We start from the raw sequence: 57,671 nt of genomic DNA, 5'->3' as shown, positions 1-57,671 counted from the left end.
GCAGCGCCTGGAAGTCAACGCCAGCGCCATCAAGGAAACCCTGCGCGAGGAGCGTATCCGCTACCGCGGCAGCGAAGTCGACGACGGTACCCTGAGCCTGACGTTCTCCGATGAGGAAGACCGTTCGAAGGCGCGCTCACTGATCTCGCGCGACTTCCAGAACTTCGAATACGACGAGCGCGATGTCGAGCGCGGGGCCGTACTGGACCTCACCCTGACCGCCGCCGCCGTCAAGGAGATTCAGGATTACGCGGTCAATCAGAACCTGACCACGATCCGCAATCGCGTCAACGAGCTGGGCGTGTCCGAGCCGCTGGTTCAGCGCCAGGGCCCGAACCGCATCGTGGTCGAGCTGCCGGGCGTGCAGGACACGGCCGCCGCCAAGCGCGTACTGGGTGCCACCGCCAACCTCGAATTCCGTCTGGAAGCGGCCAGCGACACGCCGGCCAGCGAGATGGAGAGCTTCGCGTTCCGCAACCAGCCCAGCCGCACCGCCAACATCATGAAGGACGTGATCATCAGCGGTGACAGCGTCTCCAGCGCCAGCACCAGCTTCGATGAAAGCGGCCGTCCGCAGGTCAACATCAACCTGGACGGTACCGGTGGCTCGATCATGAACCGCGTCACGCGTGCCGCGATCGGCCGCAACATGGCGGTGCTGTTCATCGAGCACAAGACCCGCACGCGCACCGTGATGGAAGACGGCGAGAAGGTCGAGAAGCGCATCCCGTATACAGAGAAGGGGCTGATCAGTCTGGCAACCATCCAGAGTGCACTGGGCAACAGCTTCCGCATCACCGGCCTCGACTCGCCGACGGAAGCCAAGGAGCTGTCGCTGCTGCTGCGTTCCGGCTCACTGGCCGCGCCGATCTACTTCGTGCAGGAACGCACCATCGGCCCGAGCCTCGGTGCCGAGAACATCTCGCGCGGCATCCTGTCCGTCGAGCTGGGCCTGCTGCTGGTCGTGCTGTTCATGCTGGCGCGCTACAAGGCCTTCGGTGTCGTCGCCAACGTGGCCCTGACCGCCAACCTGGCGATCCTGATTGCCGCGATGTCGATGCTGGGCGCCACCCTGACCCTGCCGGGAATCGCCGGTATCGTGCTGACGCTGGGCATGGCGGTGGATGCCAACGTGCTGATCTTCGAGCGTATCCGCGAGGAAATGCGCTCCAAGATGCCGCTGCATCAAGCCGTGCATACCGGCTTCGAGCGCGCCTTCACCTCCATCGTCGATGCCAACATCACCACCCTGCTGGTCGCGGTGATCCTGTTCTCCATCGGCAGTGGCCCGGTCAAGGGCTTCGCGGTGACGCTGTCCATCGGCATCCTGACGTCGATGTTCACGGCGATCATGGTCTCGCGCGGCATCATCAATCTTGCCATTGGCGGCAAGACACTCAAGAAACTCTGGATCTGAGGGGCCATCGTGATGCGACAGTTTGACTTCATGAGCAAGCGGCGCGCGGCCTTCATCGTCTCCATCGTGCTGACGATCGTGGCCATTGGCGCCCTTGTGATTCATGGCCTGAACCTGGGCCTCGACTTTACCGGCGGCACCCTGGTGGAAGTGAAATACCAGGCGGCACCGGCACTGGACAGCGTGCGCCAGACACTGGAAGCCGCCGGCTACAAGGATGTCTCGGTCCAGACCTTCGGTGCCAGCAACGAGATTCTGGTGCGTCTGCAGCAGAGCTTCGAAGCCGGCATCGGCAATGACATCGTGGCGCATCTGCAGGCCACCGGTGACAGCGTCAACCTGATCCGCGCCGAGTTCGTCGGCGCCCAGGTCGGTGATCAGCTGCGTGACCAGTCCGGTCTCGGCATGCTGCTCGCCCTGGCCGTGGTGATGGTCTACGTGGCCTTCCGCTTCCAGTACAAGTTCGCCCTCGGCGCACTCATCTCGCTGGGTCACGACGTCATCATCCTGCTGGGCATCTTCGCCCTGTTCGGACTCGACTTCGACCTGACGGTACTGGCCGCGGTGCTGGCCGTGATCGGCTACTCATTGAACGACACCATTATCGTCTACGACCGCATTCGCGAGAACATCCGCAAATCGCGTACCGATCACATGCCGTCGATCTTCAATGACGCCATCAACGCGACGCTGTCACGCACGCTGTCCACCTCCGGCACCACCTTGCTGGTGTTGCTGGCGCTGTACTTCCTCGGCGGCGACATGATCCACAACTTCGCCATCGCACTGATCATCGGTGTGGTCGCGGGGACCTTCTCGTCCATCTACGTGGCAGCGGCGCTGTTGCTGGTGGTCGGCCTGAAGCGTGTGGATCTGATCCCCCCGCCCAAGGAGCAGTTCGAGGACGGCGCGCCGTAAGCGCCTCCGCTCGTTCAGCTCGGCACGGATCGCCAGGCACGGATCGCCAGGCACAAAAAAACCCCACCTCATGCGAGGTGGGGTTTTTTTCGTTCTCCAGACGGCCCCGAAGGCTGTCAGGTCACGTCGTCTTGCAGGGTCTTACAGGTGCGGCTGCATGGTCTGCGCCAGCGCCTTGTACAGACGTGCGCCAGCGGCCATCAGGGTGCCTTCGGCAACCACGACCGGCGTGCCGTCGGCACTGCCTGCCAGAGCGCCACATTCCTTCAGGAACAGGCTGACGATCTCGCTGTCACCGGCATCCAGACCCAGCACATAGACGGCATCGACGCGGCCGGAAGCCAGCTCGAGCACGTCCAGCAGCGCACAGCCGCTGGTGCGCAGCATCTCGACCTGCGGGCCGACCTGCTGAACGATGGAGAGGTAGGTCGGCAGGTGACGCGGACGCTGCCAGCTTTCCGGCAGGCCCATCGCCAGACGCGCACCTTCGATGGAGGTGGCGTTGGTCACGCGGATACGGTGACCGGAGTGCTGGGCGCCACGACCGCGGCTGACGATGTACTCTTCGTCAGTGAACGGCGCGATGACCACGGCGTGCTCGGCACGGCCCTTGAACAGGCAGACCACGGACAGCGCGAAGCCGGAGGCCGCGGATGCCAGGTTGGAGTAACCGTGCACCGGCTCGATGCGCCAGTGGTAGTCAGAGCCCTGACCTTCACCATCGCGATGGTCGGTATAACGGCCGGAGAGACCGTGTTGCGGATAACCGCGCTCCAGCTGACGCACGATGTGCGCTTCGGCGCGACGTGCAGTGTCTGCAATGAAGGTGTCGAGATCGTTGTCGCCACGGGCGACTTCGATACGTTCACGAGCACGGACGAACTGCTCTGCGGCACCGCGTGCAGCACGCAGCGCAAATTGGACCATCGGATGCATGATCAAGGCCTTGACGAGTCGGGAGCTGTTAAAGAACGGGTGCCACGGCGCGTGAGACATCAACGCGGCGCAACACGGATCGAGCGAAACTGGGTGCAATCAGATCAGGCGGTCATGTAGCCCGTACAGGAATCCTGATACGGCGCGGGACGCGCTGCATAGTGCAATGTATGCAGGCTGCCAGCCGCCACAGCACGCGGCGCCAGCGAGGGCGAACACATGTTGCGACATGACGGGACGGCGTAGTCTATCAGAGCTCGGCTCGAGCTGCCATTACCTGCGGCCACCCTCTGCCTGCGCGTCGACTCCCTGCGCCCTGCCCGCGCGCGCCTCCCTCGCGCCGCTCTGGCCCTCAACACCGGCGGGAAACTGCTCCCTGACGCGGCTTCATGCTAGGATATCGGGTCCTGACGCGCGATTTATCGCTGAGTCTGCGTATGCGGATCACGCACTGCACCAGCCGCGTCGGCCGACCCGCCCTTCAATTGCTATCCTGGAAGTCCTCATGCTTGAACGTCTGCGCATTGTCCTGATTGGCACCAGCCATCCCGGCAACATTGGTGGTGCAGCCCGCGCCATGCTCAATATGGGCCTGGCCGATCTCGCACTGGTCGCGCCGCGATGTCAGGTGCAATGCCAGGAATCCGCCTCACGCGCCTCGGGTGCCGATGCACTCGTCGCCAGCGCCTCGGTGCACGAGACGCTGGAAGAGGCCGTGGCGGATTGCAGCCTGGTGGTCGGCTGCAGCGCACGTTCGCGCAACCTGCCGTGGCCGATGATCACGCCGCGCGCCTTCGGTGCCACCCTGGCCGATGAAGCCCGCCTGCCGGATGCCCGCGTGGCCATCGTCTTCGGCCGCGAGGATTCCGGGCTCTCCAATGAAGAGCTGCAGCGCTGCCACCGCCACGTGCATATCCCGACCAATCCGGATTTCAGCTCGCTGAATCTGGCCGCGGCGGTGCAGGTGCTGGCCTATGAGTGCCGCCAGGCGTGGCTGGCCGACCAGGAAGCCGCCGGCGAGACGCCGCGGGCCGAGGATGACCAGCCGTTCGGTATCGACTGGGACAGCCCGCTGGCCAGCCATGCCGACCTCGAGCGCCTGTTCGAGCATCTCGAGAAGACACTGATCAGCGTCGACTTCCTCGATCCGGAACAGCCGCGCCAGCTGATGGCACGCCTGCGTCGCCTCTATCTGCGCGCACGTCCGGACAGCATGGAAATCAACATTCTGCGCGGCATTCTTTCCGCGGTGGACAAGCAGGTTCGCCTGGCACAAGCCGACACGGCCAACCGCACTTCCTGAGGACACGCCATGTTCACTCGACTGCGTGAAGACATCGATAGCGTGTTTGCCCGTGATCCGGCGGCGCGCAACTTCTTTGAAGTCCTGACCAACTATCCGGGCCTGCATGCGCTGGTGGCCCATCGCATCAATCACTGGCTATGGCGTCACAACGCCAAATGGCTGGCGCGCACCGGCTCGACCCTGATGCGCTGGCTGACCGGCATCGAGATCCACCCGGGTGCCACCATCGGTCGTCGCTTCTTCATCGACCACGGCATGGGCGTCGTGATCGGCGAGACCGCCCTGATCGGCGATGACGTGACCCTCTATCACGGGGTCACTCTCGGCGGCACCACCTGGAACGCCGGCAAGCGCCACCCGACCCTCGGCGACGGTGTCATCGTCGGTGCCGGCGCCAAGATTCTCGGCCCGTTCACCGTCGGTGCCGGCGCCAAGGTCGGCTCCAATGCCGTGGTCACGCGTGAAGTGCCTGCCGGCGCCACCGTCGTCGGCATTCCCGGCAAGATCGTCAAACGTGCCGAGCCGGATGTGGCGGAGGAGCCGTCGGTCGACCCGGAAAGCCGCGAGGCCATGAAGGAGAAGTTCGGCTTCGATGCCTACGGCATGGGCCAGGACATGCCCGATCCGGTCGCGCGCTCCATGCACGCGATGCTCGATCACATGCATGCCGTGGACAAGCGCATCGAACAGATGTGCGGCACGCTGCGCAAGCTGGATGCCAGCTATCGCGCCGGGCGCCTGCCCGAGCTCGATGACGCCGACTTCGCCCAGCTGATCGATGAACTGGGGCCCTGCGGTGGCGAGACGACCGTCGCTGACGTGGCCGCGGCCCAGGGCAGCACCTCGCCCAAGGCCGGGGGCGCTGCGTCCAGCGCATCGCAGGGCACTGCCCCTGATGACCAGCCGCGCTCCGAGCAGACCTCGACCCAGCAGGCACCGACTGAGCAATCACCGACCGAGCAGGCAAGCGATACGCAGGAGCCCGCCGAACGTCAGCATGGCTAAAGTTGACCAATTCAGTCGGGATTGACCCCGCCAGACCACCCCACCATAATGGGGCGCATTGATACGCCGTCTCGCCAGAGGCGGCGACTACGCCCGGCCTCGTCCTCAACGTCGCAGGCTCCATCTGCTCACGGACTCTGTCATGCGCCTGACCACCAAGGGACGCTACGCCGTCACCGCGATGCTCGATCTGGCCCTGCATGCCAGTTGCGGCCCGACCTGTCTGGCCGATATTTCCGTACGCCAGGGCATCTCGCTGTCGTATCTGGAGCAACTGTTTGCACGTCTGCGGCGTGCAGGTCTGGTCAAGAGCGTGCGTGGCCCCGGTGGCGGTTATCTGCTGGATACCGAACTCGAGACCACCTCAGTGGCGTGCATCATCGACGCCGTCAACGAGTCAGTCGATGCCACACGCTGTCAGGGAATGTCGGACTGTCAGGCCGGTGACACCTGCCTGACGCACCATCTGTGGTGTGATCTGTCCGACGAGATCCACGGCTTTCTCGACGGCATCAGCCTGGCCGACCTGGTCGCGCGCGAAGAGATTCGCCAGATCGCCAGTCGTCAGCGCAAGGCGTGCGAGCCGACACCGATCACCGTCATGCAAGGCAGCTGAGCGGCGCTTGCCAGCCGAGGCGATGCTCGCCGCGCCCCGTCACCCTCGAGATAGCCTTCATCACGTTCACCGTCATCACTGTCTGTCGTGTCTTCAGGAAGTCACCATGTCCCAGCCGATCTACCTTGACTATGCTGCCACCACGCCCGTCGACCCGCGCGTCGCCGAGCTGATGATGCGTCACCTGACGCAGGACGGCACCTTCGCCAATCCGGCCTCGCGCAGTCACATGCCGGGCTGGCTGGCCGAGCAGGCCGTCGAGGGCGCACGTCGTCAGGTCGCCGAGCTGATCGGTGCCGACCCGCGCGAGATCGTCTGGACCAGCGGTGCCACCGAAGCCGACAACCTGGCGCTGACCGGCTACATGCGTGCCAATGCCGCGCGCGGCCGCCATCTGATCACCTCGACCATCGAGCACAAGGCGATTCTGGATACCGCCAGTGCGCTGGAAGCGGAAGGCTTCGAGGTGACGCGCATCGCGCCGCAGCCTGACGGCCGCATCAGCCCTGACAGCCTGCGCGACGCCCTGCGCAGCGACACCATCCTGGTATCGCTGATGGCGGTGAACAACGAGCTGGGCAGCCTGAATGACCTGGATGCGCTGGGCGACATCGCCCACTCGCATGGCGCGGCCTTCCATGTCGATGCCGCCCAGGCGCCTGGCAAGGTGCAGATAGATGTCAGCCGTCAGCCCATCGACCTGCTGTCGCTGTCCGCCCACAAGGCCTACGGCCCCAAGGGCATCGGCGCGCTGTACGTGCGTCGCCAGCCGCAGATCAAGGTCGATGCCCTGATCCACGGCGGCGGCCATGAGCGCGGCATGCGTTCCGGCACCCTGCCGACCCATCAGATCGTCGGCATGGGTGAGGCCTACCGCCTGAGCGCCGAGCAGTTCGACGCCGATCACCAGCACCTCGTCGCGCTGCGTGATCAGTTCATCGCCGGGCTTGCCGGCCTTGAAGGCGTGCACTTCAATACCGATATAGAGGTCAGCGCGCCCAACATCGTCAATCTCGCCTTCGAGGGCGTGGATGGCGAGGCGATGCTGATGGCGCTGCGCGGCATCGCGATTTCCACCGGCTCGGCCTGCAATTCCGCCAGTGTCGAACCGTCGTTCGTCCTCACCGGCATCGGGGTGCCCCGTCCGCTGGCGCTGGCATCACTGCGCTTCAGCTTCGGTCGTTTCACCACCGCTGCCGACATCGAATCCGCGCTCGGCGAACTCAGGCATGCCCTGACGTCGCTGCGCGCCTGACCCGGGAGACTGCTCATGGCACATCTGTCGATTTCCTCCTCCGCCGCCGACCAGATCCGCGTCGTGCTGGCCGAGCGCGGCCACGGCCTTGGCCTGCGTGTCTCGGTCAAGCCCAGCGGCTGCTCCGGCTACAGCTACGTGCTCGACTTCGCTGACGAGGTCAACGAGGAAGACGCCGTCTTCGTCGATCACGGCGCTACCGTCTATGTCGACACCGAAGCCCTCACCGTGCTCGACGGTTCCGAAGTGGACTACGTCAAGGACGGCCTGAACCGCTACTTCCGCTTCAACAACCCCAACGTCAAGGACGAGTGTGGTTGTGGCGAGAGCTTCAGCGTGTAGACCAGGCTTCAGCGTCTGAGACTGGCTTCAGCTTGTAAACAGAGCTTCAGCGTCCAGGCCAGACTCAACGTCCGAGCTGACCCTCAGCGCCTCGCCAGCCCATGCCGACGAGGCGCTTGCCATCTGCGCGTCATGCGACTCAGGCATGATGGATGCAGCCGGTGGCACTTGCCGCTATAATGCCGCCCACTTTTGTCGCGCGCATGCCGACAGAGCCCGTTTTCCGCCGTTCGGCATCTGCCGTGCGGCTCTTCAAAGCTTGTCTCAGGAGATTCACCATGACTCAGCGTACTCTGTCCATCATCAAGCCGGATGCCGTTGCCAAGAACGTGATCGGCGAAATCTACTCTCGCTTCGAGAAGGCCGGTCTGCAGATCGTCGCTTCCAAGATGGTTCACCTGTCCAAGGAACAGGCCGAAGGCTTCTACGCTGAGCACAGCGAACGTGGCTTCTTCGGTGAGCTGGTCGGCTTCATGACTTCCGGCCCGGTCATGATCCAGGTGCTGGAAGGCGAAGACGCCATCACCAAGAACCGCGACCTGATGGGCGCTACCAACCCGAAGGAAGCAGAAGCCGGCACCATCCGTGCAGACTTCGCTACTTCCATCGACGCCAACGCCGTTCACGGTTCTGACGCGCCGGAATCTGCTGCTCGCGAAATCGCCTACTTCTTCGGCGACAACGAAATCTGCCCGCGCGGTTGATTTCGCCTTGTACGACTGAGAAGCCCGGCCCTTCGGGGCACGCGCCTTTCCGCCGTGCATGACACGACGGCCCTGCCTGCGAGGCGGGGCCGTCGTGGTATCGGACGTGCTGAAGCGTCGTGCGACAGCATGCACCCCCTGAAGCAGATTCGACGCTTGAGCAGGTCCGATACGCTTTTCTGAAAGCCGCTGCAGCGCCCTCTCCCCACGCCATGTGACGCCAACGCGCACTGCGCTGATGATGAGAGCCTCTTGAGGTCTGCGAGCCATCGCCACCTCCGCTGACAGCGTCGCCCTGCAGACGTCTATCCTTTGTGTGACGCCTGCCCATCCCTGACACGACCGGCCCATACCATGACTGATACCACTGCAACTGCCACCGATGCCGCGGCCCCTGCCGCCGTCAAGCTCACCAACCTGCTGGGCCTGCCGCGCCCGGCGATGGAAGCCTTCTTCGAGAGCATCGGCGAGAAGAAATTCCGCGCCACCCAGGTGATGAAATGGATTCACCAGGAAGGCGTCGACAGCTTCGACGAGATGACCAACCTCGCCAAGCCGCTGCGCGAACGCCTCAAGCAGGTCGCCGAGATCCGTGCGCCGGGCATCGTCTATGAAGGCGAGTCCAAGGACGGCACCCGCAAGTGGGTGCTGGAAGTCAGCGATGGCAGCTACGTCGAGACCGTGCTGATCCCGTCCGAGAATGGCAACCGTCGCACCCTGTGCGTGTCTTCCCAGGTCGGTTGCTCGCTGGATTGCAGCTTCTGCTCCACCGGCAAGCAGGGCTTCGAGCGTGACCTGACCGCCGCCGAGATCATCGGCCAGGTGTGGGTCGCCACCCGTGGCGCCGAAGACCGCAAGGACACCCGCAAGCGTCCGGTCACCAACGTGGTGATGATGGGCATGGGCGAGCCGCTGATGAACTACGACAACGTCGTGCCGGCGATGAAGCTGATGCTGGACGACAACGCCTATGGCCTGTCCAAGCGTCGCGTCACTCTCTCCACCTCCGGTGTGGTGCCCAAGCTGGACCAGCTCGGTGACGAGATGGACGTCAGCCTGGCGATCTCGCTGCACGCGGCCAACGATGAACTGCGCAACGTGCTGGTGCCGATCAACCGCAAGTGGAACATCCGCGCGCTGCTCGACTCCTGCCATCGCTACCTGGCCAAGTGTGACGACGCGCGTATCGTCACCATCGAGTACACCCTGATCAAGGACGTCAACGACCAGATCCAGCACGCCGAGGAACTGGCCGCGCTGCTCGACGAGCTGCCGTGCAAGATCAACCTGATCCCGTTCAACCCGTTCCCGCATTCCGGTTACGAGAAGCCGTCACGCAACCAGGTGATGCGCTTCCAGCAGCGTCTCTATGAGCTGGGCTACACCGCACCGGTGCGCGCGACCCGTGGCGATGACATCGACGCCGCCTGTGGCCAGCTGGTCGGTCAGGTCAAGGACCGCACCCGTCGCGCCGAGCGTTACATCAACGCCATCCAGCTCGACGCCGACTGAGCGGCTGCCAGCCCTGACCTGACGCTATCGCCATAGCCATGCGCCGCCCTGCCACCTTGACTTGTGGCAGGTGCGGCGCTTTGATGGGGGCGCTTTTGTTGCCTGCCGCGACCCTCGCCCGCAGGCACATCATGAGCCTTCATTCACGCGAGGATTGCATGCCGAGTCGTCTGCCCCGTCATCGCACCAATGAGCATGACCCTGTCGCCCATCACTCTGTCGCACAGGGCACTGTCGCCCATGGCACTGTCGCACAGGGCCCCTGCCAGCATGATTCCCACACCCGCACCGCTGCTCGCGGCATCACTCGCCGCACCAGAGCCCTGCTGCTGTGCCTCGGATTTGCCGGCCTGACCCTCGCAGGCTGCGCGACACGCGTGGAAACCAACGACCCCTACGCCCCGCCGGATGACAACAAGGCCTCGAACGCCTACGTGGAACTCGGAGAGGCCTATCTGGGTCGTAATCAGCTGCAACGTGCCGACAGCGCCTTCCAGAAGGCACTCAAGCTGCAGAGCAGCAATGCCGAGGCCAAGGCCGGGCTGGCGATGATCTATCAGCGCCAGGGTGAGAACGTGCTCGCCGATGACTATTTCAATCAGGCCATTTCCAGCGATCCGTCCTTTACCCGTGCGCGCAACAACTACGCGGCCTTTCTCTACTCTCGCGGTGAATACGTCGAGGCCTGTCGGCAGCTCGAGATCGCGGCGGAAGACCTGACCTACGACAATCGTGGCCAGCTCTATACCAATCTGGGCCGCTGTCAGTTGCAGCTGGGCAAGACCAGCGAGGCCGCGAAGAGTTTCGAGCGCGCCGTCAAGATCAATCCGCGTGAGTCAGAGGCCTGGTTGGCGGTGGCACGCATGTCACATGACGCCGGCGACAATGACGCCGCCCAGTCGGCGCTGAGCCGCTACTTCCGTCTGTCAGGCACCGATAGTGACAGTCTCGCCCTGGCCGTCGATGTGGCCACGGCTCGCGGCGACAGCCGTCTGGCAGATCTCTACAGCCGTCAGCTGGAGCAGGTCATGACACGGGAATCCGGTCGCGCGGTGATTCGCACTCCCTGAACGAGGCGCAACGACGCCGCTGATGGCGCCACCTCACGGGCGGGGTCGCTGCAAGCAGGACCGAGAAGACCGAATTGCCGGTGAAAATCTCTGCGCGGGCTTGGTATAGTGCCGACGCGGACGAACGTGTGTTCGTGCGCGTCGATTGGCATGGGAGGTCATCGCTTTTCACGCTGCTCACTCGCATGATGATCAACGAGTCGTGCAGCACCCGGCCAATCGCGCGACAGCATCAGTCAGCATGCTCCAGCATCAGTGTCAGGAGCAGTTTCCCGCAGTACCGGAAGAGCGCCCGGATGTGCGTTCGGTAGACAGTTTTTCCTTACAAGGATGCGCCATGAGCGAACATCAACCCGCCCCTGATCAGCACGCCAGTGATGCACTGCCTGGCACGCGCCTCAAGCTGGAGCGCGAGCATCAGGGGTTGTCGCGTGATGAGGTGGCGACACAGCTCAACCTGCGCCCCAGCCTGGTCGATGACCTGGAACGCGACCACTACGACCAGATTCCCATCGCCGCGTACCGTCGCGGCTATCTGCGTGCCTATGCCCGCCTGCTGGGCATGGACGAGAAGGCGATCGTCGGGCAGTACAATGCCCAGTTCGGCACCACCGAAGCCGAGCGCTACACCCCCAGTTCCACGCCGTCGGTGCGCCCGCCGGGCAAGATGGGCAAGTACCTGTTCCGCCTCGTCAGCCTGCTGGTCATCGCCGGTCTGATCGGTCTCAGCTACGTGTGGTGGCAGAGTGGCGACTATGGCCGCACCTCGCCGGCGGAAACCTCCGCCCTCGAAGGTGGCAGCGATGCGGACAGCGCCGCACCGGTCGTGAACGCCGATGGCTCCATCGAGCTTTCGCTCTCGCAGTCCTCTGCCAGTGAAGCGGCGCCGTCCTCCACTGCTACCGCCACCGGTGATGCGTCTGCCGTCGAGGCAGCAACCTCGTCCGAGGCGACAGCGCAGAGTGCTGACGCGCTCGATACAGGCGCAACCGCGGCCGCGCCGGGCGCTGCAGAGGCTGGCACGTCAGCGTCTGACGCTGCCACGGATAGCGCCGCTGCCACTGACGTGAGTGCTGTCGCCGATGCCAGTGCCGACACCTCGCAAGAGAGCGCAGCAGAGGATGCTGCGCCGGCGGCAGACCCGCGCAAGCTCGAATTGACGTTCAACATCAATTCCTGGACCGACATTCGTGATGCCGATGGCAAGCGCCTGCTGCGCGGCAACAACGAGGCCGGCACCAGCACGACGCTGGAAGGCAAGCCGCCCTTCACGCTGACCATCGGCAATGCCTCTGGCGTCGAATTGCGTTACATGAATGAAGCGGTCGACCTCACGCGCGTCACGCGCGGCAGTGTCGCCAAACTTACCCTCGGTGAATGATCCGGAATCCCATGCATAGTCACTCCCCCATCAAGCGCCGCGTCTCGCGCAAGATTCATGTCGGCAATGTGGCCGTCGGCGGCGATGCACCGATTTCCGTGCAGAGCATGACCAACACCGACACCAACGATGTCGCCGCCACCGTCGCGCAGATCAAGCGCCTCGAGGATGCCGGAGCCGATATCGTGCGTGTCAGCGTGCCGGACATGGATGCCGCCGAAGCCTTCGGTCGCATCAAGCAGCAGAGCAACATCCCGCTGGTGGCCGACATCCACTTCGATTACAAGATCGCCCTGCGTGTGGCGGAACTTGGCGTCGATTGCCTGCGCATCAACCCGGGCAACATCGGTCGTGAAGACCGCGTGCGTGCCGTGGTCAGCGCCGCCCGCGACAACGGCATCCCGATCCGCATCGGCGTCAACGCAGGCTCCCTGGAAAAGGACCTGCAGAAGAAATACGGCGAACCGACGCCGGCGGCGCTGGTCGAATCTGCCATGCGTCACATCGACCACCTGGATCGCCTCGATTTCCAGGACTTCAAGGTCAGCGTCAAGGCCAGCGACGTGTTCATGGCCGTCGCCGCCTATCGTGACCTGGCAGCGCGCATCGAACAGCCGCTGCACCTGGGCATCACCGAAGCGGGCGGCTTGCGCTCGGGCACCGTCAAGTCTTCCATCGGCCTGGGCATGCTGCTGATGGATGGCATCGGTGACACCATCCGCGTATCGCTGGCAGCGGACCCGGTCGAGGAGATCAAGGTCGGCTTCGACATGCTCAAGAGCCTCAAGCTGCGCGCCAAGGGCATCAACTTCATTGCCTGTCCCAGCTGCTCGCGTCAGAATTTCGACGTCATCAAGACCATGAACGAGCTGGAGACACGTCTTGAAGACGTGATGACGCCGCTGAACGTCTCGGTCATCGGCTGTGTCGTCAATGGCCCCGGCGAAGCCAAGGAGACCGATGTCGGTCTGACCGGCGGCAGCCCCGCCAACCTGGTCTACCTGGACGGCAAGCCGGCCAGCAAGTTGACCAATGACACCCTGGTTGACGATCTTGAGCGACTCATCCGTGACAAGGTCGCGGAAAAAGAGGCCCGTGAGGCCGACACTATCATCCGCCAGAGCTGAGCTTGTCTCGGCTGGCTTGCGCGTCGTGATTGACGCGCCTTCGTCTCCCCACCCGCCTGCATGACCTCATGCGAGCGCCGTGGGGAGACGCGCAAGGATTCAGGAGAGAACGTTGAGTACCAAGATCCAGGCCATTCGTGGCATGAACGACCTGCTGCCGGACCAGTCACCGGTATGGCAATACTTCGAGCACCAGGTGGAAGCGCTGATGGGCCAGTACGGCTATCGCGAGATCCGCACCCCCATCGTCGAGCAGACCGCACTGTTCAAGCGCTCCATCGGCGAAGTCACCGACATCGTCGAGAAGGAGATGTACACCTTCGACGACCGTAACGGCGACAGCCTGACCCTGCGTCCGGAAGGCACCGCCAGCTGCGTGCGCATGGCGATGGAGAATGGCCTGGTCCACAACCAGATCCAGCGTCTGTGGTACACCGGCCCGATGTTCCGCCACGAGCGCCCGCAGAAGGGCCGTTATCGTCAGTTCCATCAGGTGGGCGTCGAAGCCTACGGCATGGAAGGCCCGGACATCGATGCCGAGATGATCCTGATCTCCGCGCGTCTGTGGCGCCAGCTGGGCCTGCTGGAGCACGTCACGCTCGAGCTCAACTCGCTGGGTAGCCTCGAGGCGCGTGCCGCCTATCGTGACCTGCTGGTCGAATACTTCGAACAGCACCTGGATGTCCTCGACGAAGACTCCAAGCGCCGTCTGCACAGCAACCCGCTGCGCATCCTCGACACCAAGAACCCGGACATGGCCGCCGTCGTCGACGCCGCACCGCGTCTGGGGGACCACCTGGATGAAGAGTCCCGCGTGCACTTCGAGGGCCTCAAGGCACGTCTCGACGCCGCCGGCATCGATTACGTCATCAACCCGCGCCTGGTGCGTGGCCTCGATTACTACTCGCGCAGTGTGTTCGAATGGACCACCACCGCGCTGGGCAGCCAGGGCACCGTGTGTGCCGGCGGCCGCTACGACAGCCTGTTCGAACAGCTGGGCGGCAAGCCGGTACCGGCGGTCGGCTTCGCGATGGGCGTCGAGCGCCTCATCCTGTTGCTCGAGACGCTGGAACTGGTACCGCAGGACGTCCGCGAGACCGTCGATGTCTATCTGATGTCGATGGGCGAGCAGGCCGAAGGCGAAGCCATGCGTCTGGCCGAAGAGCTGCGTACCGCCCTGCCCAATCTGCGTCTGGTGCTGCATTGCGGTGGCGGCAGCTTCAAGAGCCAGATGAAGAAGGCCGACAAGAGCGGTGCTCGCATCGCGCTGATTCTCGGTGAGAATGAAGTCATCGAAGGCACGGTGGCGCTCAAGTTCCTGCGCGAGGAACGCGACCAGGAAACGCTGAACCAGCGTGCGCTGGGCGAACGTCTCGACAGCGTCTTCGGCGCCTGAGACTGCCAATGAATATCGGGTGGAGAGCCAGCTCTCCGCCTCACGAATGCAAGTGCCGGCATGCCGGCCAGGTCAAGGAGACCGCCCGTGGCGGAAGAGCTCAGAAGCGAAGAAGAACAGCTTGAAGCCATCAAGCGTTGGTGGAGCGAGAACGGCAAGTCACTGATTGCCGGTGTCGTACTGGCCGGCGCCGGTGTCTTTGCCTTCAAGGCCTGGCAGAACTACGACGCCAGCCAGTCCGAAGCGGCCTCCGTGCGTTACCAGCAACTGATCAGCCTCGTCAGCCAGCCCAAGCTGGAAGACGCCGGCGTCAAGCAGGCGCGTACGCTGATCGGCGAACTGGAAAGCGAGCACGGCGACAGCCTCTACACCCAGATGGCGCACCTGCTGGATGCCAGCATGTCGGTCAAGGCCAACGATCTCGATGCAGCCGCCACGGCGCTGCAGAGCGTGATCGACAACAGCGATGACAGCTACCTGCAGGGGCTGGCCAGCCTGCGTCTGGCGCGCATCAATGTCGAGCGCGGCGACAACGACGCGGCACTCGTCCTGCTCAAGAGCCCGCCAGCGCCGCTGGCAGCGCAGGCGGCTGCGGTGCGTGGCGATGCCCTGGCCGCACAGGACAAGCGTGATGAGGCCATCGCCGCCTATCAGCAGGCCAGCACCCTGTCGCAGGAAAGTGGTCAGCCGGTCTACGGTCTCGACCTGAAACTCGCCGATCTGGCTGCGGAGTTTTCTTCATGAGCGTCACTCGTCGTCTGAGCGTACCGGCCTCGCTGCTGGCCGTGAGTCTGCTGGCCGGTTGCGCCAGCAGTGCCCAACCGGAATATGCGCCCAAGGAGCTGGTCGATTTCGATCGCCAGGTCGCGCTGGATTCCGTCTGGAGCGAATCGGTCGGCAATGGCCTTGGCCGTGCCCACTATCCGCTGTCACCGATCTTCGCCAACGACAAGCTGTTCGTCGGTGCCGAAGGCGGTGAGCTGGAAGCCCTCGCTGCCGACAGTGGCGACGACATCTGGCAGACACGGTTGCCGGCTGGCATCACCAGCGCACTGAATGCCGATGCCTCCCGCCTGTACGTCGGAACGCGCGATGGCAAGGTCAGTGCCGTCAGTCAGGAAGATGGCAGCATCGAATGGAGCACGCGTGTCTCCAGTGAAGTGCTGGCCGCGCCGCAGTACAACGACGAGCTGGTCGTGGTGCAGAGCGTCGATGGCACCGTGACCGCGCTAGATCGCTTCACCGGCGAAGAGCAGTGGGCCTACTCGGCCACGATTCCGGCCCTGACGCTGCGTGGCACCGGCGCGCCGCGCGTCATCCAGCCGGTCACCTTCGCGGGCTTCGCCAACGGCAAGCTGGTCACGCTCGACAACCGTTCAGGTCAGGAACTGTGGGACCTGCGCGTCGCCGTGCCGGCCGGGCGTACCGAGGTGGACCAGCTGGTCGATCTCGATGGCCAGCCGGTGCTGACCCAGGATGGTCGCCTGTTCGTCACCAGCTACAACGGTCGTCTGATCGCGCTGGACGCTCGCAACGGCGAGCCGCTGTGGGACAAGCCGTCCTCCAGCTATCTGACGCCCATCGTGGTCGGCGATTACCTGTTCAGCATCGACAATGCCAGCCATGTGCTGGCGATGGATGCCAACACGGGCAACGTGCTGTGGAAGTCCGAAGACCTGGAAGGCCGCTGGCTGACCTCTCCGGCCTTCGTCGATGGCAAGCTGGTGGTCGGTGACTACGAAGGCTATGTGCACCTGATCGACGCCCAGAGCGGCGAGATGGCCGGCCGCTATGACGTGGGGGGCGATGGCATCAGCATCACCCCGCTGACCGAAGGCAAGCGCATCTACGTCTACACCAACGATGGCGAGCTGACGGCGCTGGATCTCGAAGCACCGTAAGCCACTGATCGAGCGCGCATGTCAGCCTGCCCCGCAAGCTGACATGCGCATCGTTCAGCCCTCGTCACGACAACGGCAGCCATCTGGCTGCCGTTGTCGTAATGCGCCATTGGTAGCAACTCCCTGTCAATGCTAGAATGCTGCCCCCGCTGATCAGGCCTGCCGCACGATGCAGCCATTGATTCAGCCACGAGATCTTTCCGTCGACAGTGCTAACCCCCTGTCGGCGGACCATACTGGATGCATGCGACGCCTGCGTCGTCATCCAGTGCCCCAAGTCCGATATCATCGCTATCGCCCTGCCTGCACAAGGTGCTTTCCAGCCATCATGGTTCGAAGCAGACCGTACGGGGCCGGCATCGATGCTATCCCTGCGAATGCTGTGAGATTCCATGAACCCCGTGATCGCCCTGGTCGGCCGCCCGAATGTCGGCAAGTCGACGCTATTCAATCGCCTCACCAAGACCCGTGATGCTCTGGTCGCCGATTTCCCCGGCCTGACCCGTGACCGCAAGTACGGCACCGGCAAGGTCGGCGGCAAGCCCTACACCGTCATCGACACCGGCGGCATCAGCGGTGACGAGGAAGGCATCGACCTGATGATGGCCGGCCAGTCACTGGCCGCCATCGACGAAGCCGACATCGTGCTGTTCATGGTCGATGCGCGCGCCGGCCTGAACATGGCGGACGAGGCCATCGCCAATCACCTGCGCGTCAACCAGAAGAAGACCTGGCTGGTGGTCAACAAGACCGACGGCATGGACGAGGAGATCGGCAAGTCCGACTTCTGGACCCTGGGTCTGGGTGACCCGCGCGCCATCGCCGCCGAGCACGGCCGCAACGTCACCACGCTGCTGGAAGAGGTGCTCTCGCCCTACCCCGAAGTCGAGGAAGGCGAAGACGAGGACCTGCATCCGGAGCTGGATGATCGCGGCGTGCGCATCGGCATCATTGGTCGCCCGAACGTCGGCAAGTCGACGCTGGTCAATCGCCTGCTCGGCGAGGAGCGCGTGGTCGTCTATGACCAGGCCGGCACCACTACCGACGCCGTGGAAATTCCCTTCGAGCGTCGCGGCAAGCCTTACCTGCTGGTCGATACCGCCGGTATCCGTCGTCGCAAGAACGTGCGTGAAGTGGTGGAGAAGTTCTCCATCATCAAGACGCTGGAAGCGATCAAGAAGTGCAATGTCGCCGTGATGGTGCTCGATGCCCGCCAGGGACTCGTCGAGCAGGACCTGCACCTGCTGGACTTCGTGCTGACCAGCGGCCGCGCGCTGGTGCTGGTGGTCAACAAGTGGGATGGCCTGGAAAGCGAAGCCAAGGAGAAGATGCGCTCCGAGATCAAGCGTCGTCTGGGCTTTGCCGACTACGCCGACCTGCACTTCATCTCCGCGCTGCACGGCACTGCGGTGGGTGATCTCTACCCGTCCATCGACCGCGCCTTCGAAAGCGCCGTGGCCCGCTGGTCGACCAAGCGTCTGACCACTCTGCTGCAGGATGCCACCCAGGCGCACCAGCCGCCGATGGTCAACGGCCGTCGCATCAAGCTGCGCATGGCTCACCAGGGTGGCGCCAATCCGCCGCTGATCGTGGTGCACGGCAACCAGACCAACCGTCTGCCGGAAGCCTACAAGCGCTACCTGACCAACACCTTCCGCAAGGTGCTCAAGGTCAAGGGCACGCCGATGCGCTTCGAGTTCCGCTCCGGGGACAACCCCTTCGATGGCGCTCAGGGTGCTGACGACCGCGAGCGCGCGAAAGAGCGTTCACTGGCGCGCACCAAGGAAGCTCGCAAGGAACGCAAGCAGCGCCGTTGATGGCGTGAACTGCGCCCGTGCGTGACGGCAGGCCAGCGGATCTGATCCGCCAGCCTGCCCCATGAAAAAGCCGCCCCTGCAGATGACTGCAGGGGCGGCTTTTTCATGTCGCGAATACTGACGTCTCAAGCACCTCAAACGCCGCAATCATCTCAAGGGCGTCAAGCACCGGACTCACGCCTCCAGCGTCTTCTGCCCCGCCCAGAGATTGGCGAACTGCCAGGCGGCACGCCCGCTGCGCACCCCGCGCTGGGTGGCGTAGCGCAGCGCCTCGCCACGCGCGGCCTCATCGAAGCTGCCCGCGCCGAGACGCCATTCCACCCAATGCTGACAGGTCTCCAGATAGGCGTCCTGGTTGAAGGGATGGAAGGCCAGCCACAGGCCGAAGCGGTCTGACAGCGAGATCTTCTCTTCCACCGCATCGCCATGATGCAGCTCGCCATCGACGATGTGGGTGGCCTGGTTGTCGCTCATGTGCTCCGGCAGCAGATGACGACGGTTGGAGGTGGCATACAGCAGCACGTTCTCCGGCGGCCCCGTCAGAGTGCCATCCAGCACGCTCTTGAGCGCCTTGTAAGCATCATCGCTGCCCTCGAAGGACAGATCATCGCAATAGACGATGAAGCGATGCGGCTGCTGGGCCAGCTCGGCGACCAGCGCCGGCAGTGCCGGCAGGTCGTGGCGATCGATCTGGATCAGACGCAGCCCCTCACGGCCCAGGGTATTGAGCAGTGCGCGGACCAGCGATGACTTGCCGGTGCCACGGGCGCCCCACAGCAGCGCGTGGTTGGCCGGCTTGCCCGCAAGGAAGGCGCGGGTGTTGGCCAGCAGCTCGCGCTTCTGGCGTGCGATGCCGAGCAGATCCTCGAGAGTCAGGGCGTCACGCGGCGCGATAGGCGTCAGGCGCCCTCCCAGCGGGTGGCGGGTCCACAAGGCGGCGACATCGCGTGTCCAGTCCACCTCGACAGCCGTCGGCGGCAGCATCGGTTCGAGTCGGTCCAGCAGATGCGAGAGGCGGCGTTCAAACTCTGGCGACATGGTGATTCCCTGTCAGATACATGGGGTCCGGGCCGTGGCTGGCCCATCAGATCAAACCCAGTATCTCATGCCCGGCGGGGCCGTCTGGCATGACGATGCTGTGATCTCAGCAACGTATCATTTCGCTGACTGCACCACTGCGCCTATCCGGTTATGCTGTCTGCACGTTTCTTGCACGTTCAGCGTCCCCTGCCGTGCGCTCGAAGGTTGTCACGTCATCTTGCCAGGAGGCCCCAATGCCAGGATTGCTCGATCTCTCATCTCCCCGTGCCCTGCGTCGTCTGCTCCCGCTGGCGGCCCTTGCGGCGTCCGTCACCCTGAGTGCCTGCGCCAGCTCTCCGCTGGGCCGCAGCCAGCTGACCCTCTACTCGGACCAGGAACTGGAGAAGATGGGGGAAGCCAGCTTCAGCAAGTACCAGCAGGAGCTGCCGGTGGTGGAAGGGCGTCAGGATGCCTACGTCAGCTGCGTGGCGGATGCAGTGACCGCCAAGGTGCCCGCCAGCTATGGCATCAGCGGCTGGCAGGTCAAGGTATTCGAGGATGAGTCCGCCAATGCCTTCGCGCTGCCGGGCGGCTACATCGGCGTCAACACCGGGTTGCTTGAGGTCGCCGAGAATCAGGACCAGCTGGCAACCGTCATCGGCCACGAGATCGCCCACGTGCTGGCGCGCCACGCCAACGAACGCGTCTCGACCCAATCCTTGACCTCCGCCGGGCTGTCACTCACCCAGGCACTGGCCGGCCTCGAAGGCACCGGTGGCGATCAGCTCATGGGCCTGCTGGGCATGGGCGCGGAATATGGCGTGCTCAAGCCGTTCTCGCGCTCCCACGAGTCCGAAGCCGACCTGCTGGGGCTGGACCTGATGGCCGAAGCCGGCTTCGACCCGCGCGCCAGCATCAAGCTGTGGGCCAACATGAACGCTGCCGGTGGCGCCCAACCTCCGGTGTGGATGTCGACGCACCCGAGTGATGAGCAGCGCATGGCGGCCCTCAACGAGCGCCTCGAGACCGCTCTGCCGACCTATCAGCAGGCCCGCGCCGCCGGCGAGAAGCCCAACTGCGATCGTCTGCGCTGACCCCGCCAGTCTGGGGTGGCGTCATCATCCTCAGGTAACACACGCTCGCGCGGCCTTGGAGAACCTGGGGCTGCGCGAGCGCGCGGCCTTGGAGAACCTGGGGCTGCGCGAGCGCGCGGCGCGCTCTATCCAGCCGCCCTCTACTCTCTGGCTCTGCTCTCACTAGTCTGTCCTCTGATCTATCTCCCTTGACTATATAACGCTCTACCAGCTCCTCGCTTTACCGGCTTGACAGCCTGAATGTAAAAAGAAGCCGTCAAATGTGTCGATATCCGCGAATCATGTAACCGCATTGCTAATCTGGGATCACCTGCTCGCCTGCGCACTGCTCATGCAGACACTTCATGCACAGCGGCGCGAGCATATTCCCGACACTCGCTTGAGGATGCCTTACATGACTCGACACGCACTCATCATTGACGACGATCCGGATTTTCGTGAACTCATCAGCGGGCTGCTTTCCGCCCATGGCTTCGACTGCACGCAGAGCGAAGGGCTGCAGGACATCGCCTGCAACCCCGCCTGTCTGGAGACGGACCTCATCCTGGTGGACTACGAACTGGGCGACTTCACCGGCGATGATGTGCTCGGCTATCTGCGCGAGCGCAATGTCGAGGCAGGCATCATCCTGATGAGCGCCTGTCACAACGACGACATGCAAGCGATGGTCGCCAGGGGCAAGCGCAGCGGCCTGGAGATGCTGGGCCAGCTCGACAAGCCCTTCGATATCATGCACCTGGCCTCGCTACTGGCAGAGCTGGACAAGCAACGCAATCCGCTGTCACTCGATGAACTGGATGATGCCCTGACCGAGCGCCAGCTGCATCTCGTCTATCAGCCCAAGATCGACCTCGCCAGCGGCCAGCTCAGCGGCGCGGAAGCTCTCGTGCGCTGGCAGCATCCTCTGCGCGGCATGGTCATGCCCAACCAGTTCATCGCCCTGGCGGAACGCAGCAACCGTATCGAGGCACTCACCTGGCAGGTCATCGAGCATGGTTTCCGCCAGCAGGGCCAATGGCAGTCCCAGGGCCTTCACCTTGACCTCGCGCTCAATCTGTCACCCCAGCTGCTGCGCACCCGCGACATGCTGAAGACGCTGGATGCGCTGGCCAGTCAGCATCATGTCGATCCGCACTCCATCACGCTGGAGCTCACGGAGAGCTGCGGGATCGACTGCCTCACCTACGCTCGCCACCTGCTGAACGCCATTCGCGACCGCGGCTATCGCCTGGCGCTGGATGACTTCGGCACTGGTTTCTCCTCGATGATGCAGCTCTACAACCTGCCGTTCGACGAGTTGAAGATCGACCAATGCTTCGTCGGGCGCAGCGACAGCCACCCGGAAGCGCGCGCCATCACGCGTACCATCGTCGAGCTGGGCCAGCGTCTGAATCTCGCCGTGGTCGGCGAAGGCATCGAGACCGCGGAACAGCGCGATTACCTCTGCGATACCCGCTGCAATATCGGCCAGGGCTATCTGTTCGCGCGCCCCATGCCCGTCAGCGACTTCAATGCTTGGAGCCGCTGCCCGCCCAGCGCCGTCAATGCACTCAGCCAGCGCCACGTCTCCGCTGTCCATTGAGGAGACTGGCGTCCCGCCGCAGCGCAGCACAGACAGCGGGAATGCCGCAACTCCCCCACTCCACAGACGCCACCCATGTCATCATGGGTGGCGTCTGTGTCGTGAAGGCCAGGATGAAGAGAGCGAGAGAAGGCGGGAACAAGAGAACAAGAGGGACGCTAGTGAATGCTGTCGGCTGTCTATCACGCCATCACGTCCCAATACCGTCAGGAGAACAGATAGCCCTCTGCGAGGAGGCTGTCCCGCGTCGGCACACTCAAGGAGCGCAATGTGGCGACATGCTGATGTACTTGGGTCATGTCCTCGCTGCACACAGCCTCCTCCAGCGCCTTGGCGCCACTGGCTATGCCGCTGCATCCCAGCGAGGCTGACGCCCCCTTCAGGGAATGCGCCTCACGCTTGAGCTCGGTGAGATCCATCTGCTTCAGCAAGGTCATCATCACGTCGAGGCGTCCTTCGAGTCGCGTCAGGTAATTGCTCAGCAGTCGTGAATAGGCCTCGCCACTCAGGGTCGTGAGCAGCTCCTGACAGGTCGCGTGTTGCAGCAAGGAAGGCACGGCATCGGGCAGAGCGCGCGCGCCTGAGTCGTCAGTTGCCACATCGAACGCCGGAGCAGCGTCGATCTGCGCGTCCTGATCTTCAGTCGCTGACGAGCTGACGCCATCATCGCCTGGTGCCTGCGTGACGGTAGTCCGCTCGCCAGCCGAGTCCTCTGGCTTGTCTGGCTCGAGCGCCTTCTGCTGCGAATCAGACTTCTGTGAATCAGCCTCCTGTGAATCAGAGGCCTGCGAATCAGAGGCCTGGACCAGATACTGCTGCAGCACCCGATGCAGATCATCACGCGTGAACGGCTTGTGCAGCACCCCCTGCATGCCAGCCTCGATGCAGCGGCGGGCATCCTCCTGCATCACGTTGGCGGTCATCGCGATGATCGGCAGACGAGCGCTGGCGGGTTGCTCTGACTCGTGCTGACGCCAGCGACGTGTCGTCTCGACGCCATCCAGTACCGGCATCTGCATGTCCATGAACACCAGGTCGACATCGTTGCTAGCCTGCGCCAGCCATTCGAGTGCCTGTTCACCGTCTTCCACCACCGTGACCTGCTGCCCCAGATACTCGAGCATGGCCCGCGCCAGCGACTGATTGACCTCGTTGTCTTCCACCACCAGCACGCTTGCGTGGGGCAAGGGCGTGTCTCCCACCGCCTGCTGCGGGCAAGCCTCGGCGGCGGTCAATACCGGCAGCGGCACGCGGCACCAGAAGCGACTGCCGAGCCCGAGATGGCTCTCGACGCCGATCTCGCCGCCCATCGCCTCCACCAGTCGCTTGCAGATGGCAAGCCCGAGCCCGGTGCCTTCATGACGACGCGCAATCGAGGTATCCACCTGGGTGAAGGGGGCAAACAACTGGTTCACCTGGTCGGCGGCGATCCCGCAACCGCTGTCGTGAACCTCGAAATGAAGCGTCTCGCCGTCTTCCAGTGATGCCCTCAGCCGGATGGTGCCCTGGGGACAGAACTTGAAGGCGTTGTTGAGCAGGTTGGTCAGTACCTGACGCAGGCGATTGACGTCCCCCTTGACCCAGACGGGCAGGTCATCGGCACGTTCTTCGAGGAAGATGCGCGAGCATCCCTTGCCGGCATTGCCTGTCTGGCGATGGTAATGCGCGGCCAGGGAATCGAGGAATTCGGGCAGCGAGAAGCAGCGCTGATCCAGCTCCAGCTTGCCGGCTTCGATCTTGGAATAATCCAGCACATCATTGATGACGGCCTGTAGGCTCTCGGCACTCTGGCGCAGCATCGTCAGGTATTGCTGGCCACGCGGGGTCGAGACTTCCTCGCCGATGAGATCCGAGACGCCGACCATGCCATTGAGCGGGGTGCGAATCTCATGGCTCATGATCGCCATGAATTCCGACTTGGCACGACTGGCCGCCTGCGCCAGCTGCACCATGCCATCCAGTTCCTGGGTGCGCTCCTCCAGCTTGCGGGTCTTGTAGGCCCGTCCACGACTCTCGACGATCAGCGCGACCACCAGCACGATGCCGCTCAACGTCATCAGCAGCACCAGCGACAGCGCGAGGGCATACAGGTTGAGGAGCTCCGAGCGCTCCTTGGTGCGCTGGATAGCGGCCTCGGCATTGATGTTGAGCAGCAGCTCGCCGGTCTGCTCCTGAAGCGAGGCAAGCCGGCTGAGTATCTGCACATAGAGGGACGCATCACGCTCCTGACGACTCGCCAGGTCCATGATGGCGCTGTCCAGCACCTCGATTCTGGGCAGCATGGCCATCAGCTGGGCATGCAGGTCGGGCATCCCCGCCAGCATGCTGCCCAGTTGGCCGCTCTGCAGCAGCTGCACCCGGCTATAGAGGATGTCGAGCCGCAACAGCAGCTCGCTGTCATCCATCAAGGCGGGCGGCGTCGGGGTCTTCTGCTCCTCGGCCACCACCATGCGCAGCTCGCGCACTTCCCTGTCGAACTGATAGACCGCCCAGATCAGATTCTCACGCAGCTTGTGCTCGAGTGCCTGCTGACGCTGATAGACCAGAACGCCAGTCACCAATGCCGAGACGAAGAACAACGTCGCGGCAATGGCGATGGCGGTTCTGAAATGCAGAGAACGGAGTGGATTCATGCACGAGCATCCTGGCAGCGCTCATGAAACGGAGCAGGAGAGGCGGGTTCAGCGTTCGATGTCGATTCGCTTCACCTGCCAGACAGAGCGGGTCATGATTTCCTCGTTGAGGAGATCCGGCTGCTCACTGAAGGGGTAGATGATGAAGATGGGGCCATTGTCGCGTACACGCAGTCGCTTGCCATCGACTTCCATGGCCAGTATCACCGGATGATCGAAATAGTCCTGCACCGGCGCGGTGGCGGCGTAGTCGTTGAGCGCCACGATACGCATGGTGCCATCCTCGACGCCCACCGCCTCCATCAGCGCCGAACCGAGCGGACCGCTGAAGCTCACTTCGCCGTCATGCCAGGGGGTGGTGGTCACGGTCTCCCGTTGCGTCAGCGCCATGAGCATGGCGCGATCGAAATGCGCCTCGCCTCCGGCGTTGGCATGGGTGACATCCCCGGTGACGCGCAGCACCACCGGCCCCTGCGGTGCCTCCAGGGCCATGGCGAAGGGGCAAAACGACAGCGTCAGCAACAGAAGCCAGTGGCGCATGCGGGGTAAGGCCGTGGTGAGACATCGCAGGAGAATGAGAAGCGGCATGGGAAGACTCCAGGGGTCATGGACAACCATGGATGACGGCCGGAGATTCACCGTCTCGTTTCATCCTCGCCATTCACAGGCCAGCAGCGGCACCGCGCCATGAAGCAGCGAGAGGGGATGAACACGAGTATATGTCGCCATCGTCATGCCAAACGTGAACCATTGTGACGCGGTCTCACGCAAGAGACGCGTAGACTGCTTGCGATACCCACGCGGGGAGGCAGCGACATGCAAATCGGCATTCTGGAAGATGATCATGATCAACGTGATTACCTGACCCTGTGTCTCGAGGCCCAGGGACATGAGCTGGCAGGCTTCGAGCGCGCCAGCCAGTTGTTGCGCGCACTGCGCGAGCGCAGCTTCGACCTGCTGATCATCGACTGGCAACTGCCGGATGCCTGCGGCATGGAGCTGACGCGCACACTGCGCAGCGAGCACGGCTGGCGAGGGCTGATCCTGTTCATCACCGCAAGCCAGGGAGAGGAGGATGTCGTGCATGCACTTCAGCATGGCGCCGATGATTTCCTGGCCAAGCCGATCCGCCCTGCCGAGCTCACGGCGCGTGTGGAAGCACTGGGCAGGCGTTTCGTCACCTCCGATACCAATTACCTGCAGCCCAAGGTGGCCATCAGCGATCAATATCGGATCGAGCCGGATGAACACACCATCTGGTGCGGCGAGGAGCCGGTCGCCCTGACCCAGCGCGAATATCAGCTGGCCTCCCTGCTGCTGCGCCACGTCGGAGAGCTTTACTCACGCGCCTACCTGCTGGAGATGATCTGGGGGGTCAACGGGGACATCTCGACCCGTACGGTCGACACCCACGTCAGCCGCCTACGGCGCAAGCTGGGACTGAACGGCAGCCGTGGGCTCAGACTGAAAAGCGTCTATCAGTACGGATATCGGCTCGAATCCTGTGCCACGGCCCCCGTCAAGAGCAGCTGAGCGCCAACAGCGAGGCGTGAGCACGCTGGACCGTGGCCAACAAAAAAGGAGCGGGCGACTCTGTCGAGTCCCCCGCTCCTTTTCATCGTCTGTCGTCTGGCTGATCGTCTGACTGGTCGGCTAGCTGGTCATCTGGCTGCCCGTCTGGCGGCCATCTGAATCGACGTGCATGCCCGGCAAGCGTACGCGAATCACCCCTCCGCCAGCATCCTGCGCAACATGTCCGCCACTGGCCCCGTCTCCGGGCGCTTGTGACGCCACAGGAAGTAGGACTCGGCCGCCTGCTCCACCAGCATGCCGAGACCATCCTCGACCCGCGCGCCGCGCTCGCTGGCCCAGCGCATGAAGACGGTCGGCTCGGCGGCATACATCATGTCGTAGGCGAGCGCCTGCGGAGAGAACAGCGAATCCGGCAACGGCGGCAGCTCACCGCCCAGCGATGCACTGGTGCCATTGATGACCAGATCGAACTGACCCTCGATGGCCGCATAGCTGCCGCCGGACAGCAGGCAGCCTTGCCCCGCCAGGTCGGCGAAGTCCTCGGCCAGCGCGCTGGCCTTGGCGGCGGTGCGATTGGCGATCACCAATGCCGCCGGCTGCTTGGCCAGCAGAGGTTCCAGCACACCACGCACGGCGCCACCCGCGCCGAGAATCAGGATGCGCGCACCCTTGAGCGGCGCCTCGAGACGTTCGAGATCACGGGTCAGGCCGACACCATCGGTGGTATCGCCATACAGCTGACCGGTCTTGCCGAGCATCAGCGTATTGACGGCGCCGGCGCGACGAGCACGCGGGCTCAGCACATCGACCAGCCGGAAGGCCTGCTCCTTGAAGGGCATGGTGACATTCGCCCCCTGGCCACCTTCGGCGACGAACTCGGCCCAACCGGCCGCGAAGTCATCGACCGGCGCCAGTCGCGCTTCGTAGCTCAGCGAGTCCTTGAGCTGCTCAGCGAAGGAGCGATGAATCAACGGGGATTTCGAGTGGGCAATCGGGTTGCCGAATACAGCGTAACGGGACATCAGGACTCCGGGACAATCACAGAAAAGCGTCAGGTCAATGCGGCGATCAGGCCTCTTCGCCCAGCCAGTCGCGGGCATGCAGGAAGTCACGATACAGCACCGCTTCGGCACTGCCTTCCTCGGGCTCGTAGCCGTACTCCCAGTGCACCACCGGCGGCATCGACATCAGGATCGACTCGGTACGTCCGCCACTCTGCAGGCCAAACAGCGTGCCGCGGTCCCAGACCAGATTGAACTCCACGTAGCGCCCGCGACGATAGAGCTGGAAGTTGCGTTCACGCTCGCCATAGGCCGTGTCGCGGCGGCGCTCGACGATGGGCAGATAGGCCTCGAGGAAGCTATCGCCGACGGATTGCTGGAAGGCGAAGCAGCGTTCGAAGCCCCACTCGTTGAGGTCATCGAAGAACAGGCCACCCACGCCCCGCGTCTCGTCGCGGTGCTTGAGGTAGAAGTACTCGTCACACCAGGTCTTGTAACGCGGATAGACATCACTGCCGAAGGCGATGCAGGCATCGTAGGCCGTCTGGTGCCAGTGACGCGCGTCTTCTTCATGCGGGTAGAACGGCGTCAGATCGTAGCCGCCCCCGAACCACCATACCGGCGCTTCGCCCTCCTTCTCGGCGATGAAGAAGCGCACATTGCCATGGCTGGTCGGCACGTGCGGGTTGTGCGGATGCAGCACCCAGCTGACCCCGACGGCGTGGAAGCTGCGACCGGCCAGCTCCGGACGTACCGCCGTCGCGGAAGCCGGCAATTCATGCCCGAAGACATGCGAGAAGTTGACGCCACCCTTCTCGAACACGCCGCCATTCTCGATGACCCGTGAGCGACCACCGCCACCCTCGGCACGCTCCCAGCTGTCTTCACGGAAACTTGCCTGGCCATCGCAGGCTTGCAGCGCCTCGCACAGGCGGTCTTGCAGATCGAGCAGGTAGACCTTGACGTCTTCGAGATTGGCGTGGGCCACGATGCCTCCGGTAGAACGGGAATGAATGATGACGGGGCGACACCCGTCGTTGGCCGCTGCTGGCGGTGAACTGCCAGCTTACCGCGACACGCTGCGCTCGGCAGGTCGGAAAATGCCCCTCTTGGGCGCCTGGATGACGCGGCACTGATCTGGATCAACCCGAGGGGCGATCCTGCTGCTCAGGCGCGCAGCACCTTGCCGGTCGCGAGATCACGAATGGTGCTGGGACGCGGATTGCCGCCGAGCGGCCCTTCGAGGATCACGTCATTGACCAGCGCGTCGCCGAAGGCGTCACGCACCTCGTCTGCGGTCATGGCAGGCGATTCGCCTGCACGGTTGGCCGAGGTCGACACCAGCGGGCCGCCGAAGGCGGCGCACAATGCCTGGACCAGCGGATGATCGGTCACGCGCACGGCCAGGCTGACGTGTTCACCGCGCAGCAAGGGGTGCGCACGGCCATTGTCAGGCACCAGCCAGGTATAGGGTCCCGGCCAGCTGGCCAGCAGCTGCTCACGCTGCTCGACGGTGATTCCCGCCAACCAGGGTTCCAGCTGGGCGATATCACCGGCGATCAGGATCAAGCCCTTGGCGGCGTCGCGGGACTTGAGCTTGATCAGCCGAGCCAGGGCCTCACCATCGTCGGGATCACACCCCAGCCCCCAGACGGCCTCGGTGGGATAGGCAACGATGCCCCCATTGCGAAGACAGGCAGCGGCGCCGTCGAGGGCACGCTGATCCAGCGAAACATCACTGACATTCATGATCTGCTCGAACTCCTAGCTGCGGCAACACAATGGCGGCGATTCTAGCACGCTCACCGGCGCGAGACCGACGCTGCACATCGACGCAACACGGCGTCGCGTCGGGGTGGCATAGGCGCACCGCCCGGTTCACGGCATGATGAACGGGTCCATCGCCCTCAGGGTATTGCGAAACTGACGCAAAGGCTTGTTTCAAAAGACTATCGAGGTCATTTGAACGCTTTGCTGGACAGTCTCCAGCGCCGGGCCTGATGGCGTTTCACCCCCACTTTTCCTCCCCCTTTTCTTCAGACAAGGATGTGATCCATGCGTCGCGCTTTCTCACTGACCACCTCAGCCGCTCTACTGCTGGCATTGGCAGGCTGTGCCAGCTCTGGCACCCAGACGCCGACCGCGCCGGCGCCACGCCCTGCCCCGCTGCAGGATGCCGCGGCGCAGGCGCCCTTGAGCGACCAGACCATGCTGGCGACCCTGTGGATACAGCGCAGCGCGGAGTTTCATGCCCTGTCACTGCAAGCCTTCAACGTGGCCCACGACCGCCTGAATCTGGCACTGGCGCGTCGCCACGCGCAGGACAAGCCGCTGGCGGTGGTCGTCGATGTCGATGACACCGTGCTCGACACCACCAGCTACGGCGGCTGGGCACTGCGTGAAGGTCGTACCTACGACAGCCAGAGCTGGGCTGACTGGGTGGATGATGCCGTCTCCACTGCTTCACCGGGCGCCGTGGAGTTCCTCAACTACGCACACGCCAGCGGCGTCGATGTCTACTACATCACCAACCGCAAGGCGGCCGGCAAGCAGGCCACCATCGCCAATCTTGCCGCGCTGGGCTTCCCGCAGGCCAATGCCGAGCACGTGATGCCGCGCACCGACAGCTCCGACAAGACCGCACGCCGCGCGCGGGTCACGCAGGAGCATGACATCGCGCTGCTGATGGGCGATAACCTCGGCGATTTCGATCAGGCCTTCCAGCAGTCGACCACCCGCGCACGCAATGCCGAGGTCGCCCGCCAGGCGGATCAGTTCGGCCGTCGCTTCGTGCTGTTGCCCAACCCGACCTACGGCGAGTGGGAAGGCGTGCTCTACGATGGCAACTGGAGTGCCAGTGAGCGCGAGAAACGCGCCATGCGTGACGCGGCGCTCAATGCCTGGCAGCCCGAGAGCGGCAAGGTCAGCCTCGGCAAATGAGTTCAGGTTGCCGGCCTCCCGGATCATCACTGCCAGGTCGGCAATCTCGGATCATCACTGCCAGGTCGGCAATCTCGGATCATCACTGCCAGGTCGGCGACTTTTGCTCAGAACGTCAGAGCCGTTTCCAGCCGCCCGGTGCCTGCATGACTCGCCCCTCGAGCTCCAGTTCCAGCAACTGCATGCTCAGCTCGCTGACCGAGGTGCCGCTCAGCTCGACCAGCTTGTCCAGCGCCAGCGGCACGGCCCCCAGAAAGCACAATGGCGCCGCCTCCTGACTGACAGGGGGCGTGGCAGCGCGTGACGCTGGCGGCGCCAGGGACGGCAAGGGCAGTGATGTCGTGGGTGTCGCGAAGGTGGCGGTGGCTGTCGCTTGCCGAGCCGAAGTGACTGAGCGAGAGGCCGCAGAGCCGACAGCGGGCTGCCTGGATGACGCCACCCGGGACTGCGTTGACGGCTGCTCGGTCGAGTGAGCCGGCAACAGGTACTCGAGCTCCGCCAGCATGTCATCGACATCGCGTACCAGCGTCGCCCCCTGACGGATCAACTCCAGACAACCGCTGGCGGTGATGTCATCGATGCGTCCCGGCAGCGCGAACACCTCGCGATTCTGCTCCATCGCCAACCGGGCACTGACCAGCGAGCCACTGCGCAGCGTGGCTTCGACCACCAGCACGCCAAGTGACAGACCGGTGATCAGCCGATTGCGGCGGGGAAAGTGGCGCGCATGCGCGCCGGTGCCGGGCGGATGCTCCGAGAGCAGCAGACCGCCACCCTCCAGCAGCCGCTGGCGAAGATGATGATGCTGAGCGGGATAGACCACATCGACCCCACAGCCGAGCACCGCCAGCGTCGAGGGGTTGGCCGCATAGTCGTGCGCACCGAGACGCGCTGACGCCGCCAGGGCTCCCTGATGCGCCGCTGCATCGACCCCCAGCGCCAGCCCACTGGCGACACTCCAGCCACGTGAGACCAGCTCAGCCGCGAAGTCATGCGCATGCCGCAGGCCTGCCTGGCTCGCCTTGCGTGCGCCGACGATGGCCAGCATGGGCAACTCAAGCAGCGACTGCCGCCCCAGCGCCCAGAGCGCCAACGGCGGGTCCGGCAGGGTGTCGAGCATGGCTGGCCACCCGGGGTCCGCGGGGGTGAGCAGATGATAGCCCTGTGCCGGCGCATGCCAGGCAAGGTCTGCCATCACCTGCTCATGGAGCGGCGAGGATTCGGGGCGCTCGCACCACAGGCGCAGCGGTGCCGCGAGGCGTGGTGGCAATACCGCCAGCCAGCCCTGCGGCCAGTCGGCCCGCTCACGCAGCTTGGCCGCGGTATGCGTGCCAAAGCCCGGCAGGCGCGCCAGAAAGACGAAATCCGCCCGCGAGGGGCCGCGTTGTTCGACATCGATCGACACGCCACACCTCCCGAGCGGATTATTGACTCACCCTGGTTGTTAACTTCAGCACGACGAGTCGTTTCACCACGCCGATGCTTGAGGATGACAGAGGCTTTCGATCAGCCGTGGGGCTCCAGCAGCTTGTCACCGACGCTCAATGGGCGGCCGGCCTGCATCACCAGCGCGTAGCTGACCTTGTCGTAGATACGAAATACCATCACCAGGCCACCTTCCTCACCGGGCAGGGTGATCGGCTCGCCGGTGACGGGGTCGGTGATCGTCTCGCCGCGGCGCTCGATACCGAAGACGTACCCCGGCTGGATGCCTTCTCGGCTACCGCGATTGAGCGCGACGATGTCATTGCGACCGATGTTGCGCAGTCCATCGGGGGCCGCGAGGATGACGCCGCCCACATCTTCTTCGGGCGGCTGCGGCTGGAAGCTGGTGGTGATCGCACCACCGTCCGCCGGCAGCAGCAGATCGCCATTGAGAATCTCGCGATTGGCCGACAGTACGCGCAGCACGCCGATATCGCCTTCTCGGCGCTCAAGCTTGATGTCGCCGATGCTGATCATCTCCAGCCCCAGAAACTCCTGGGTGTCCGGGTCCAGATAGCGCTGGCCCTTGCGGTAGACGCTGTAGGTGTCATTGGCGGACCAGTTGCCGCGGGCGTAGATGGTATCGCCGGCACCGCTGATCAGGCGGGTGTCATCCCCGGCCACGATATAGGGCGCATCGGTGAGCAGCGCCGGGTCAATCACGCGATGCTCTTTCAAGAAGGCCGAAATCTTCTCCAGCGGAATCGGCGGCACCGCCTCGCGCTTGGGAATCTTGCGGATCTGGGGAGACAGCTTGACCACACCGCCCTGGCCGCGCTCCAGGCGCAGACGTGGCTCGCCATTCTCGTAGTAGAGCGAGATGCGATCGCCCGGATAGATCAGATGCGGATTCTTGATCTGCGGATTGGCGCGCCAGACTTCCGGCCACAGCCAAGGTTCACGCAGAAAGCGCCCGGAGATGTCCCAGAGCGTATCGCCACGCACCACCACGTAGGTGGAAGGTACGTCATCACGCACGGTTGCTGCCTGTGCCAGCGACATCCCTGCGCTTGCCCCCAGCGTCGCCATGCCGAGGAGTGCCGTAAAGACGGCATTGCCGACCAGTCGTTTCATGCCCATTCCTGCGTCCCTTGCGTTATTGCCACCCATCGCTCGGTGGTGATGGTCTTGTTCTGAACTCCGCACCGCGCAGACCCGCTCTGCCCCGCGCCTGGTGGCTGCTGACCCCTGTCCATCGCCATGTCAGATCAATCCTGACTATTGCCGCGATAGTAGCAGCATTGACGGCATTCGGTTCCGTTCCTCGCTTGCGCACACTACAATATCAGGCAAATCCTTTCTGACAGCACAACGGTAATTACACCAGCCATGGCCAAACGCGAAATCCTTGAATTCCCTGATGAGCGTCTGCGCAACGTTGCCGCCCCGATCGACACGATCGACGCCGAGCTGCAGACCCTGATCGACGACATGATCGAGACCATGTATGACGCCCGCGGCATCGGCCTCGCCGCGTCACAGGTCGACGAGCATCGCCGTCTCATCGTCATCGACGTCAGCGAAGATCAGTCCCAGCCGCTGGTGCTGATCAACCCGGAATACACCCCGATCGGTGATGAACAGCAACCGATGCAGGAAGGCTGCCTGTCGATTCCTGAATATTATGCCGAAGTCCCGCGCTATCTGAAGGTACGACTCAAGGCTCAGGACCGCAACGGCGATGCCTACGAACTGGAAGCCGATGGCCTGCTGGCACATTGCATCCAGCACGAGCACGACCACCTGCAAGGCAAGCTGTTCGTCGACTACCTCTCCCCGCTCAAGCGTGATCGGGTGATGAAGAAGATGCAGAAGCGTCACAAGCTGCAAGAAGCCTGATCCCTCACGCTCGGCCACACGGCCGATATTGAGCGCATGGCGGCACCGCACGAAGGCCGAGGGCAACCCCTCGGCCTTCGTGCGGTTACTGGTCCATCAGCCGCGTCTGTCGCGCTGGCCGTCCTGCCGCAACCGTCAGCACCTTGAGTACGGCCGCCTCCGTACTCCTACATGAGTCATAGCACATGTCGAAAGCCCTGCGCATCGCCTTTGCCGGCACCCCCGATTTCGCCGCCGAGTGTCTGTCCGCCCTGCTGGGCAGTCGCCACGAGATCATCAGTGTCCACACCCAGCCTGATCGCCCCTCCGGACGTGGTCGCAAGCTGACCCCGGGCCCCGTCAAGCAGCTGGCGCTCCAGCACGATATCCCCGTCCATCAGCCGCTCAACTTCAAGGACGAGGCCGATCGTCAGATCCTGCGCGACCTCGAGGCCGACATCATGGTGGTGGTGGCCTACGGGCTGATCCTGCCGCAGGCGGTGCTCGATATTCCGCGTCTGGGCTGTCTGAACATCCACGCCTCTCTGCTGCCGCGCTGGCGCGGTGCCGCGCCGATCCAGCGTGCCATCGAAGCCGGTGACAGCGAATCCGGCGTCACCATCATGCAGATGGATGCCGGCCTGGATACCGGTGACATGCTGCTGATCCGCCGCACCCCCATCACCGCCAGCACCACCGGTGGCGAGCTGCACGATGCGCTGGCGGCCCAGGGTGGCGAGGCCATCGTCACGGCTCTCGACGCCATCGCCGCCGGCGAACTGCCCGCGACCCGCCAGCCGGAAGACGGCGTGACCTACGCCGCCAAACTCTCCAAGGCCGAGGCCGAACTCGACTTCACCCGCCCTGCCGCCGAGCTGGACGCGCGCATCCGCGCCTTCAATCCGTGGCCGGTGGCCTGGACCCGCCTTGAAGGCGAGCCGCTGCGCCTGTGGATGTCCCGCACCGGCGAGCAACGCCTTGCGAGCAGCGTGACGCCCGGCACCCTGCTGGCGCCCGGCAAGGATTGCCTGCGCATCGCCTGCGGCGATGGCCATGAGGTGCTCGAGATCACTCGCGCCCAGCTGCCCGGCGCCAAGCCGCTGTCCGTCAAGGACCTGCTCAATTCCCGTGCTGCGCGCTTCCCCGAGGGCCTCGTCCTCGGCGCAGATCACGCCCCTGATACCGATTCCCAGACCGAGACTTCCGCATGAGCCAGTCAGACAACCCGTCCTCCAAGGGCAACGGCAAGAAGCGCAACTCCCTGCCGCCAGCCCGCAGCAAGGGCGGCGCTCACAAGCATGGCGGCGCCCGTCGCAAGCCTGACAATGCACCGGCCTCGCCGGGCGCTGCGGTGCGTGTCGCGGCCGCGCGGACGCTGGCCCCGGTGCTGGCCGCGCGTACCTCGCTGAACCTGGACAGCCTGCCGTCTGGCGTCGCCGGGCGTGATCAGGGCCTCTACAAGGCACTGTGCTTCGGCGTCTGCCGTCAGCTGCCGCGTCTGGATGCCTTGGCGGGCAAGCTGCTGAAGTCGTCCTTCAAGTCGCAGGATCAGGACATCCACGCCCTGCTGCTGCTCGGCCTCTATCAGCTGCTGTACATGCGCATCGCCCCGCACGCCGCCGTCGGTGAGACCGCTGGCGCCGCCCGTGGCCTGGGCAAGGGCTGGGCCACCGGCGTGCTCAACGCCTGTCTGCGTCGTTTCCAGCGTGAGCAGGAAGCGCTGGAAGCCGAGGTCGACAAGGACCCCGCCGTCGCCCTGTCCCACCCCCAGTGGCTGCTGGATACCTTCCAGCGCAACTGGCCGGACGACTGGCAGGCCATCGCCGAGGCCAACAACGCCCAGGCGCCGATGACGCTGCGCGTAAATGTCTCCGCCATCAGCCGCGACGACTACCTCGCCCAGCTGGCGGAAGCCGAGATCGAAGGCGTGGCCTGCCCGTTCGCCGAGCACGGCATCACCCTGACCAGCGCCTGCGATGTCAGCGCCCTGCCGGGCTTCGAGGAAGGCCTGGTCAGCGTGCAGGATGAAGCGGCACAGCTGGCCGGTCAGCTGCTGGCACCGGCCGTGACGGCCATCAACGCCGAGGGTGAAGGCGTGCGCCTGCTGGATGCCTGCACCGCGCCGGGCGGCAAGCTGGCGGACATGCTGGAGCGCTTCCCGGGCCTGGACGCCACCGCCATCGACATCGACGGCGAGCGCCTCGAGCGCGTGGAAGAGACGCTGGAGCGTCTCGAGCTGGGTGCCGGTGTCGTGTGTGCCGATGCCAGCGAACGCGATTGGTGGGACGGCGAAGCCTTCGACGTCATCCTGCTCGACGCGCCCTGTTCCGGCAGTGGCGTCATCCGCCGTCACCCGGACATCAAGCTGCTGCGTCGCCCGAACGACATCGGCGATCTGGCACGCCTGCAGGGCAAGCTGCTGGCCAATCTGTGGGGCATGCTCAAGCCCGGCGGCACCCTGGTCTACGGCACCTGCTCCATCATCACCCAGGAAAACGCCCGCGTGATGGACCGCTTCCTGGCCGCGACGCCGGACGCAAAGGCCGAGACCATCAAGGCCGACTGGGGCCGTGTTTCCGGTGCTGGCCGCCAGATGCTGCCACAGGTCAATGGCCACGACGGCTTCTACCTGGCCCACATCACCAAGGCCAGCGCCTGACCACAGCCAGGTGAGCCGTGTCGGCGCGACGTCCGTGATGACATGAGACGCCACGCCTGACATTCCCGGACAGCCGCGCCCCGACTCTCGGGGCGCGGCTGTCTTCCGTCCTGGCACTGGTTTATCCTGTGCCGACTGAGCAACAGCGGACGAGCCGGACATGAAAATCATCATTCTGGGCGCAGGTCAGGTCGGCGGTACGCTCGCCGAACACCTGGCCCATGAAGAAAATGACATCACGGTGGTGGATACCGACAGCGAACGGCTGCGCGAGCTTCACAACCGACTCGACATCCGCACGGTCACGGGGCCGGCGAGCTATCCGCAGATCCTGCGGCAGGCGGGTGGCGAGGATGCCGACATGCTGATCGCGGTGACCAACTCTGACGAGGTCAACATGATCGCCTGTCAGATCGCCCATAGCCTGTTTCACACGCCGACCAAGATCGCGCGCGTGCGCTCGACCGCCTATCTGACCCGCAAGGGCCTGTTCTCGCATGACGCCATCCCGGTCGACGTGCTGATCAGCCCCGAGCAGGTGGTGACGGACCACATCCGCCGCCTGATCGAATACCCCGGCGCCTTGCAGGTGCTCGACTTCGCCAATGGCGTCGCCCAGCTGGTCGCGGTCAAGGCCTATTACGGCGGGCCGCTGGTCGGTCAGGAGCTCGGTTTCCTGCGTCGCCACATGCCCAACGTGGATACTCGCGTCGCCGCCATCTATCGTCGCAACCGTCCGATCATCCCGCGCGGTGATACCGTGATCGAGGCCGATGACGAGGTGTTCTTCATCGCGGCACGCAAGGACATCCGCACCGTGATGGGCGAGCTGCGACGCGTCGATCGCAACTTCCGCCGGGTGGTGATCGCCGGTGGCGGCCATATCGGTGAGCGTCTGGCCGAGACGCTGGAGCACAGTCATCAGGTCAAGATCATCGAGCACTCGCTGGCGCGTTGCACCGATCTCTCCGAGCGCCTCGATCGCACCGTGGTCCTGCACGGCAGCGCCACCTCCAAGCGTCTGCTGCTGGAGGAGAACATCGAGGATTGCGACATCTTCTGCGCGCTGACCAACGACGACGAGGTCAACATCATGTCGTCGATGCTGGCCAAGCGACTCGGTGCCAAGAAGGTGCTGACGCTGATCAACAACGCGGCCTACGTGGACCTGGTGCAGGGCGGCGAGATCGACATCGCCATCTCGCCCCAGCAGGCGACCATCGGCGGCCTGCTGACCCACGTGCGCAAGGGTGACATCGTCAATGTCCACTCGCTGCGCCGTGGTGCGGCGGAGGCCATCGAGGCCATCGCCCACGGCGATGAGCGCTCCTCCAAGGTGGTAGGCCGACGCATCGAGGATATCAACCTGCCGGAGGGCACTACCATCGGTGCCGTGGTACGCGGCAAGGAAGTGCTGGTGGCGCATCATGACCTGGTGGTGGAGTCCAACGACCACGTCATCCTGTTCGTGGTCGACAAGCGTCGCATCCGCGAGGTGGAGCGTCTGTTCCAGGTCGGGTTGACCTTCTTCTGATGCCGGCCTCCATGACTTCCGCCCCGCGCCCGCCCCGAACGTCACTCGGCGGCCTCGCCACGCAGCGCCTCTCTCAGGGAGGCGCCGCATGAGCCTACGCGTGATCTCTCGCATCCTCGGTATCCTGCTGATGCTGTTCAGCCTGACGCTGGTGCCGCCGATGCTGATCTCGAGGGTCTTCGAGGACGACACCCTGAGCGCCTTCGCCGTGGCGATGGGCATCACCCTGCTGACCGGTTTCGCGCTCTTCTACCCCAATCGGCACGCCCGCAAGGAGCTGCGCAACCGCGATGGCTTCCTGATCACCGTGCTGTTCTGGACCGTGCTGGGGGCCTTCGGCTCGCTGCCCTTCCTGCTCGCCGAAGACCCGAACCTGACCATCATCGATGCCATGTTCGAGTCGTTCTCGGGGCTCACCACCACCGGCGCCACGGTGATGACGGGGCTCGATCTGCTGCCCCACTCCATCCTCTACTATCGCCAGCAGCTGCAATGGCTGGGCGGCATGGGGATCGTGGTACTGGCGGTGGCGATCCTGCCGACACTCGGCATCGGCGGCATGCAGCTCTACCGCACCGAGATTCCCGGCCCGCTGAAGGACTCCAAGCTGACGCCGCGCATCACCGAGACGGCCAAGGCGCTGTGGTACATCTACGCCGCACTGACGCTGGTGTGCTTCGCCAGTTACTGGGCGGCTGGCATGAGCTGGTTCGATGCCCTGGGCCACAGCTTCTCGACCGTCGCGGTCGGTGGCTTCTCGACCCACGATGCCAGCATCGGCTACTTCGATTCCGCCAGCATCGAGATGATCTGCGTGTTCTTCATGGTGGTGTCCTCGATCAGCTTCGGCCTGCACTTCGCCGCCTGGCGCGAGGGGCGCATCAGTCATTATCTGCGCGACCCGGAGACACGCTTCTTCCTGATCCTGCTGCTGATCCTGACCTGCGTCACCATCGCCGGCCTGCTGCTGACCGGCAGCTACGATGACAGCAAGGCACTGCGCCACGGCCTGTTCGAAGCCGTCTCGGTGGCCACCACCACCGGCTTCGGCGTCGCCGATTTCACCGGCTGGCCGGGCGTCTTGCCGATGATGCTGTTCATCGCCGCCTTCATCGGCGCCTGCTCCGGGTCCGCCGGTGGCGGCATGAAGGTCATCCGCATCCTGCTGATCCTCAAGCAGGGCGTGCGCGAGATCCATCGTCTGATCCACCCCAATGCCATCCTGTCGGTCAAGGTCGGCAAGATGCGCATCTCCGAGGGCGTGGCTGAGGCGGTGTGGGGGTTCTTCTCCGTCTACCTGATGCTGTTCGTGCTGATGATGCTGGGCATGCTGGCCACCGGGCTTGACCAGGTGACGGCGTGGTCAGCGGTCGGCTCGGCGCTCAACAATCTGGGGCCGGGGCTGGGTGAGGTCGCGACCCACTACGGCGATATCCCGGGGGCCGCCAAGGGCATCCTGATCCTCGCCATGCTGCTGGGGCGCCTGGAGATCTTCACCATCCTGGTGCTGTTCACGCCGGCCTTCTGGCGGCGCTGACAGCCGCGCTGATAGCCCCCCAGCGTGCCCAGAGCATCACCTTGAACGCAAACGCCCCCGCCGGAGGACTCCGACGGGGGCGTTTTTATTGTGGCGCTTCGACTATGACTCGCCGGTAGTGGCGTCACGGCGCGCCAGCAGGCGGCGCATCGGCGCGGTCGGCTCCAGCACATAGTGGATGCGGCTGGCACGATAGCAGTCGTTGAAGGCGTCGAAGTAGTCATCCAGCACGCTGGCCGCGTTCTCCTCCCCCGCCTGACGCAGCAGCTCCGCCGCCACTTCCGCCGTGCACAGGTGCGCCTCGGAGGCAGGCTTGCGCAGGTGATAGCGGGTCAGGCGCTGAGTGTGCAGCGGCAATACCGGCAGGCCGTCCAGATAAGGGCTCTTGCGGAAGATGCGCCGCGCCTGACGCCAGGTGCCATCGAGCAGGATGAACACCGGAATGCGTGCCTCGCCACTGGCGGTATGCGTCGCCACATCGGCGCCGACGCCGGCGATGGCATTCACGTCGACCACGCGATCGGCGTAGTCGGGCTGGTCATCCGGGAAGATGATGAAGGGCTGATAGCGCTCATCTTCCAGCAGTGCCAGCAGGCGTGGGTCCGGCTCGACGCGATACCAGCTGAAGACCTCGGTGCCCGCTAGCACATCCGAGATCAGGCGCCCGGTATTGGTCGGCTTGTAATGTTCCAGCGGATGGGTGATCAGCCAGAACTTGATCCGCGACTCGGCAGTGACCTGATAGGGACACAGGCAATTGAGCCTGGGCAGGCGGCACGCCTCACAGCGAATCACCTGACTGCCGCGCGCCTTGAACTCGCGGCGCGGATGCCGTCCGTGCCATGCCTCCGGCTCGCCACTGGGCAGCGTGGTGATACCACTGCCTGCGCCTGGCGCGACGGTATCGATTGCCACAGCGTCGCCATCGACGCTGGAGGCGACAGCGGAAGCAGATTGAGGCGCACAGGCGGCGATATCGTCGCCATCAGCCGGCGGGGGGCGGGAATCACACATGATGAGCAGTCAGAACCAAGGAAAAAGGGACGCGCATTCTAGCATGCGCGTCCCTTTCTCCCATTCTTCTGCCCCGACTCAGGTTGCCGATTCGCGGGATCAGACCTCGTAGCGGTGCTTGCTGCCGGTCACGAACTTGGGCGGACGACGCTTCCAGTAGCCTGCCAGCAGCGACCCCGAGACGTTGTGCCAGATGGAGAAGATCGCCCCCGGCAGCGCCGCCGTGGCGGAGAAGAACTGACTGGCCAGTGACGCCGCCAGGCCGGAATTCTGCATGCCGACCTCGATGGCGATGGTGCGCGAAGTGCGTTCATCCAGCCCGAACAGACGCGACAGGCCATAACCCGCGCTCAGGCCGATGGCATTGTGTGCCACGACTGCCAGCGCGACCAGCGGGCCCAGCGTGGCGAGTCGCCCGACGTTGAGCGAGACCACGATGGCGATGATCAGCACGATGGCCAGCATGGCCAGACTCGCCAATGCCGACTCCCACTCGCGGATCAGATCACGCGCGAAGTGGTGCACGACCACGCCGAGGACGATGGGGGCGACCACCAGCTTGGCGATGCTCAGCAGCATGCCGCTGACCGGCACGTTGATATCGGTGCCCAGCAGCCACCAGGTCAGCAGCGGCGTCATCACGATGGAGAGCAGCGTCGAGGCCATGGTCATCGAGACCGATAGCGCCACATGCCCGCCGGCCAGCCAGGTCATCACGTTGGAGGAGGTTCCCCCTGCCGTGGCGCCGACCAGCACCATGCCCACCGTCAGCGCCGGGTCCAGCCCCAAGAGGCGCGCGATCAGGAAGGCGGCCAGCGGCATCACGCTATATTGCAGCAGCAACCCAAGCGCGATCGGGCCGGGGCGACGTGCCACGCGTATGAAGTCGTCACGCGACAGGGTCAGGCCCATGGCGAACATGATCAGCGCCAGCAGAGGCTGAATGGTGTCCTTGAGCGCCACGAACGGCGTCGGAGCCACCACGGCGATGCCGGCAAAGACCAGCGCCCACAAGGGGAAGAAACGATTCAGCGTCTCGAACATGCTTTTCACTTTTCGGTCGCCCGGGGCATCGATTTCCCGGAAATTGCTGGCCCGTCTCCCATGGCAGGCCTGAAGGCGCGCATCATAACGTATCAGGCAGCCCCAGGTGGCCCTGATACAACCAATGGCGCACAAGGCGCGGTACCGCCTGACCGGCACTTTCGGCCAGCGGCAGCACGCCGGGCTCGGCCAGTTCATCGGCATTCGGGTCGACCAGCACGATGGGAGCGTCCAGCGGTGCTGCTGCATAGAGGTTGGACGCTGGCATGACCTTGAGCGAGGTGCCGACGATCAACAACAGGTCCGCCTCGGCGGCGATCTCCTCGGCGACCGCATAGAGCGGCACCGCCTCACCGAACCACACCACGTCCGGGCGCAGCTGACTGCCCTTGTCACACAGGTCCCCGAGGCGAATGCCGCCACGCGGCAAGGGGTAGCGCAGGCCGTGGTCGACGCTGGAGCGCGCCTTGAGAATCTCGCCATGCAGATGCACGACCTCGCGCGAGCCTGCTCGCTCGTGGAGGTCGTCGATGTTCTGGGTGATGACCGAGACGCGAAAGCCGTGCTGCTCCAGCTCAGCCAACGCCTTGTGGGCCGCGTTGGGCCTGGCACGGCGTACCTGGGTGCGGCGGTCATCGTAGAAGCGCAGCACCTGCTGGGGGTCACGTCGGAAGGCCTGCGGCGTCGCGATGTCTTCCAGACGATGCTCTTCCCACAGGCCATCCTCGGCGCGGAAGGTGCGCAGGCCGCTCTCGGCACTGATGCCGGCGCCACTCAACACGACCAGATGGCGTCCGTGACGTGCACCGGGGTCCTTGAAGCCTTCACTCATCTAGCACTCTCTCTGGCGTTGGACAGGATCGAACAGCGGGCATGGCGATCACACTCAGTCATCGATGAAGTCCTGACTGCGATCGACACCGAAGCGCCGCTTGTTGCGATAGGGATAGACATCGATCACGCGCCCTTGCGCGATGGCGTCCTGCAGGCCACGCCACCAGCTGGCCTGGAAGATCTCGGGATGCAGCTCATAGAACAGCTTGCGTAGCTGGAGGTCGGCAAACAGGAAGGGGCCGAACTCCTCGGGGAAGATGTCGTTGGGCCCCACCGAATACCAGGGCTCGCTGGCCAGTTCCTGCTCAGGGTAACGTGCCTCGGGAATCTCACGGAAGTTGCACTCGGTCAGGTAGCTGATCTCGTCGTAGTCATAGAAGACCACCCGCCCGTGGCGCGTGACGCCGAAGTTCTTGAGCAACATGTCGCCGGGGAAGATGTCAGCGGCAGCCAACTGCTTGATCGCATTACCATAATCATTGAGCACCGCGCGGGTTTCCTCGGCGTCACACTCCTCGAGATACAGGTTGAGCGGCGTCATCATGCGCTCGGTATAGCAGTGACGGATCAGCACCTTGTTGCCGCGCAGGCTGATCGACGAGCTGCATACCTCCAGCAGCTCGTCGAGGCAGGCCGGGTCGAAGTGGTCCTTGCCGACGGTGAAGTTCGAGAATTCCTGCGTATCGGCCAGTCGCCCGACCCGATCATGACGTTTGACCAGCCGGTACTTCTCGCGCACCTGGTCACGACTCATGTCCTTGCCGGGGGCGAAGCGGTCCTTGATCAGCTTGAACACCAGCCGGTAACTGGGCAGCACGAAGACCGCCATCACCATGCCGCGCACGCCGGGCGCGATGATGAACTGATCGGAGCGACTCGCCACATGCTGGTTGAGGCCGCGGAACAGCTCGGTCTTGCCATGCTTATAGAAGCCGATGGCGGCGTACAGCTCGCCGATGGGCTTCTCGGGCATCAGGGTCTGCAGGAACCCGACCACCTCGCTGGGCACTTCGATCTCGACCTGGAAATAGGCCCGCGTGAAGGAGAAGATGATCGAGACCTCTTCCGGCTCGATGATCACGGTATCCAGATAGACGCCATCGCGCTCGGTATGCAGCACCGGCAACACCAGCGGCAGGGTCTGGCCGCCGCCCTCGATGCGCCCGACCAGATAGGCCCCCTTGTTGCGATAGAAGACGCTGCGCAGCATCTCGAAGGCGGCGTCCGGCGCATCGCGCACCGCCTCAGGCAGCGTCGCGAGCAACATCTCGGCGCCCAGCGTCACATCGCGCCCCTGATGCTCGAAGGCGATCCCCAACGGCGCCTCGTTGAGCACGGATTCGAGTGCCCCGGCCCAGTCACCCTCGACCGGCACACGATGGCTGATGCTCAAGCCGGAATGGCGTGCCGGCCTCTGGCGGGATGGCGAGACGAACATCCAGTCATCGCGGATGTGACGATGGGAAAACACGCTGCAGAAGATGGAGTTGTAGAAGGTCTCGGCCAGCTTGTAGTCGAGGCGTTGATCGATCAGCGCCATGTACTGCCGCTTGGCCTCGCCCCACAGGGTGCACTCGCACAGGCGGTCGGGCTCGAAGGCACGCTCCAGCCGCTCCATGGTAGCGGCGACCTTCTCGTCGTAGAGGTTGATACGCGCGGCGGAGGCCTGCTGGGCTTCCCGCCAGTCGGCCTCGATGAAGCGGCGCCGCGCATCACTGGAGATCTGCTTGAAGCGTGATCGATATTCATCGAAGCCATGCAACACGGTCGCCGCCAGTCGCTGGCCCTGCTGGCCATTGCCGCGCTCGTCACTGTCCACATCATTGCCCATCGCCGCCTCCCTGCCCTTCAGTCACCTGACATGACCAAAGCATGCGGACTGTCGCGCCAGCAAGCGAGACGACAATGGTCGCGGGCCTTCAACCCTGACTCACGCTAGGTGCGCCATCCACCAGGGCCGGGATGGCAGCGGACCACCTGAAACGCAGAACGCCACCCCGCAAGCGAGGTGGCGTTCATGATGTCTGACGATAGCCTGGCGCGCGTGGCTTACAGCTCATGCCCCAGCGAGGCCGCCGAGTCAGCCAGCGGCTTGACGCGGCGCTCGGCCTCAAACAGGTCATCGGCCATGCCGGCCTGCTCGGAACTCATGTCCAGCGCATCGATGCGCGAGGCCTGGAAGCGGTCACGCTGCTCATCCAGGCCGGCGAAATCGAACAGATCACGGTCTGCCAGATGTGACGGCGCCACCGAGGTGACGGCATGAAACATGGTTTCCAGACGCCCTGGATGCTTCTTCTCCCAGTCCTGCAGCATCTCCTTGACCACCTGACGCTGCAGATTCTCCTGCGAGCCGCACAGGTTGCAGGGAATGATCGGAAACTCGCGCGCGTTGGAATAGGCCTCGATATCGGACTCACGGCAGTAGGCCAGCGGGCGAATCACGATATGGCGCTGGTCATCGGAGAGCAGCTTGGGCGGCATCGTCTTGAGCTTGCCACCGAAGAACATGTTCAGGAACAGCGTCTCGAGGATGTCGTCGCGGTGGTGACCGAGGGCGATCTTGGTCGCGCCGATCTCGGCGGCGAAGCCATACAGCGAGCCGCGACGCAGGCGCGAGCACAGCCCGCAGGTCGTCTTGCCCTCCGGCACCTTCTCCTTGACGATGGAATAGGTGTCGCGCTCGAGGATGTGGTACTCGACGCCCACCGACTCGAGCCATGCCGGCAGCACATGTTCCGGGAAACCGGGCTGCTTCTGGTCGAGATTCACTGCCACCAGCGTGAACTGCACCGGCGCATTGCGCTGCAGGTTCATCAGGATATCCAGCATGGTGTAGGAATCCTTGCCCCCGGACAGGCACACCATCACCTTGTCACCATCACGGATCATGCCGTAATCGGTGATGGCGGTACCGACATTGCGCCGCAGGCGCTTCTGCAACTTGTTCAGTTCGCGCTTGGCAGTGGCCGCATCAGTGGGGCTGGACGAAAGCTCGCTATCGGGTGTGAACATGGGGCATCAGGCTGGCAGTTTGGAAGGGTGCACAGTCTAGCATTGGCCAGTAGACGGTCACAGAGGCAGCGTGCTTCAGGCGGGGGTGCCTGCCCCTGTCGGGCCAGGTAGCGTGACGCCGACGCAAGATACGCCAACGCCCGCAGTCAGCGGGCGTTGGCGTGTGGCATGCGCCGTGGGGGACAGCGGCGCTTGCAGGAAGTCCGCGCAAGCTAGAAAAGGCGCAGGCTAGAACAGGCGCAGCACTTCCAGATAGCGGATCACCACCCCGCCCAGCATCACGAGGATACCGAAACGTTGCAGTCTGAATTCAAGCGCAGTGAGCGCAAGCTTGCGTGACCAGAACATCAGCACACCGCGCATGTCCTGTGTCCGGCGAATATAGAGGCCGTAGGCAAACAGCACGATGGCCAGGCCAAGAATCAACAGCGTATTGGTCGCGATCAGCATGTCGCACCTCGTGGGCAAGTACCCCTGAGTCATAAGGAAGGCAATCGTGGGCGGATGCCTTATCTGAAGCCGGGCCCCGAGCAGATGCCCGGGGCCCGACAGTCATCACCTGGCGCAGTGATGACGATCCTGAAGAGAATGATGCCGTCCTCAGGCCTGACAGAGGCTGGCTGACAGCAGGTCCGTATCACGCGTGGCCTTTGCTCGCTGTCGCCGCTTCATTATGGTTATCAAAGCTGCTCGGTCTTGCATCCTGCATGGCTTGGCCGTCCTGCTGGCCGGTAGTGCACTGGCGTGTAATCAGAGTCGACTTCTCGCCGCAGTGGGCGTGTCGTATGGCAGCCAGTGTGGACAAAGGCAGTGAGCCGGGCCATTGGACATTCCGGCAACAGACCTTGGAATAATAGCCTTGAGGATGATGTCGGCTGATGAGACGTCTGATACCGGGCCTGACACTCATCCAGCGCCTACTCAGAGCCTGCCCAGCGCCTGCCCAGGTCCCTGATATAAGCCCCTGCCAGAGCACCTTGAACAAGACCCGCTCAGGCTTGGCTGGCCAGCGAGGGCGACAGCGGTGCCTGCATCAGGCGCTGCGCCATCAGCGCACTGGTCACGGCGTCCCCCAGCGCAGTGTGGCGACCGATCACCGGCACGCCCAGGGCGTCAGCCATCGCCTCGAAGCGCAGGTCCGGGGCGGCGTCCGGCTGCTCATGCTTGCAGCGCCGGACGTAATCGCGCGCCAGATCATGACGCTGGTTGGGCAGATCAAAACCGAAGCGTGGCCGCAGGTGACGGTTGATCACCGCGACATCGAAGTCGATGCACCAGCCCACCAGCGGACGATTGCCGATGAACTCCAGCAGCTGTCGCAGCGCATCGCCCAGCGCTTCTCCGCCATGCAGATCGATACCGCGCAGGCGGTGGATGCGAATCGAGTCGCCCTGCAGCCCTTGCGGGCATTGCAGATAGAGCGACAGCGCGCTGGAGGTATGGATATGGCGCGCATCGAAACGCACTGCCGCCAGCGAGACCAGCTCGGCGTGGCCGACATCGAGACTGGTGGTCTCGCAGTCCAGCGCCACACGCTCCCCGCCCCGCTCGGCGGCATGCCAGGGACGGAAGAGCTCGGCGAACTCCCCCTGCGCATGACGACGACGATCACTGGCGCGTCTCAGTTGTTCGAACATGCCACCTCCCCTCGGCCCTGAGGCCGGTTCAGTATTCCAGGTGATAACGATGTGACAGGCGCTGCTTGAAGTCCTTGACCCGACTCAGGGCATCGCGCAAAAGATCACGCTCCAACGAGGACAGCGACTGGGTGATGATCAGGTTGCGACTCCCCGCCTCATGCGCCGCCGTGGTCTTGTCCTGGCCATCCCTTCGCGAGTCGCTAGCCCCGCCGGCGGCAGCGCCATGTTCATCCTCTTCCAGATGGCGCAGCTGCTGGCGCAGACGCAACTCGGCAAACAGGGACAACGCCTCGGCAAGGTCGGCGCTGTCGCTGGCCTCGATACGCCCATCACTGACCAGCGCCTCAAGCCGCGCGAAGGTGCCGGTGGCCATCACTCCGCGTTCCAGCGCCATGGTGCGAACGCCATGCACGATGGGGAAGATGCCGCCCTTCTTGATATCGATGCCGTGACGCGGCGAGCGCAAGGAGCCGAACAGCGTCAGCGGAGTCGAGAAATGCAGCGCCGGGCGCGCGAAGTGCGACAGCAGCAGTTCATCGCGCGTGGCGTGACGCACCAGGTGGCCGCGCAAGCTGTCGACCAGCGCTTCATTGCCGCCACTGGCGCGCGCATCGAAGACGATGGCCAGATTCATCAGCGCCTCGCCATCGCGCCCGGCGCACCAGCGTGCGATCTTGCCGCGCCAGCGCGACTCGGTGGCGACCCACTCCGGATTGGAGACCATGATGTTGCCCGGGCATGGTGGATAGCCGAGACCCGCCAGGGCGTCACTGAAGCGCTGCAGGGTGTCCTCGTTTTCGGGCCACTGGTGGCCATCGGCGATGATCAGCCCATTGTCCTGATCGGTCTTGAGGATCTGTTCGCCGCGCCCTTCGCTGCCCATCAGCATCAGGCAACTCGAGGCCCGGTGCTCCTCCGCCACCAGCATGGCGAAGGTGCGCTCGATCAGGCGCCCGTTGAGCGCACTCAACAGCGCCATCGCATGGCGCATGTGGACTCCCTGCATCGCCAGCGCCCTGACCATTTCCGGCAGACGCGCGCTGGCCTGCTCAAGCGCCGCCATGTCAGAGGCGCGCTCGATCTCGAGACTCACCAGCTGACTGCGATTGGAGAAGAACCCCAGCACGTCGGTCAGCTCGATGACCCCGACGACCGCCGCGTCAGGCGTCAGGCGCTCCTTGACCACGACCCGCGCGACCCGGTGGCGAGTCATCTGCACCAGCGCCTGAAACAGATATTCCTCCGCCGTGACCGCCACCAGCGCAAAGCTGCCCAGCGAGGCGAGCGGATGATTGGCAGCCAAACCCTGAATCACCAGCGCATTGAGCAGGTCCGTGCGCGTCACCACGCCCTGACGCCCCTCGACAGTGATGATCAGGCTGTCCGCCCCCGCCGTCTGCATGGCCTTGACGCCCTGCTCGATGCTGGCGCTGGCCGCCAGCTTGAGCGGCGGACGCATGCAGTCCATCACCCGCGCCAGCATGAAGCCCGCCTGGTCGCGACTCGCGCCCTGACGGGTGTCACGCTGCGCCGCCAGCAGCCGCGCCTTGTCGCTCAGGCTGTGCTGGAAGTACTCACCGAAGGCAGGACACTCGTCGCACAGCGAGAAGAACAGCTGTGCGGGCAGCTGGTAGCACAGCGTCTCCTGCTCGCAGACGAAGCGGGTGCGGCAATGGCCATTGAGCAGCGTCAGCGCCCCGAACAGGTCCCCCGCGGTGTAATGACCGATGCGCAGACTGACCCAGGCATCCAGCCCCTCGCGCTGCGCCTTGTCGAGCGTGGCGGCATCCGGCAGTGCCGAGTCGGCGGCCAGTTCCGCCACCTCGCCCTTGTGAATGATGTAGACCGCCTCACCGACGGCCCCCGGCACCAGCGGCTGCGCCAGTGCCTCGAAATAGTGAAGGTCCACCCCTTCGGCCAGCCGTTGCCGAAGACGCTCATCCAGCAGACTGAACGGCGGCTCCTCGAACGCGATATCCACCAGTGACGCTTGCATGACAGCGACTCCCCTCTGCGCGTGCAGCGCTGATCGATGCACGAGCCCTCAAACCACGAGGCCCCGCCTGCAGGTGCAAGACGGGGCTTCGGGAAACGGGGGCCTGTTCGCACCGATGCTGCGTGCTGCGCGAACAGGCCCTGCTGCCTGAATCAGTGATCCACTGCTGTTCCGGCCCCGCGCGGAACACGAATGTCCTCGACGATATGCTGGATGTGCTCGGGCGGCGGCGGGGTCATCTTGCAGACGATGACCGCGACGACGAAGTTGAGCACCATGCCCAGCGAGCCGATCCCCTCCGGCGACACACCCAGCAACCAGTTCTCGGCGCTGTTGAGTTCCGGCGAGATGAACTTGAAGTAGACGATGTAGCTGAAGGTGAACACCAGGCCGACCAGCATGCCCGCGATGGCACCTTCCTTGTTCATGCGCTTGGAGAATATCCCCAGCAGGATGACCGGGAAGAAGCTCGATGCCGCAAGCCCGAAGGCAAAGGCCACCACCTGCGCCACGAAGCCTGGCGGATTGATGCCGAAGTAGCCGGCGATCACGATGGCCACGGCCGCCGCCATGCGTGCCGCCATCAGTTCCTGCTTCTCGCTGATGTCTGGCTTGAAGGTCTTCTTGAGCAGGTCATGCGAGATGGCCGACGAGATGACCAGCAACAGACCGGCCGCCGTCGAGAGTGCTGCCGCCACCCCACCCGCCGCCACCAGCGCGATGACCCATGCCGGCAGGTTGCCGATCTCCGGGTTGGCCAGCACGATGATGTCGCGGTCGATGTAGACCTCGCTCTCGTTGTCGGTGGGCGTGTTGCTCACCAGACGCTGACCGTACTCACCGCGGGCCGCCTGACTGTCGGCGCTGCCTTCGTAGCTCGGCTTGCCCGCGAAGGGATCACCGCCACGCATCTGGATGATGCCGTCGCCATTCTTGTCGACCCAGCCGATCAGCCCGGTGTTCTCCCAGTTGTAGAACCAGCCCGGCAGCTCCTCATAGGCCGTCTCGTTGACGGTCTCGACCAGATTCACCCGCGCGAAGGCACCCACGGCCGGCGCAGTGGTGTAGAGCAGTGCGATGAAGAACAGCGCCCAACCGGCGGAGATACGTGCATCCTTGACCGTCGGCACCGTGAAGAAGCGCACGATGACGTGGGGCAGACCCGCGGTTCCGCACATCAGCGCGGCGGTGATGAAGAAGACATCGATGGTGGACTTGGAACCCTCGGTGTACTCGCGGAAGCCGAGATCGGTCACCACCTGATCGAGCTTGTGCAGCAGATAGACGCCGGTGTCATTGCCCTGGGCATCGACCAGGGTGCCGCCGAAACCGGTCTGCGGCAGCACGTGGCCCGTCATCATGATCGACAGGAACACCGCCGGCACCAAGAAGGCGAAGATCAGCACGCAGTACTGGGCCACCTGGGTATAGGTGATGCCCTTCATGCCGCCGAGTACCGCATAGAAGAAGACGATCGCCATGCCGATCACCACGCCGACGTTCACGTCCACCTCGAGGAAGCGCGCGAAGACGATGCCGGTACCGCGCATCTGACCGGCAACATAGGTGAAGGAAATGAAGATGACACAGACCACCGCCACGGTGCGCGCGACGCTGGAGTAGTAACGGTCACCGACGAAGTCCGGCACCGTGAACTTGCCGAACTTGCGCAGGTACGGCGCCAGCAGCATGGCCAGCAGGACGTAGCCGCCGGTCCAGCCCATCAGGTAGACGGAGGCGTCATAACCGACATAGGCGATGATGCCCGCCATCGAGATGAACGAGGCCGCCGACATCCAGTCAGCGGCGGTCGCTGCCCCGTTGGCGATGGGGTGAACGCCACCCCCGGCGACATAGAATTCCTTGGTGGAACCGGCTCGCGACCACACCGCGATCCCGATATAGAGCGCAAATGACGCGCCCACGAACAGATAGGTCAGCAGTTGAACATCCATTGGCAGTGTCCTTGGCGATATCGATCATATTATTCTTATTCACACAATGGCGCGGCACGACGAGCGGCCTGTGCCCGGCGTGTCACTGACTCATTGCTCGTGAACATCGAAGCGCTCATCGAGCTTGTTCATCGAACGGGCATACAGAATGATCAGCGCGAGGAAGAAGTAGATCGCTCCCTGTTGCGCAAACCAGAAGCCCAGCTTGAAACCGAAGAACTGGATGTTGTTCAGCACGTCCACCAGCAATATCCCGCATCCATAGGACACCACGAACCAGACCACGAGATAGCCCATGATCAGTTTGATATTGGCGGACCAATACGCCTTGGCATTCGCTTCCTTCATGATGGTGTTCTCGCATTGTTATTGTGATTGGCGAAGTGGAGTGATGGGCGATCCAGAGATCGATGACCACCTGTCAGCGGATGATCCTTTCTCGGCGGTTGATGGGTATTTCCTGCGCCTTTCAAGGCATGAAAGGAAACTTGGCGACTCGAATCTGACAGTAGACAAGGCCCTGCAACGCTGCAGGCTGACTTTAGTCGAGAATGTCAGCCATCCCTGATGGAGCAAAGTTGAGAACGATGCAATTCATTTGAAATCAACAAGTTGATTCATATCCTAAAGATGCAATCCCTTGGTCTATTGGCCAAATGGGCGAAGAATGATCGGCGATAGCTTCGACGTATTGCGCGCATGACATTGGCCAATGCCGGCAAACAGGCCCGTTGTGCAGACGCCATTTACCACTTCTTGAGGGCCGCCAGCGAGGCATCTGCGTGGCAATGGAAGACGGAGCCTCTTCCCCACGACTCTCAAGACGCCGAGTCTGTCATGCACAGTGCTTGGGACTCGTGGCGGGGCTGCGTAGAATGGCGCTTCCAGAGAGGAGAGCGACATGTTCCAGGGTTGGTGGCTGATCGCAGTGGCACTCGCATATATCGCGGTGCTGTTCACGATTGCATGGCGGGGGGATCGCAACGCCAAGAAACACGGGTCGCCGAATCGGCGCCCAGCGGTCTACAGTCTGGGGCTTGCGGTCTACTGCACCAGCTGGACCTTCTACGGTAGCGTCGGGCAGGCCGCGACCAGCGGCTGGAGTTATCTGAGCATCTTCATCGGGCCGATTCTGGCCTGTCTGCTGTTCTGGCCGATTCTGCTCAAGATGATTCGGGTCGCCAAACGCCAGAACATCACCTCGATTGCCGACTTCATCGCCTCGCGCTACGGCAAGACGCAGTCGCTGGCGGTGTTCGCCTCGCTGGTGGCCCTGGTCGGCACCCTGCCCTACATCGCCCTGCAGCTGAAGGCCGTCTCGAGTGCCTATCAGGTACTCACCGACACCAGCGATGTCACGCGAACCGCCTGGCTGGGCGATACCGCCTTCTATGTCGCGGCGATCATGGCGCTGTTCGCCATCCTGTTCGGCACCCGCCATACCGACGCCACCGAGCACCATGTCGGTCTGTTGCAGGCGATCGCCTTCGAATCGCTGGTCAAGCTGGTCGCCTTCCTGACCCTGGGCGTCTATGTCACCTGGGGCATGTTCAATGGCCTGGGCGATCTGTTCACCAAGGCTGATACCTATCTGGAGCTGCAACAGCAGCTGGAGACCCAGACCTTCGGCACCGGCTTCTGGGCCCAGACGCTGCTGGCGATGCTGGCGATCTTCTGCCTGCCGCGTCAGTTCCACGTCGCGGTGGTCGAGAACACCCACCACGATGACGCCCGGCGTGCGCGCTGGATGTTCCCGATCTATCTGGTCGCCATCTCCTTCTTCGTGCTGCCGATCGCCGCCGCCGGCCTGACCATGTTCCCCGACGGTTCGGTGTCACCGGACAGCTTCGTGCTGGCGCTGCCGATGGCGGCGGACCAGACCTGGCTGACCCTGCTGACCTTCATCGGCGGCTTCTCCGCCGCCACCGGCATGGTGATCGTCGCCGCCGTCGCGGTCTCGATCATGATCTCCAACGAGATCGTGATTCCGTTGCTGTTCCGCCTGCGCTGGTTCGATACCGAGGCGCGCGACTACAGCCATATCGTGTTGCTGGCGCGTCGTCTGACCATCGTGATGATCCTGGCGCTGGCCTACGGCTTCTATCTGCTGATCGCCGAATACAGCACCCTCTCGGCCATCGGCTTGCTGTCGTTTGCCGCCGTCGCCCAGTTCGCACCCTCGCTGATGGGTGGCCTCTACTGGAAGCGCGGCAACCGCCTCGGCGTCATCGTCGGTTTGAATGTCGGCTTCGCGGTCTGGGCCTGGACCCTGCTCGTGCCGGCACTGGCACAGGCGGGCCTGATGCCGACCGAGATCGTCAACCAAGGGCCGCTGGACATCGACTGGCTGTCGCCGCATGGCCTGTTCGGCTTCCGCTTCAATGACCCGCTGACCCACGGCGTGATGCTGTCGCTCGGCCTGAACCTGTTCTGCTACATCTTCGTCTCGCAGATGACGCCGCAGCGCGTGGTCGAGCGCATTCAGGCCTCGCTGTTCGTCGACAGTGTCGAGACCCGCCAGACCAGCGTCTCGCGCCCCTGGACCGGCTCCACCTCCGTCTCCGACCTGCGCGTCCTGTGCGAACGCTTCCTCAGCCACGAGCAGGTCGAGCGCGCCTTCGAGGACTACGCACGCCGCAGCGGCCAGCCGCTGGAGCTGCATGCACGCGCCTCCATCGACCTGATCCAGTTCACCGAACGCTTCCTGGCCTCGGTGCTCGGTGCCTCCTCGGCACGCATCGTCGTCAACTCGGCGCTGCAGGGCCGCGGCATCGGCATCTCGGATGTCATCTCCATCGTCGATGAAGCCTCGCAGGTGCTCGAATTCAACCGCGCCCTGCTGCAGGCGACCATCGAGAACATCCACCAGGGCATTAGCGTGGTCGACCAGCACATGCGCCTGGTGGTGTGGAACCAGCGCTACCTGGACATGTTCCGCTTCCCTGACAACCTGATTCGGGTCGGCGCCCCCATCGATCGCATCTTCCGCTACAACGCCCACAACGGCGAATACGGCCCGGGCGACCCCGAAGAGCACGTCGACCAGCTGCTGGATGCCATCCGCAACGGCGAGCCGCACCGCTACGTGCGCTATCGCCAGGATGACAGCGTGATGGAGATCCAGGGCAATCCGATGCCCGGTGGCGGCTTCGTCTACACCTATCAGGACATCACCCAGCAGAAGCGCACCGAAGAGGCGTTGATCCGCTCGGAAAACAACATCCGCATCTACACCGACAACGTGCCGGCGCTGATCGCCTACTTCGACAAGGAGTGTCGCTACCTCTTCACCAACCGTGCCTATGAAGCGGTGATGGGCATCGATCGTACCGCCGTGATCGGCGAGCCCGCCGAAGAAGCGATGCCGGAAGACATCTATCGCCAACGCGCACCGTGGATGACGCGCGCGCTGTCCGGTGAGCGCGTCTCCTTCGAGATCTCGCTGGAAGCCCCGGAAGGCGGTGTGCGCTACATGCTGGTCACCTATACGCCGCACTTCAGCACCAAGGGCAACATCCTCGGCTTCTTCGCGCTCTATCAGGACATCACCGAGCGACGCCTGGCGGAGATCGCCCTCAAGGAGACCAACGAGAACCTGGAGGAGCGCGTGCGCGTGCGTACCCAGGAGCTGTCACAGGTCAACGAGGCCCTGCGCACCGAGAACCGCGTGCGCGCCGAGGCCGAGCAGGCACTGCGTCAGGCCAAGCAGCTGGCCGAGGATGCCAACGCCTCCAAGACACGCTTCCTGGCCGCGGCCAGCCACGACCTGCTGCAGCCACTGAATGCGGCGCGTCTGTTCACCTCTGCCCTCGCCCAGCAGGTCGAAGGCGAGATGAAGACCACCACCAATCACATCGACAACTCGCTGCAGGCCGCCGAGGAACTGCTCAGCACCCTGCTCGACATCTCCAAGCTGGATGCCGGGGCACTGGCCCCACGCCGCAGCGTGTTCCGTCTCTCCGATATCCTCAAGCCGCTCAAGGCCGAGTTCGAGGTGATGGCGGAAGATCGCGGGCTGGACCTGAAAGTGGTGATGACGCAGCTGGCAGTGGATTCCGATGGCCAGATGCTCAGACGCATCGTGCAGAACTTCCTCTCCAACGCGGTGCGCTATACCCGTCAGGGCCATGTGCTGCTGGGCTGTCGCCGTCTGGGCGATCGCATTCGCATCGAGGTCTGGGACACCGGCCCCGGCATTCCCGAGTCGAAGCTGACCGAGATCTTCCAGGAATTCCGGCGTCTCGATCAGACCGAGCGCCACAAGGAAAGCGAGAAGGGGCTCGGCCTGGGACTGTCGATCGCCGAACGCATGAGCCGGGTGCTCGACCACCCGATCACGGTGCGCAGCTGGGTCGGCATCGGCACCGTCTTCGCCGTCAGCGTGCCGATCAGCAAGGACCTGCCGGCGGCCGAGCTGCCGGATGCCGTGCCGGCTCGCAAGCGCGCCGGCAACAAGCTGACCGGCACTCGCGTCCTGTGCATCGACAACGAAAGCCTGATTCTCGAGGGCATGAAGGCGATGCTGTCCGGCTGGGGGTGCGAGGTGTTCACGGCGACCTCGATCGGCGGCGCCAAGTCGGTGATCCGCAACCTGGATGGTGATCCGGATGCCATCCTCGCCGACTACCACCTCGACAACGAGGTGACTGGCCTGATGGCGCTGGATGCGCTGGATGAACGTCTGGCGGGCTCGGTGCCGGGCATCGTGATCACCGCCGACCGCACCGATGAGGTCGCCGAGGAAGTGCGCCGTGCGGGTTATCACCTGCTGCTCAAGCCGGTGCGACCCGCCGCGCTGCGTGCGCTGCTGACGCGCACCCTGCAGGCCAACCGCGCCGAGAAGCACACCAGTGGCGCGAGTGATGCCCCCGACGCCGCGACGGATGACCCAGCCCCCTGATCAGGCGGGCTGGCCTGTCGCTCTTTCGTCCTTAACTCATTTATCCATGACGCAAAAAGCCCGCCCTGTCAGCGACAGGGCGGGCTTTTTGTGGCTTGAAGGCGCGACTCTCGAGGAGAGCCTCAGCTCAAGCGCTGACGCAGGATCAGGAGCGGACTTTCGGCGGCTCGACTTCCAGACGCTGGGCCGCGATGACGGCCTGGGTGCGCGAATGCACGCCCAGCTTGCGCAGAATGGCAGTCACGTGGGCCTTGATGGTGGCCTCGGACACATTCAGCTCATAGGCGATCTGCTTGTTGAGCAGACCTTCCGTCAGCATGTTGAGCACGCGGAACTGCTGCGGCGTCAGTGACGCGATCGCCTCGGCGAAGCGCGATTCATCCTCGGAAGACTCGCCCATGGCCTCGGCGATATCCGTCGGCAGCCAGACCTCACCTTCGAGGATCTCGCCGATGGCTTCGGCGATGACGTCGAGGCTGGCGGACTTGGGAATGAAGCCGGAGGCCCCATAATCGATGGCGCGGCGCACCACGTAGGGTTCCTCGCTACCGGACACGACCGCCACCGGGATGTCCGGTGTCTGGCCACGCAACTGGATCAGACCGGAGAAGCCGTGGGCTCCCGGCATGTGCAGGTCCAACAGGATCAGGTCGGCATCGGGATGGCGGGCAACGACTTCGTTGGTCGCTTCCATGCTGTCAGCCTCGACGATCTCCGCCTGAGAGGCGACTTGTCTAAGCGCCTGGGTCAGTGCGGCACGAAAGAGCGGGTGATCGTCTGCAACGATGAACTTCTGGGCAAAGGCCATTGAGTCTCCTCCAAAACCCCGATGGTGATCATCACCGACCTTCCTGGCCGGTCAACAATCGCCGTTATTTTCTGGCATGTTACCCCATAAAACGTGCGTTTAACAAAGCAGCCCACCATCGGAAGATGTACTGATGTTTCGCTCGGGGAACACGAGTATCGCACGGATTGATGCCCGGCGAGCGAACAATCCGTGCGCTGATTCTGACAGCATCCTGGGGATGGTGAGTCAGACAACCCTACCCGCAACGCGACTGGCATGCCAGCCGATCAATGCGACACCGGCAATCAGCACGAAGCCGATCAGACTGGCGATATCCGGCACCTCCCCCCAGATGGCCCAGCCCGCCAGTGCCGAAAACACGATGGTGAGATAGGAATAGATCGACACTTCCCCCGCCGGTGCGAGGCGATAGGCGGTGGTCATCAGAATCTGACCGCCGGCCGCAAAGATGCCGATGCCCAGCAAGGCCAGCGCCTGAGGGCCGCTCGGCATCACCGGATTCATCAACATCGGCACCAATGTCACCACACTGGAGACCAGCGAGAAATGCAGCACGATGGTCGCCGAGGCCTCGCGCCCTCTCATCGCACGGATGAGCGTATAGGCCGCCCCCGCCAGCATTGCCGAACCCAGCCCGACCATGGCGGGCAACAATGCCTCCACTCCGCCCTCGGCAAATGCCAGTTGCGGCTTGATGACCAGCGCCGCGCCAGAAAAGGCGACCAGCATGCCGACCAGCCGCCAGCCACCAAGGCGCTCGGCCAGGAAGAGACCGGCGAACAGGCTGACGAAGAACGGCGATAGCTTATTCAGAATAGTCGCATCTGCCAGCAGCAGATGATCGATGGCGTAGAAGAAGCTCATCACGCCGCCGAGCCCGATCAGTGACCGCGCCATCAGCATCGGCTGGTGATGCCAATGGC

Annotated in this window: 47 protein-coding genes (2 of these 47 cut by a window edge); 26 read left to right on the top strand and 21 right to left on the bottom strand. The window is 64.0% G+C overall.

The window, feature by feature from the left end; translation table 11 throughout:
- Together secD and secF are read left to right on the top strand one after the other, a co-directional pair.
- A protein-coding gene (secD, locus tag AOG28_RS14185; RefSeq protein WP_054556870.1) for a protein translocase subunit SecD crosses the window boundary here: on the top strand, window positions 1–1,417 show its 3' portion. 434 nt of this gene lie to the left of the window's left edge; 1,417 of the gene's 1,851 nt are visible here — the last part of the coding sequence; its start codon lies off the left edge, out of view; it ends in the stop codon at window positions 1,415–1,417.
- A gap of 12 nt (window positions 1,418–1,429) precedes the next feature.
- Complete coding sequence (secF, locus tag AOG28_RS14180; RefSeq protein WP_054556869.1) at window positions 1,430–2,335, top strand: protein translocase subunit SecF; 906 nt, start codon at window positions 1,430–1,432, stop codon at window positions 2,333–2,335.
- Window positions 2,336–2,476: 141 nt separating this feature from the next.
- Here the strand turns inward: secF and AOG28_RS14175 are convergent, their stop codons facing one another.
- Window positions 2,477–3,271 carry an inositol monophosphatase family protein gene (locus AOG28_RS14175; protein ID WP_043333816.1) on the bottom strand — a complete coding sequence of 265 codons (795 nt, stop codon included), beginning with the start codon at window positions 3,269–3,271 and terminating at the stop codon, window positions 2,477–2,479.
- A 505-nt stretch (window positions 3,272–3,776) separates the two neighbouring features.
- On the opposite strand from AOG28_RS14175, the gene AOG28_RS14170 reads away from it, so the two are divergent.
- The 14 genes from AOG28_RS14170 to der all read left to right on the top strand — a co-directional run bounded on the left by AOG28_RS14170 (window position 3,777) and on the right by der (window position 18,703).
- Complete coding sequence (locus tag AOG28_RS14170; protein WP_054556868.1) at window positions 3,777–4,574, top strand: RNA methyltransferase; 798 nt, start codon at window positions 3,777–3,779, stop codon at window positions 4,572–4,574.
- Between the two features lie 9 nt (window positions 4,575–4,583).
- Window positions 4,584–5,582, top strand: a complete 999-nt coding sequence (cysE, locus tag AOG28_RS14165) for a serine O-acetyltransferase (protein WP_082388821.1) — start codon at window positions 4,584–4,586, stop codon at window positions 5,580–5,582.
- 142 nt (window positions 5,583–5,724) lie between these two features.
- The gene (locus AOG28_RS14160) at window positions 5,725–6,198 is read left to right on the top strand and encodes a Fe-S cluster assembly transcription factor (protein WP_043333815.1); all 474 of its coding nucleotides are present in this window, start codon (window positions 5,725–5,727) and stop codon (window positions 6,196–6,198) included.
- 106 nt (window positions 6,199–6,304) lie between these two features.
- The gene (locus AOG28_RS14155) at window positions 6,305–7,453 is read left to right on the top strand and encodes an aminotransferase class V-fold PLP-dependent enzyme (RefSeq protein WP_054556867.1); all 1,149 of its coding nucleotides are present in this window, start codon (window positions 6,305–6,307) and stop codon (window positions 7,451–7,453) included.
- A gap of 15 nt (window positions 7,454–7,468) precedes the next feature.
- Window positions 7,469–7,795 (top strand): HesB/IscA family protein, encoded by a 327-nt coding sequence (locus tag AOG28_RS14150; protein ID WP_043333813.1) that lies wholly within the window; start codon window positions 7,469–7,471, stop codon window positions 7,793–7,795.
- Between the two features lie 278 nt (window positions 7,796–8,073).
- On the top strand, window positions 8,074–8,499 hold the full coding sequence (gene ndk, locus AOG28_RS14145; protein ID WP_043333812.1) for a nucleoside-diphosphate kinase: 426 nt from the start codon (window positions 8,074–8,076) through the stop codon (window positions 8,497–8,499).
- A gap of 354 nt (window positions 8,500–8,853) precedes the next feature.
- Complete coding sequence (rlmN, locus tag AOG28_RS14140; RefSeq protein WP_043333811.1) at window positions 8,854–10,011, top strand: 23S rRNA (adenine(2503)-C(2))-methyltransferase RlmN; 1,158 nt, start codon at window positions 8,854–8,856, stop codon at window positions 10,009–10,011.
- A 131-nt stretch (window positions 10,012–10,142) separates the two neighbouring features.
- On the top strand, window positions 10,143–11,081 hold the full coding sequence (pilW, locus tag AOG28_RS14135) for a type IV pilus biogenesis/stability protein PilW (protein ID WP_160317883.1): 939 nt from the start codon (window positions 10,143–10,145) through the stop codon (window positions 11,079–11,081).
- A 337-nt stretch (window positions 11,082–11,418) separates the two neighbouring features.
- Window positions 11,419–12,462 (top strand): RodZ domain-containing protein, encoded by a 1,044-nt coding sequence (locus AOG28_RS14130; RefSeq protein ID WP_054556865.1) that lies wholly within the window; start codon window positions 11,419–11,421, stop codon window positions 12,460–12,462.
- 11 nt (window positions 12,463–12,473) lie between these two features.
- Window positions 12,474–13,589 (top strand): flavodoxin-dependent (E)-4-hydroxy-3-methylbut-2-enyl-diphosphate synthase, encoded by a 1,116-nt coding sequence (gene ispG, locus AOG28_RS14125; RefSeq protein WP_043333809.1) that lies wholly within the window; start codon window positions 12,474–12,476, stop codon window positions 13,587–13,589.
- A 112-nt stretch (window positions 13,590–13,701) separates the two neighbouring features.
- Complete coding sequence (hisS, locus tag AOG28_RS14120; RefSeq protein ID WP_082388818.1) at window positions 13,702–14,985, top strand: histidine--tRNA ligase; 1,284 nt, start codon at window positions 13,702–13,704, stop codon at window positions 14,983–14,985.
- Between the two features lie 87 nt (window positions 14,986–15,072).
- Window positions 15,073–15,729, top strand: coding sequence for a YfgM family protein (locus AOG28_RS14115; protein WP_235507044.1), 657 nt, complete (start codon window positions 15,073–15,075; stop codon window positions 15,727–15,729).
- Window positions 15,726–16,886, top strand: a complete 1,161-nt coding sequence (gene bamB / locus AOG28_RS14110) for an outer membrane protein assembly factor BamB (RefSeq protein ID WP_043333807.1) — start codon at window positions 15,726–15,728, stop codon at window positions 16,884–16,886. The genes AOG28_RS14115 and bamB overlap by 4 nt, the downstream gene beginning before the upstream one ends.
- Window positions 16,887–17,278: 392 nt before the next feature.
- A complete protein-coding gene (gene der, locus AOG28_RS14105; protein WP_043333806.1) occupies window positions 17,279–18,703 on the top strand; it encodes a ribosome biogenesis GTPase Der in 1,425 nt (474 codons plus the stop codon).
- Window positions 18,704–18,877: 174 nt separating this feature from the next.
- Here der and AOG28_RS14100 read toward each other — a convergent pair whose 3' ends face one another.
- Window positions 18,878–19,741 (bottom strand): ATP-binding protein, encoded by an 864-nt coding sequence (locus AOG28_RS14100; RefSeq protein WP_043333805.1) that lies wholly within the window; start codon window positions 19,739–19,741, stop codon window positions 18,878–18,880.
- 236 nt (window positions 19,742–19,977) lie between these two features.
- Here AOG28_RS14100 and AOG28_RS14095 point away from each other — a divergent pair, with 236 nt between their 5' ends.
- Window positions 19,978–20,817 (top strand): M48 family metallopeptidase, encoded by an 840-nt coding sequence (locus AOG28_RS14095; protein WP_172978723.1) that lies wholly within the window; start codon window positions 19,978–19,980, stop codon window positions 20,815–20,817.
- Window positions 20,818–21,211: 394 nt separating this feature from the next.
- A complete protein-coding gene (locus AOG28_RS14090; protein ID WP_054556863.1) occupies window positions 21,212–22,399 on the top strand; it encodes an EAL domain-containing response regulator in 1,188 nt (395 codons plus the stop codon).
- Window positions 22,400–22,605: 206 nt separating this feature from the next.
- Here AOG28_RS14090 and AOG28_RS14085 read toward each other — a convergent pair whose 3' ends face one another.
- The gene (locus tag AOG28_RS14085; protein WP_054556862.1) at window positions 22,606–25,032 is read right to left on the bottom strand and encodes an ATP-binding protein; all 2,427 of its coding nucleotides are present in this window, start codon (window positions 25,030–25,032) and stop codon (window positions 22,606–22,608) included.
- Between the two features lie 48 nt (window positions 25,033–25,080).
- Complete coding sequence (locus AOG28_RS14080; protein WP_043333803.1) at window positions 25,081–25,572, bottom strand: hypothetical protein; 492 nt, start codon at window positions 25,570–25,572, stop codon at window positions 25,081–25,083.
- Between the two features lie 276 nt (window positions 25,573–25,848).
- Between AOG28_RS14080 and AOG28_RS14075 the strand changes: the two genes are divergently transcribed.
- Window positions 25,849–26,565, top strand: a complete 717-nt coding sequence (locus AOG28_RS14075; protein WP_043333802.1) for a response regulator transcription factor — start codon at window positions 25,849–25,851, stop codon at window positions 26,563–26,565.
- A 191-nt stretch (window positions 26,566–26,756) separates the two neighbouring features.
- Here the strand turns inward: AOG28_RS14075 and aroE are convergent, their stop codons facing one another.
- From aroE to AOG28_RS14060, 3 genes are all read right to left on the bottom strand, one after another.
- Window positions 26,757–27,590, bottom strand: a complete 834-nt coding sequence (gene aroE / locus AOG28_RS14070) for a shikimate dehydrogenase (protein WP_152965433.1) — start codon at window positions 27,588–27,590, stop codon at window positions 26,757–26,759.
- Between the two features lie 43 nt (window positions 27,591–27,633).
- Window positions 27,634–28,554, bottom strand: a complete 921-nt coding sequence (gene hemF / locus AOG28_RS14065) for an oxygen-dependent coproporphyrinogen oxidase (protein WP_054556860.1) — start codon at window positions 28,552–28,554, stop codon at window positions 27,634–27,636.
- Between the two features lie 179 nt (window positions 28,555–28,733).
- The gene (locus AOG28_RS14060; RefSeq protein ID WP_054556859.1) at window positions 28,734–29,315 is read right to left on the bottom strand and encodes an L-threonylcarbamoyladenylate synthase; all 582 of its coding nucleotides are present in this window, start codon (window positions 29,313–29,315) and stop codon (window positions 28,734–28,736) included.
- A 306-nt stretch (window positions 29,316–29,621) separates the two neighbouring features.
- On the opposite strand from AOG28_RS14060, the gene AOG28_RS14055 reads away from it, so the two are divergent.
- Window positions 29,622–30,506 carry a 5'-nucleotidase, lipoprotein e(P4) family gene (locus tag AOG28_RS14055; protein ID WP_054556858.1) on the top strand — a complete coding sequence of 295 codons (885 nt, stop codon included), beginning with the start codon at window positions 29,622–29,624 and terminating at the stop codon, window positions 30,504–30,506.
- A 115-nt stretch (window positions 30,507–30,621) separates the two neighbouring features.
- On the opposite strand, the gene dprA is transcribed toward AOG28_RS14055, so the two are convergent.
- Both dprA and AOG28_RS14045 read right to left on the bottom strand, forming a co-directional pair.
- A complete protein-coding gene (gene dprA / locus AOG28_RS14050) occupies window positions 30,622–31,911 on the bottom strand; it encodes a DNA-processing protein DprA (RefSeq protein ID WP_235507043.1) in 1,290 nt (429 codons plus the stop codon).
- Window positions 31,912–32,012: 101 nt separating this feature from the next.
- Window positions 32,013–33,065 (bottom strand): LysM peptidoglycan-binding domain-containing protein, encoded by a 1,053-nt coding sequence (locus tag AOG28_RS14045; RefSeq protein ID WP_054556857.1) that lies wholly within the window; start codon window positions 33,063–33,065, stop codon window positions 32,013–32,015.
- 255 nt (window positions 33,066–33,320) lie between these two features.
- Between AOG28_RS14045 and def the strand changes: the two genes are divergently transcribed.
- The 5 genes from def to AOG28_RS14020 all read left to right on the top strand — a co-directional run bounded on the left by def (window position 33,321) and on the right by AOG28_RS14020 (window position 39,539).
- The gene (gene def, locus AOG28_RS14040; protein WP_043333797.1) at window positions 33,321–33,830 is read left to right on the top strand and encodes a peptide deformylase; all 510 of its coding nucleotides are present in this window, start codon (window positions 33,321–33,323) and stop codon (window positions 33,828–33,830) included.
- Window positions 33,831–34,015: 185 nt separating this feature from the next.
- Window positions 34,016–35,020: a methionyl-tRNA formyltransferase gene (gene fmt, locus AOG28_RS14035; protein ID WP_054556856.1), complete on the top strand. Its 1,005-nt coding sequence runs from the start codon at window positions 34,016–34,018 to the stop codon at window positions 35,018–35,020.
- Window positions 35,017–36,468 carry a 16S rRNA (cytosine(967)-C(5))-methyltransferase RsmB gene (gene rsmB / locus AOG28_RS14030; protein WP_082388816.1) on the top strand — a complete coding sequence of 484 codons (1,452 nt, stop codon included), beginning with the start codon at window positions 35,017–35,019 and terminating at the stop codon, window positions 36,466–36,468. Before fmt ends, rsmB begins: the two co-directional genes overlap by 4 nt.
- Window positions 36,469–36,628: 160 nt before the next feature.
- The gene (gene trkA, locus AOG28_RS14025; protein WP_043333795.1) at window positions 36,629–38,002 is read left to right on the top strand and encodes a Trk system potassium transporter TrkA; all 1,374 of its coding nucleotides are present in this window, start codon (window positions 36,629–36,631) and stop codon (window positions 38,000–38,002) included.
- Window positions 38,003–38,090: 88 nt separating this feature from the next.
- A complete protein-coding gene (locus AOG28_RS14020; protein WP_043333794.1) occupies window positions 38,091–39,539 on the top strand; it encodes a TrkH family potassium uptake protein in 1,449 nt (482 codons plus the stop codon).
- Window positions 39,540–39,641: 102 nt separating this feature from the next.
- Here the strand turns inward: AOG28_RS14020 and AOG28_RS14015 are convergent, their stop codons facing one another.
- The 10 genes from AOG28_RS14015 to AOG28_RS13970 form a co-directional block, all read right to left on the bottom strand.
- Window positions 39,642–40,553, bottom strand: coding sequence for a tRNA-uridine aminocarboxypropyltransferase (locus AOG28_RS14015; protein WP_082388815.1), 912 nt, complete (start codon window positions 40,551–40,553; stop codon window positions 39,642–39,644).
- Between the two features lie 99 nt (window positions 40,554–40,652).
- Entirely contained in the window at window positions 40,653–41,597 is a 945-nt protein-coding gene (locus AOG28_RS14010; protein ID WP_043333793.1) for a bile acid:sodium symporter family protein, read from the bottom strand.
- 82 nt (window positions 41,598–41,679) lie between these two features.
- Window positions 41,680–42,429: an SIR2 family NAD-dependent protein deacylase gene (locus AOG28_RS14005; protein ID WP_052384572.1), complete on the bottom strand. Its 750-nt coding sequence runs from the start codon at window positions 42,427–42,429 to the stop codon at window positions 41,680–41,682.
- A gap of 54 nt (window positions 42,430–42,483) precedes the next feature.
- Window positions 42,484–44,262, bottom strand: coding sequence for a bifunctional isocitrate dehydrogenase kinase/phosphatase (aceK, locus tag AOG28_RS14000; RefSeq protein ID WP_054556855.1), 1,779 nt, complete (start codon window positions 44,260–44,262; stop codon window positions 42,484–42,486).
- A gap of 218 nt (window positions 44,263–44,480) precedes the next feature.
- Window positions 44,481–45,446: a tRNA 2-thiocytidine(32) synthetase TtcA gene (gene ttcA / locus AOG28_RS13995; RefSeq protein WP_082388814.1), complete on the bottom strand. Its 966-nt coding sequence runs from the start codon at window positions 45,444–45,446 to the stop codon at window positions 44,481–44,483.
- 228 nt (window positions 45,447–45,674) lie between these two features.
- Window positions 45,675–45,896, bottom strand: coding sequence for a hypothetical protein (locus tag AOG28_RS13990; protein ID WP_043333792.1), 222 nt, complete (start codon window positions 45,894–45,896; stop codon window positions 45,675–45,677).
- 542 nt (window positions 45,897–46,438) lie between these two features.
- Window positions 46,439–47,083 (bottom strand): 3'-5' exonuclease, encoded by a 645-nt coding sequence (locus AOG28_RS13985; protein WP_054556854.1) that lies wholly within the window; start codon window positions 47,081–47,083, stop codon window positions 46,439–46,441.
- Between the two features lie 28 nt (window positions 47,084–47,111).
- Window positions 47,112–49,082, bottom strand: a complete 1,971-nt coding sequence (locus AOG28_RS13980) for a DUF294 nucleotidyltransferase-like domain-containing protein (protein ID WP_235507042.1) — start codon at window positions 49,080–49,082, stop codon at window positions 47,112–47,114.
- Between the two features lie 152 nt (window positions 49,083–49,234).
- Complete coding sequence (locus tag AOG28_RS13975; protein WP_054556853.1) at window positions 49,235–51,037, bottom strand: sodium:solute symporter family protein; 1,803 nt, start codon at window positions 51,035–51,037, stop codon at window positions 49,235–49,237.
- A 90-nt stretch (window positions 51,038–51,127) separates the two neighbouring features.
- The gene (locus AOG28_RS13970) at window positions 51,128–51,385 is read right to left on the bottom strand and encodes a DUF4212 domain-containing protein (RefSeq protein ID WP_043333789.1); all 258 of its coding nucleotides are present in this window, start codon (window positions 51,383–51,385) and stop codon (window positions 51,128–51,130) included.
- A gap of 553 nt (window positions 51,386–51,938) precedes the next feature.
- On the opposite strand from AOG28_RS13970, the gene AOG28_RS13965 reads away from it, so the two are divergent.
- Entirely contained in the window at window positions 51,939–55,937 is a 3,999-nt protein-coding gene (locus AOG28_RS13965) for a hybrid sensor histidine kinase/response regulator (RefSeq protein WP_054556852.1), read from the top strand.
- 145 nt (window positions 55,938–56,082) lie between these two features.
- Here AOG28_RS13965 and AOG28_RS13960 read toward each other — a convergent pair whose 3' ends face one another.
- Together AOG28_RS13960 and AOG28_RS13955 are read right to left on the bottom strand one after the other, a co-directional pair.
- A complete protein-coding gene (locus tag AOG28_RS13960) occupies window positions 56,083–56,745 on the bottom strand; it encodes a response regulator (protein WP_043333788.1) in 663 nt (220 codons plus the stop codon).
- Window positions 56,746–56,973: 228 nt separating this feature from the next.
- On the bottom strand, window positions 56,974–57,671 hold the 3' portion of the coding sequence (locus tag AOG28_RS13955) for a DMT family transporter (protein ID WP_235507041.1). The gene runs 271 nt beyond the window's last position; the window shows 698 of its 969 coding nt (coding positions 272–969); the start codon falls outside the window, past its right edge — the gene reads right to left on this strand; the stop codon is at window positions 56,974–56,976.

Origin of the sequence: Cobetia sp. UCD-24C (assembly GCF_001306765.1) — a bacterium.
Taxonomy (GTDB): domain Bacteria; phylum Pseudomonadota; class Gammaproteobacteria; order Pseudomonadales; family Halomonadaceae; genus Cobetia; species Cobetia amphilecti.
Note: the sequence above shows the minus strand (reverse complement) of the source record. Positions and strands in the feature narration are given on the sequence as shown.

Coding starts and splice junctions, on each gene's coding strand:
- secF (WP_054556869.1), top strand. CDS start 1,430: ATGCGACAGTTTGACTTCATGAGCAAGCGGCGCGCGGCCTTCATCGTC.
- AOG28_RS14175 (WP_043333816.1), bottom strand. CDS start 3,271: ATGCATCCGATGGTCCAATTTGCGCTGCGTGCTGCACGCGGTGCCGCA.
- AOG28_RS14170 (WP_054556868.1), top strand. CDS start 3,777: ATGCTTGAACGTCTGCGCATTGTCCTGATTGGCACCAGCCATCCCGGC.
- cysE (WP_082388821.1), top strand. CDS start 4,584: ATGTTCACTCGACTGCGTGAAGACATCGATAGCGTGTTTGCCCGTGAT.
- AOG28_RS14160 (WP_043333815.1), top strand. CDS start 5,725: ATGCGCCTGACCACCAAGGGACGCTACGCCGTCACCGCGATGCTCGAT.
- AOG28_RS14155 (WP_054556867.1), top strand. CDS start 6,305: ATGTCCCAGCCGATCTACCTTGACTATGCTGCCACCACGCCCGTCGAC.
- AOG28_RS14150 (WP_043333813.1), top strand. CDS start 7,469: ATGGCACATCTGTCGATTTCCTCCTCCGCCGCCGACCAGATCCGCGTC.
- ndk (WP_043333812.1), top strand. CDS start 8,074: ATGACTCAGCGTACTCTGTCCATCATCAAGCCGGATGCCGTTGCCAAG.
- rlmN (WP_043333811.1), top strand. CDS start 8,854: ATGACTGATACCACTGCAACTGCCACCGATGCCGCGGCCCCTGCCGCC.
- pilW (WP_160317883.1), top strand. CDS start 10,143: ATGAGCCTTCATTCACGCGAGGATTGCATGCCGAGTCGTCTGCCCCGT.
- AOG28_RS14130 (WP_054556865.1), top strand. CDS start 11,419: ATGAGCGAACATCAACCCGCCCCTGATCAGCACGCCAGTGATGCACTG.
- ispG (WP_043333809.1), top strand. CDS start 12,474: ATGCATAGTCACTCCCCCATCAAGCGCCGCGTCTCGCGCAAGATTCAT.
- bamB (WP_043333807.1), top strand. CDS start 15,726: ATGAGCGTCACTCGTCGTCTGAGCGTACCGGCCTCGCTGCTGGCCGTG.
- der (WP_043333806.1), top strand. CDS start 17,279: ATGAACCCCGTGATCGCCCTGGTCGGCCGCCCGAATGTCGGCAAGTCG.
- AOG28_RS14100 (WP_043333805.1), bottom strand. CDS start 19,741: ATGTCGCCAGAGTTTGAACGCCGCCTCTCGCATCTGCTGGACCGACTC.
- AOG28_RS14095 (WP_172978723.1), top strand. CDS start 19,978: ATGCCAGGATTGCTCGATCTCTCATCTCCCCGTGCCCTGCGTCGTCTG.
- AOG28_RS14090 (WP_054556863.1), top strand. CDS start 21,212: ATGACTCGACACGCACTCATCATTGACGACGATCCGGATTTTCGTGAA.
- AOG28_RS14085 (WP_054556862.1), bottom strand. CDS start 25,032: ATGAATCCACTCCGTTCTCTGCATTTCAGAACCGCCATCGCCATTGCC.
- AOG28_RS14080 (WP_043333803.1), bottom strand. CDS start 25,572: ATGCGCCACTGGCTTCTGTTGCTGACGCTGTCGTTTTGCCCCTTCGCC.
- AOG28_RS14075 (WP_043333802.1), top strand. CDS start 25,849: ATGCAAATCGGCATTCTGGAAGATGATCATGATCAACGTGATTACCTG.
- AOG28_RS14060 (WP_054556859.1), bottom strand. CDS start 29,315: ATGAATGTCAGTGATGTTTCGCTGGATCAGCGTGCCCTCGACGGCGCC.
- AOG28_RS14055 (WP_054556858.1), top strand. CDS start 29,622: ATGCGTCGCGCTTTCTCACTGACCACCTCAGCCGCTCTACTGCTGGCA.
- AOG28_RS14045 (WP_054556857.1), bottom strand. CDS start 33,065: ATGAAACGACTGGTCGGCAATGCCGTCTTTACGGCACTCCTCGGCATG.
- def (WP_043333797.1), top strand. CDS start 33,321: ATGGCCAAACGCGAAATCCTTGAATTCCCTGATGAGCGTCTGCGCAAC.
- fmt (WP_054556856.1), top strand. CDS start 34,016: ATGTCGAAAGCCCTGCGCATCGCCTTTGCCGGCACCCCCGATTTCGCC.
- rsmB (WP_082388816.1), top strand. CDS start 35,017: ATGAGCCAGTCAGACAACCCGTCCTCCAAGGGCAACGGCAAGAAGCGC.
- trkA (WP_043333795.1), top strand. CDS start 36,629: ATGAAAATCATCATTCTGGGCGCAGGTCAGGTCGGCGGTACGCTCGCC.
- AOG28_RS14020 (WP_043333794.1), top strand. CDS start 38,091: ATGAGCCTACGCGTGATCTCTCGCATCCTCGGTATCCTGCTGATGCTG.
- AOG28_RS14015 (WP_082388815.1), bottom strand. CDS start 40,553: ATGTGTGATTCCCGCCCCCCGCCGGCTGATGGCGACGATATCGCCGCC.
- AOG28_RS14010 (WP_043333793.1), bottom strand. CDS start 41,597: ATGTTCGAGACGCTGAATCGTTTCTTCCCCTTGTGGGCGCTGGTCTTT.
- AOG28_RS14005 (WP_052384572.1), bottom strand. CDS start 42,429: ATGAGTGAAGGCTTCAAGGACCCCGGTGCACGTCACGGACGCCATCTG.
- aceK (WP_054556855.1), bottom strand. CDS start 44,262: ATGGGCAATGATGTGGACAGTGACGAGCGCGGCAATGGCCAGCAGGGC.
- ttcA (WP_082388814.1), bottom strand. CDS start 45,446: ATGTTCACACCCGATAGCGAGCTTTCGTCCAGCCCCACTGATGCGGCC.
- AOG28_RS13990 (WP_043333792.1), bottom strand. CDS start 45,896: ATGCTGATCGCGACCAATACGCTGTTGATTCTTGGCCTGGCCATCGTG.
- AOG28_RS13985 (WP_054556854.1), bottom strand. CDS start 47,083: ATGTTCGAACAACTGAGACGCGCCAGTGATCGTCGTCGTCATGCGCAG.
- AOG28_RS13980 (WP_235507042.1), bottom strand. CDS start 49,082: ATGCAAGCGTCACTGGTGGATATCGCGTTCGAGGAGCCGCCGTTCAGT.
- AOG28_RS13975 (WP_054556853.1), bottom strand. CDS start 51,037: ATGGATGTTCAACTGCTGACCTATCTGTTCGTGGGCGCGTCATTTGCG.
- AOG28_RS13970 (WP_043333789.1), bottom strand. CDS start 51,385: ATGAAGGAAGCGAATGCCAAGGCGTATTGGTCCGCCAATATCAAACTG.
- AOG28_RS13965 (WP_054556852.1), top strand. CDS start 51,939: ATGTTCCAGGGTTGGTGGCTGATCGCAGTGGCACTCGCATATATCGCG.
- AOG28_RS13960 (WP_043333788.1), bottom strand. CDS start 56,745: ATGGCCTTTGCCCAGAAGTTCATCGTTGCAGACGATCACCCGCTCTTT.